The 57,671-nt window shown below is 38.2% G+C and carries 57 protein-coding genes, 1 tRNA gene, 1 pseudogene and 2 riboswitches (1 of these 61 cut by a window edge); of the genes and pseudogenes, 44 read left to right on the top strand and 15 right to left on the bottom strand.

The genetic code is table 11. From position 1 onward, the window contains the following. Positions 1-90 precede the first annotated feature (90 nt). The 8 genes from MN204_RS05650 (at position 91) to ssuE (ending at position 6,513) form a co-directional block, all read left to right on the top strand. A tRNA-Val gene (locus MN204_RS05650) sits at positions 91-163 on the top strand. A gap of 215 nt (positions 164-378) precedes the next feature. Then, positions 379-479: riboswitch (SAM riboswitch) on the top strand. Between the two features lie 363 nt (positions 480-842). Further along, complete coding sequence (locus MN204_RS05645; RefSeq protein ID WP_249870096.1) at positions 843-1,625, top strand: amino acid ABC transporter ATP-binding protein; 783 nt, start codon at positions 843-845, stop codon at positions 1,623-1,625. A 41-nt stretch (positions 1,626-1,666) separates the two neighbouring features. Next, a complete protein-coding gene (locus MN204_RS05640; RefSeq protein ID WP_249870095.1) occupies positions 1,667-2,668 on the top strand; it encodes an MsnO8 family LLM class oxidoreductase in 1,002 nt (333 codons plus the stop codon). Between the two features lie 43 nt (positions 2,669-2,711). Next, positions 2,712-3,383 (top strand): amino acid ABC transporter permease, encoded by a 672-nt coding sequence (locus MN204_RS05635; RefSeq protein ID WP_438804686.1) that lies wholly within the window; start codon positions 2,712-2,714, stop codon positions 3,381-3,383. A 36-nt stretch (positions 3,384-3,419) separates the two neighbouring features. Then, on the top strand, positions 3,420-4,211 hold the full coding sequence (locus MN204_RS05630; RefSeq protein ID WP_249870093.1) for a transporter substrate-binding domain-containing protein: 792 nt from the start codon (positions 3,420-3,422) through the stop codon (positions 4,209-4,211). Positions 4,212-4,231: 20 nt separating this feature from the next. Beyond that, positions 4,232-5,563, top strand: coding sequence for an LLM class flavin-dependent oxidoreductase (locus tag MN204_RS05625; protein WP_249870092.1), 1,332 nt, complete (start codon positions 4,232-4,234; stop codon positions 5,561-5,563). Positions 5,564-5,642: 79 nt separating this feature from the next. Continuing rightward, complete coding sequence (locus MN204_RS05620) at positions 5,643-5,900, top strand: glutaredoxin family protein (protein ID WP_249870091.1); 258 nt, start codon at positions 5,643-5,645, stop codon at positions 5,898-5,900. Positions 5,901-6,024: 124 nt separating this feature from the next. Then, complete coding sequence (gene ssuE, locus MN204_RS05615; RefSeq protein ID WP_368858645.1) at positions 6,025-6,513, top strand: NADPH-dependent FMN reductase; 489 nt, start codon at positions 6,025-6,027, stop codon at positions 6,511-6,513. Positions 6,514-6,569: 56 nt separating this feature from the next. Here the strand turns inward: ssuE and MN204_RS05610 are convergent, their stop codons facing one another. The 5 genes and pseudogenes from MN204_RS05610 to MN204_RS05590 all read right to left on the bottom strand — a co-directional run bounded on the left by MN204_RS05610 (position 6,570) and on the right by MN204_RS05590 (position 11,860). Further along, entirely contained in the window at positions 6,570-7,142 is a 573-nt protein-coding gene (locus tag MN204_RS05610) for a Maf family protein (RefSeq protein WP_249870090.1), read from the bottom strand. Positions 7,143-7,350: 208 nt separating this feature from the next. Beyond that, positions 7,351-8,427 (bottom strand): M20 family metallopeptidase, encoded by a 1,077-nt coding sequence (locus MN204_RS05605; RefSeq protein ID WP_249870089.1) that lies wholly within the window; start codon positions 8,425-8,427, stop codon positions 7,351-7,353. 475 nt (positions 8,428-8,902) lie between these two features. Then, a pseudogene (locus MN204_RS05600) lies at positions 8,903-10,053 on the bottom strand (NADH-dependent flavin oxidoreductase). Between the two features lie 24 nt (positions 10,054-10,077). Next, positions 10,078-11,010: an aldo/keto reductase gene (locus tag MN204_RS05595; RefSeq protein ID WP_249870088.1), complete on the bottom strand. Its 933-nt coding sequence runs from the start codon at positions 11,008-11,010 to the stop codon at positions 10,078-10,080. Between the two features lie 97 nt (positions 11,011-11,107). Beyond that, positions 11,108-11,860, bottom strand: a complete 753-nt coding sequence (locus tag MN204_RS05590; protein ID WP_249870087.1) for an IclR family transcriptional regulator — start codon at positions 11,858-11,860, stop codon at positions 11,108-11,110. 183 nt (positions 11,861-12,043) lie between these two features. Here MN204_RS05590 and MN204_RS05585 point away from each other — a divergent pair, with 183 nt between their 5' ends. From MN204_RS05585 to MN204_RS05575, 3 genes are read left to right on the top strand one after another with little or no spacing between them, the layout of a single operon-like run. After that, complete coding sequence (locus MN204_RS05585; protein WP_249870086.1) at positions 12,044-12,598, top strand: sigma-70 family RNA polymerase sigma factor; 555 nt, start codon at positions 12,044-12,046, stop codon at positions 12,596-12,598. Then, positions 12,583-12,990, top strand: coding sequence for a PadR family transcriptional regulator (locus MN204_RS05580; RefSeq protein ID WP_249870085.1), 408 nt, complete (start codon positions 12,583-12,585; stop codon positions 12,988-12,990). Before MN204_RS05585 ends, MN204_RS05580 begins: the two co-directional genes overlap by 16 nt. Before the next feature lie 6 nt (positions 12,991-12,996). Then, complete coding sequence (locus tag MN204_RS05575; protein WP_249870084.1) at positions 12,997-14,277, top strand: FtsW/RodA/SpoVE family cell cycle protein; 1,281 nt, start codon at positions 12,997-12,999, stop codon at positions 14,275-14,277. A gap of 282 nt (positions 14,278-14,559) precedes the next feature. On the opposite strand, the gene MN204_RS05570 is transcribed toward MN204_RS05575, so the two are convergent. Beyond that, entirely contained in the window at positions 14,560-15,663 is a 1,104-nt protein-coding gene (locus tag MN204_RS05570; RefSeq protein WP_249870083.1) for a YkvI family membrane protein, read from the bottom strand. A 150-nt stretch (positions 15,664-15,813) separates the two neighbouring features. Between MN204_RS05570 and MN204_RS05565 the strand changes: the two genes are divergently transcribed. Together MN204_RS05565 and ald are read left to right on the top strand one after the other, a co-directional pair. Then, on the top strand, positions 15,814-17,067 hold the full coding sequence (locus MN204_RS05565) for a PucR family transcriptional regulator (protein WP_249870082.1): 1,254 nt from the start codon (positions 15,814-15,816) through the stop codon (positions 17,065-17,067). A 113-nt stretch (positions 17,068-17,180) separates the two neighbouring features. After that, the gene (gene ald / locus MN204_RS05560) at positions 17,181-18,311 is read left to right on the top strand and encodes an alanine dehydrogenase (protein ID WP_249870081.1); all 1,131 of its coding nucleotides are present in this window, start codon (positions 17,181-17,183) and stop codon (positions 18,309-18,311) included. Positions 18,312-18,553: 242 nt separating this feature from the next. On the opposite strand, the gene MN204_RS05555 is transcribed toward ald, so the two are convergent. Continuing rightward, positions 18,554-19,453, bottom strand: coding sequence for a superoxide dismutase (locus MN204_RS05555; protein WP_249870080.1), 900 nt, complete (start codon positions 19,451-19,453; stop codon positions 18,554-18,556). Between the two features lie 344 nt (positions 19,454-19,797). Here MN204_RS05555 and MN204_RS05550 point away from each other — a divergent pair, with 344 nt between their 5' ends. Then, entirely contained in the window at positions 19,798-20,175 is a 378-nt protein-coding gene (locus tag MN204_RS05550; protein WP_249870079.1) for a hypothetical protein, read from the top strand. An 82-nt stretch (positions 20,176-20,257) separates the two neighbouring features. Here MN204_RS05550 and MN204_RS05545 read toward each other — a convergent pair whose 3' ends face one another. After that, positions 20,258-20,479, bottom strand: a complete 222-nt coding sequence (locus tag MN204_RS05545; protein WP_249870078.1) for a hypothetical protein — start codon at positions 20,477-20,479, stop codon at positions 20,258-20,260. Between the two features lie 285 nt (positions 20,480-20,764). Here MN204_RS05545 and MN204_RS05540 point away from each other — a divergent pair, with 285 nt between their 5' ends. The 5 genes from MN204_RS05540 to MN204_RS05525 all read left to right on the top strand — a co-directional run bounded on the left by MN204_RS05540 (position 20,765) and on the right by MN204_RS05525 (position 24,712). Continuing rightward, positions 20,765-21,181, top strand: coding sequence for a helix-turn-helix domain-containing protein (locus tag MN204_RS05540; RefSeq protein WP_249870077.1), 417 nt, complete (start codon positions 20,765-20,767; stop codon positions 21,179-21,181). A 396-nt stretch (positions 21,182-21,577) separates the two neighbouring features. Then, positions 21,578-21,658 carry a putative holin-like toxin gene (locus MN204_RS21455; protein WP_368858651.1) on the top strand — a complete coding sequence of 27 codons (81 nt, stop codon included), beginning with the start codon at positions 21,578-21,580 and terminating at the stop codon, positions 21,656-21,658. 298 nt (positions 21,659-21,956) lie between these two features. Continuing rightward, positions 21,957-22,637: a hypothetical protein gene (locus MN204_RS05535; RefSeq protein WP_249870076.1), complete on the top strand. Its 681-nt coding sequence runs from the start codon at positions 21,957-21,959 to the stop codon at positions 22,635-22,637. Positions 22,638-22,973: 336 nt separating this feature from the next. Continuing rightward, a complete protein-coding gene (locus tag MN204_RS05530; RefSeq protein WP_249870075.1) occupies positions 22,974-23,945 on the top strand; it encodes a carbohydrate kinase family protein in 972 nt (323 codons plus the stop codon). 248 nt (positions 23,946-24,193) lie between these two features. Beyond that, entirely contained in the window at positions 24,194-24,712 is a 519-nt protein-coding gene (locus MN204_RS05525; protein WP_249870074.1) for a YehS family protein, read from the top strand. A 329-nt stretch (positions 24,713-25,041) separates the two neighbouring features. Here the strand turns inward: MN204_RS05525 and MN204_RS05520 are convergent, their stop codons facing one another. Further along, the gene (locus MN204_RS05520; RefSeq protein WP_249870073.1) at positions 25,042-25,383 is read right to left on the bottom strand and encodes a hypothetical protein; all 342 of its coding nucleotides are present in this window, start codon (positions 25,381-25,383) and stop codon (positions 25,042-25,044) included. A 302-nt stretch (positions 25,384-25,685) separates the two neighbouring features. Between MN204_RS05520 and MN204_RS05515 the strand changes: the two genes are divergently transcribed. From MN204_RS05515 to MN204_RS05505, 3 genes are all read left to right on the top strand, one after another. Continuing rightward, positions 25,686-27,224, top strand: coding sequence for an AbgT family transporter (locus MN204_RS05515; RefSeq protein WP_249870072.1), 1,539 nt, complete (start codon positions 25,686-25,688; stop codon positions 27,222-27,224). Positions 27,225-27,239: 15 nt separating this feature from the next. Further along, entirely contained in the window at positions 27,240-27,659 is a 420-nt protein-coding gene (locus MN204_RS05510) for an OsmC family protein (protein WP_249870071.1), read from the top strand. A 153-nt stretch (positions 27,660-27,812) separates the two neighbouring features. Continuing rightward, a complete protein-coding gene (locus MN204_RS05505) occupies positions 27,813-28,556 on the top strand; it encodes a pirin family protein (RefSeq protein ID WP_249870070.1) in 744 nt (247 codons plus the stop codon). 251 nt (positions 28,557-28,807) lie between these two features. Here MN204_RS05505 and gltC read toward each other — a convergent pair whose 3' ends face one another. Beyond that, positions 28,808-29,725 carry a glutamate biosynthesis transcriptional regulator GltC gene (gltC, locus tag MN204_RS05500; RefSeq protein ID WP_249870069.1) on the bottom strand — a complete coding sequence of 306 codons (918 nt, stop codon included), beginning with the start codon at positions 29,723-29,725 and terminating at the stop codon, positions 28,808-28,810. Between the two features lie 149 nt (positions 29,726-29,874). On the opposite strand from gltC, the gene gdhA reads away from it, so the two are divergent. The 8 genes from gdhA (at position 29,875) to MN204_RS05460 (ending at position 39,700) form a co-directional block, all read left to right on the top strand. Further along, entirely contained in the window at positions 29,875-31,257 is a 1,383-nt protein-coding gene (gene gdhA / locus MN204_RS05495) for an NADP-specific glutamate dehydrogenase (RefSeq protein WP_249870068.1), read from the top strand. A gap of 209 nt (positions 31,258-31,466) precedes the next feature. Next, the gene (locus MN204_RS05490) at positions 31,467-32,633 is read left to right on the top strand and encodes an MFS transporter (RefSeq protein WP_249870067.1); all 1,167 of its coding nucleotides are present in this window, start codon (positions 31,467-31,469) and stop codon (positions 32,631-32,633) included. A gap of 30 nt (positions 32,634-32,663) precedes the next feature. After that, complete coding sequence (locus MN204_RS05485; RefSeq protein ID WP_249870066.1) at positions 32,664-32,996, top strand: hypothetical protein; 333 nt, start codon at positions 32,664-32,666, stop codon at positions 32,994-32,996. A gap of 442 nt (positions 32,997-33,438) precedes the next feature. Then, positions 33,439-33,549: riboswitch (SAM riboswitch) on the top strand. A 234-nt stretch (positions 33,550-33,783) separates the two neighbouring features. After that, positions 33,784-34,452, top strand: coding sequence for a carboxymuconolactone decarboxylase family protein (locus tag MN204_RS05480; RefSeq protein ID WP_249870065.1), 669 nt, complete (start codon positions 33,784-33,786; stop codon positions 34,450-34,452). 46 nt (positions 34,453-34,498) lie between these two features. Beyond that, positions 34,499-35,896: an LLM class flavin-dependent oxidoreductase gene (locus tag MN204_RS05475; protein ID WP_249870064.1), complete on the top strand. Its 1,398-nt coding sequence runs from the start codon at positions 34,499-34,501 to the stop codon at positions 35,894-35,896. Positions 35,897-35,932: 36 nt separating this feature from the next. Next, complete coding sequence (locus tag MN204_RS05470) at positions 35,933-37,444, top strand: sodium:solute symporter family protein (protein ID WP_249870063.1); 1,512 nt, start codon at positions 35,933-35,935, stop codon at positions 37,442-37,444. Positions 37,445-37,693: 249 nt separating this feature from the next. Further along, complete coding sequence (locus tag MN204_RS05465) at positions 37,694-39,154, top strand: CoA-acylating methylmalonate-semialdehyde dehydrogenase (protein ID WP_249870062.1); 1,461 nt, start codon at positions 37,694-37,696, stop codon at positions 39,152-39,154. Between the two features lie 201 nt (positions 39,155-39,355). Then, positions 39,356-39,700: a zinc ribbon domain-containing protein YjdM gene (locus MN204_RS05460; protein ID WP_249870061.1), complete on the top strand. Its 345-nt coding sequence runs from the start codon at positions 39,356-39,358 to the stop codon at positions 39,698-39,700. Between the two features lie 153 nt (positions 39,701-39,853). On the opposite strand, the gene MN204_RS05455 is transcribed toward MN204_RS05460, so the two are convergent. Beyond that, the gene (locus MN204_RS05455) at positions 39,854-41,524 is read right to left on the bottom strand and encodes an alpha/beta hydrolase (protein ID WP_249870060.1); all 1,671 of its coding nucleotides are present in this window, start codon (positions 41,522-41,524) and stop codon (positions 39,854-39,856) included. A 498-nt stretch (positions 41,525-42,022) separates the two neighbouring features. Here MN204_RS05455 and MN204_RS05450 point away from each other — a divergent pair, with 498 nt between their 5' ends. From MN204_RS05450 to MN204_RS05435, 4 genes are all read left to right on the top strand, one after another. Beyond that, complete coding sequence (locus tag MN204_RS05450) at positions 42,023-42,355, top strand: hypothetical protein (RefSeq protein WP_249870059.1); 333 nt, start codon at positions 42,023-42,025, stop codon at positions 42,353-42,355. A 493-nt stretch (positions 42,356-42,848) separates the two neighbouring features. Next, positions 42,849-43,871 carry a serine hydrolase domain-containing protein gene (locus MN204_RS05445; RefSeq protein WP_249870058.1) on the top strand — a complete coding sequence of 341 codons (1,023 nt, stop codon included), beginning with the start codon at positions 42,849-42,851 and terminating at the stop codon, positions 43,869-43,871. Positions 43,872-44,401: 530 nt separating this feature from the next. Beyond that, positions 44,402-45,094, top strand: a complete 693-nt coding sequence (locus MN204_RS05440) for a toxoflavin lyase-like VOC family protein (protein ID WP_249870057.1) — start codon at positions 44,402-44,404, stop codon at positions 45,092-45,094. A 118-nt stretch (positions 45,095-45,212) separates the two neighbouring features. Beyond that, positions 45,213-46,178 (top strand): quinone oxidoreductase family protein, encoded by a 966-nt coding sequence (locus MN204_RS05435; RefSeq protein ID WP_249870056.1) that lies wholly within the window; start codon positions 45,213-45,215, stop codon positions 46,176-46,178. 256 nt (positions 46,179-46,434) lie between these two features. Here the strand turns inward: MN204_RS05435 and MN204_RS05430 are convergent, their stop codons facing one another. Then, positions 46,435-46,884, bottom strand: a complete 450-nt coding sequence (locus tag MN204_RS05430; protein WP_438804685.1) for a MarR family winged helix-turn-helix transcriptional regulator — start codon at positions 46,882-46,884, stop codon at positions 46,435-46,437. Between the two features lie 110 nt (positions 46,885-46,994). Between MN204_RS05430 and MN204_RS05425 the strand changes: the two genes are divergently transcribed. From MN204_RS05425 to MN204_RS05405, 5 genes are all read left to right on the top strand, one after another. Continuing rightward, entirely contained in the window at positions 46,995-47,228 is a 234-nt protein-coding gene (locus MN204_RS05425) for a CarD family transcriptional regulator (protein ID WP_249870055.1), read from the top strand. Positions 47,229-47,293: 65 nt separating this feature from the next. Further along, positions 47,294-47,494 (top strand): hypothetical protein, encoded by a 201-nt coding sequence (locus MN204_RS05420; RefSeq protein WP_368858644.1) that lies wholly within the window; start codon positions 47,294-47,296, stop codon positions 47,492-47,494. Between the two features lie 63 nt (positions 47,495-47,557). Next, entirely contained in the window at positions 47,558-47,941 is a 384-nt protein-coding gene (gene spx / locus MN204_RS05415; RefSeq protein WP_249870053.1) for a transcriptional regulator Spx, read from the top strand. A 478-nt stretch (positions 47,942-48,419) separates the two neighbouring features. After that, positions 48,420-49,880, top strand: coding sequence for a DHA2 family efflux MFS transporter permease subunit (locus MN204_RS05410; protein WP_249870052.1), 1,461 nt, complete (start codon positions 48,420-48,422; stop codon positions 49,878-49,880). 67 nt (positions 49,881-49,947) lie between these two features. After that, a complete protein-coding gene (locus MN204_RS05405; RefSeq protein WP_249870051.1) occupies positions 49,948-50,385 on the top strand; it encodes a universal stress protein in 438 nt (145 codons plus the stop codon). A 225-nt stretch (positions 50,386-50,610) separates the two neighbouring features. On the opposite strand, the gene MN204_RS05400 is transcribed toward MN204_RS05405, so the two are convergent. From MN204_RS05400 to MN204_RS05390, 3 genes are all read right to left on the bottom strand, one after another. Beyond that, positions 50,611-51,057, bottom strand: a complete 447-nt coding sequence (locus MN204_RS05400) for a CBS domain-containing protein (RefSeq protein WP_249870050.1) — start codon at positions 51,055-51,057, stop codon at positions 50,611-50,613. A gap of 128 nt (positions 51,058-51,185) precedes the next feature. Further along, positions 51,186-52,055, bottom strand: a complete 870-nt coding sequence (gene tgl, locus MN204_RS05395) for a spore coat transglutaminase TGL (protein WP_249870049.1) — start codon at positions 52,053-52,055, stop codon at positions 51,186-51,188. A 776-nt stretch (positions 52,056-52,831) separates the two neighbouring features. Beyond that, complete coding sequence (locus MN204_RS05390; protein ID WP_249870251.1) at positions 52,832-53,326, bottom strand: L,D-transpeptidase family protein; 495 nt, start codon at positions 53,324-53,326, stop codon at positions 52,832-52,834. Positions 53,327-53,574: 248 nt separating this feature from the next. On the opposite strand from MN204_RS05390, the gene MN204_RS05385 reads away from it, so the two are divergent. The 5 genes from MN204_RS05385 to MN204_RS05365 all read left to right on the top strand — a co-directional run. Beyond that, positions 53,575-54,291 (top strand): PspA/IM30 family protein, encoded by a 717-nt coding sequence (locus tag MN204_RS05385; RefSeq protein ID WP_249870250.1) that lies wholly within the window; start codon positions 53,575-53,577, stop codon positions 54,289-54,291. A gap of 61 nt (positions 54,292-54,352) precedes the next feature. Next, positions 54,353-55,381 carry a TFIIB-type zinc ribbon-containing protein gene (locus tag MN204_RS05380; RefSeq protein ID WP_249870048.1) on the top strand — a complete coding sequence of 343 codons (1,029 nt, stop codon included), beginning with the start codon at positions 54,353-54,355 and terminating at the stop codon, positions 55,379-55,381. Next, complete coding sequence (locus MN204_RS05375) at positions 55,378-56,163, top strand: TPM domain-containing protein (RefSeq protein ID WP_249870047.1); 786 nt, start codon at positions 55,378-55,380, stop codon at positions 56,161-56,163. The genes MN204_RS05380 and MN204_RS05375 overlap by 4 nt, the downstream gene beginning before the upstream one ends. A 51-nt stretch (positions 56,164-56,214) precedes the next feature. Next, positions 56,215-57,231 (top strand): SPFH domain-containing protein, encoded by a 1,017-nt coding sequence (locus tag MN204_RS05370; RefSeq protein ID WP_249870046.1) that lies wholly within the window; start codon positions 56,215-56,217, stop codon positions 57,229-57,231. A gap of 63 nt (positions 57,232-57,294) precedes the next feature. Beyond that, positions 57,295-57,671, top strand: partial view of a histidine phosphatase family protein gene (locus MN204_RS05365; RefSeq protein WP_249870045.1) — the 5' portion only. 202 nt of this gene lie beyond the right edge of the window; the window shows 377 of its 579 coding nt (coding positions 1-377); it begins with the start codon at positions 57,295-57,297; its stop codon lies off the right edge, out of view.

Below are 57,671 nucleotides of genomic sequence, written 5' to 3'. Positions count from 1 at the left end.
GGTTAGTATTGTTTAATTTGGGAAAATTGCTATTTAAATATTGACAGTTTGGCAGGATGGGTTTATAGTATTATTTATCGAATTATTTACGATTCCGTAGCTCAGCTGGGAGAGCGCTACCTTGACAGGGTAGAGGTCGTTGGTTCGAGCCCAATCGGAATCATACCGCAAAACGCTTGTCCTGCAAAGGATTGGGCGTTTTTTTGTGTGGAATTATTATAAAGCATTGGGACGGTTCTCCTGCTTCGGAAGCAAAAGAACCGTCCCTGTGCTTCCGACCGCACATCATTCCGAAAATTATAATATTTTTCATAAATTCTATTGACTTTATATAAAAACCGTTGTAGTCTGTTTATTAACAATTAACTAAATAGAATTTTCTTATCCAGAGAGGTGGAGGGACTGGCCCTTTGATGCCTCGGCAACGGGCTTTTTTAGCACCGTGCCAATTCCAGAAGCGTAATGCTTGGAGATAAGAGGAACAATGACAGCGGTCTAACCCTCTTCTTATTATCAGAAGGGGGTTTTATTTTTATGCAAGTAAGAAGTATAACCTTTCTTTACTTGCATAAGTGCAACTAAGGCATTCGACCAAAAGGAATGGCGCATGCTAAGTTTTCTAAAGTAATTAGTAGAATTCAATCCATAAACATAGCGTTTAAGAAAACCTTAGAAATGTAGCTCGATTAGATCAACGTCCTAAAAAAGGGTACAAATAAAAATGAATCAGCTTTCCTATTGCATATAAAATTTATATATGCAATACTATGTTTATTTATAAATCCGTGTAAATCAGTATGAATACTTGAGTATTTATATCGACATTAGAAAGGTAGGTATTTATGATTAAAGTGTCAAACTTACGGAAGAGTTTTAAAGATAATCTTGTATTAAAGGACATTAGTTTTGATGTAAATGAAGGAGACGTGGTAGCGATTATAGGTCCTTCAGGTTCTGGGAAATCTACGCTCTTACGTTGTTTGAACTTCTTAGAAAAGCCTGACGCTGGTTACATTGAAATTGGTGGAGAAAGTGTAGACGTAAAACGGGTAAATCGAGCAGCAGTAAATAAATTAAGAATGCAAACATCCATGGTATTTCAACATTATAATTTATTTAAGAATAAAACGGTGTTAGAGAATGTATCCCATGCCTTGGTTGTAACAAAAAAGATGGATAGAGCACATGCCAAACAAAAGGGAAGAGATTTATTAAATCAAGTCGGGATATTAGAAAAGGAAAATCACTATCCGATTTCATTATCTGGTGGACAGCAACAACGGGTAGGGATAGCGAGAGCCCTTGCTGTGAACCCGTATGCGATTCTTTTCGATGAGCCAACTTCCTCACTCGATCCGGAATGGGTTGGAGAAGTACTTCGAGTGATATCTAAAATTGCAAAAAATAATAAAACCATGCTTATCGTTACACATGAAATGAATTTCGCCCGTGAAATAGCGGATAAAGTAATTTTCATGGCAGATGGGGTAATTGTTGAGCAAGGAACACCACAGGAAGTTTTTGACAACCCGAAGCAAGAACGAACGAAGAAGTTTTTAGAGAATTTCAATAGAAATAATGATATAAAAGAGGATTCATTTTATCCAGCAGGTTATGTCAAATAAGTGGTCTTGTAATACGCATTTAAATGTAGGGGGAGATAGAAATGGCATACAAATTAGGGATACTTGATCAAAGTCCAATTGTTCCAGGGCAATCAGCGGAGGATGCTTTGGAAAGTACGATTCAATTAATACAACAGGCAGAAAAATGGGGATATGAACGCTTTTGGGTATCAGAACATCATCAGTCACTTGATCTTGCAGGCACCGCTCCTGAAGTCCTCATATCTCATTTATTAGCAAAAACAAATTCCATTAAAATTGGCTCAGGTGGGGTGATGCTCCAGCATTATAGTCCTTACAAGGTAGTAGAAAGCTTTAATCTGTTATCTTTACTCACACCTGGAAGGGTGGAGCTGGGAGTAGGGAAAGCTCCTGGAGGGTTTTCTTTATCTACAGAGGCACTGCGTTATGGAGGTGCAGGAAGTGCGATCTCTTTTGATGAGCGGTTTACGACACTTAACCAATTCATTCATGACACACTGCCGGAAGATCATGTTTTATATGGTGCGAAAGCGCTGCCAATGTCAAAAGAAAAAGTTCCTGTCTTTCTTTTAGGTGCGAGTCCAAATAGTGCAAAACTCGCTGCAGAACAAGGTACAAATTTCGTGTTTGCGTATTTTATAAACAGTAATCATGACATTCTCGAGGAAGCGGTACAGACGTATCGAGATATTTATCCAGAAGGAAAATTTATTGTTGCAGTCGCTTCTTTTGCTGCACAAATCCAAGAAGAAGCAGAGGAAGAAGCAAGCCACTATAAAGTTTATAAAATCTACTTTAAAAGCGGTCGTTCTCTATCTGTAAATTCTTTGGAGCAAGTCGTATTATTCCGGGAACAGGAAGAAGAGTCTTTTGAAGTAAAAGAACAGGAAGTAGAGATGATTGCAGGAACTCCTGCATTTGTGAAGGAAGAGCTCGACAAGTTAGCATCTGCTTACCGTATTGATGAATTTATTATTCATACACCAATCAGAAATGAAGTAAAACGATTGAAGTCGTTTGAATTATTAAGTCAGCTGACGTCGCCAGTGTTGAGTAATTAGCTTACTCAGAGAAAATAATCTGAAAAAGAGGAGGTGAATGGTATTGAATATCGATCTTGTTTATGTAATTGAAATTATTCCGGAGTTACTTAAATATTTACCAATTACATTATACATAACCATCATTGCCATGCTTATCGCAATTGTAATAGGGGCAATCCTTTCTATTATTCTTGTAAATAAAGTGCCTGTTTTGCTGCAATTAGCTAGAATATATATTTCCTTTTTTAGAGGAACACCTGTACTTGTCCAACTTTTAATGATTTATTTTGGGCTTCCACAAATTTTCCCGATTTTTAATGAGTTAGGGGCGGAAGCTGCGGCAATTATTGCTTTTAGTTTAAATACGTCATCCTATCTGGCTGAAATCTTCCGCGCGGGTATCCAGTCTGTTGATAAGGGGCAGGCGGAAGCTGCGACATCTGTCGGGTTGAGCTACCCACAAGCAATGCAAGGAATTATTTTACCTCAAGCCATTCGAAATGCGATACCAGCTACAGGAAATATGTTCATCGGATTGATTAAGAACTCTTCCTTAGCTTTTACGATAGGGGTTACGGAATTATTAGCACAAGGAAAACTGCTTGCTTCTGCAAATTTGAGGTTTTTTGAAGCCTATTTAGCGGTGGGGCTTATCTATTGGGCAACCACTTTCTTATACAGCCAGTTACAAGGCTGGTATGAAAAGCGAATTAGTAAGGCCTATATCACTTAATGATTTGTATTCATGATTATAGAGGGGGAAAGGTAAATGAAAAAATTAATGCTGTTTCTGTCAGCAGTATTGCTGTTCTTTGTTGCGGGGTGTGGCGAAAACGAGAATAATGAAGGGTCCGCTAGTCCTTCTGATGATAAGGTCATCACAGTTGGTGCTGTACCCGATGGTTTTCCACATACTTTTAAAGAAGATGAGGAGTTAAAGGGTTTTATTGTAGATATCTTTAACGCTATTTTCGAAAAAATGGATTATGAAGTGGATTGGGTGTTAACCGATTGGAATGGGGTTTTAGCTAATTTACAATCTGGAAAAGTGGATACGGCAATTAACTTTGCTGCAACAGAGGAAAGAGCGCAAACGTATAATTTCACGGATCCTTATTACAGTTCAAAAGCAGTGGTTGCTACAGCGAAGGACAATGCTAAAGTTCAGTCTTTAGATGAATTAGAGGGAAAAGAACTAGCAGGTATCATGGGTACGAACTTTGAAAATATTTTAAAAGAAAATTTCCCAGATGAAAATTATGAACTGGTCATTTATGAATCAACCGATGTTATTTATACAGATGTTGCAACAGGGAAAGTAGACGGATTTATATATGGGAGAGAACAATTGCTGGCACAAATTAGTCAACGAGACATTCCATTACAAATTGTAGGAGAACCATTTGGTGATCAGCCAGTTGCTTTGCCTTTTCAAAAATCAGAAGAAAATGATGCCTTGATTTTGGAAATAAACAAAGCTATTGAAGAGCTTAAAGAGAATGGGACATTTTCCGAGATATCCGAAAAATGGTTCGATGTAGATTTACTAGAAGACGAATAGAAAGAGAAGGAGTTGTAAAAATGTCCAAAAAGAAAATAAAACTTGGTATTTTAATACAAGGTCCAGGTGGTCACATGAACTCCTGGAAATCCGACGAGGTTCCTGCAGATGGAAGTATTAATCTAAATCATTATATAGATGTGACGCAAAAAGCAGAGCAATCGGGAATTGACTTTGTATTCATCGCAGATGGTCTACACATTAATGAAAAATCCATTCCACATTTTTTAAATCGCTTTGAGCCGATAACGTTATTGTCGACACTTGCAGCAGTAACAAAACATATTGGCTTAGTTGGGACGGTTTCCACCACGTATAGTGAGCCATTTAATATTGCACGTCAATTTGCTTCATTAGATAGTATCTCAGGGGGCCGTGCTGGTTGGAACGTGGTAACGACTCCATTGGAAGGAACTGCTTCAAACTTTAATAAAGGAAATCATCCCGATCATTCGTTACGCTATCAAATGGCGGATGAGTATTTAGAAGTTGCTAAAGGATTATGGGATTCCTGGGAAGATGATGCATTTGTCAGAAATCGTAAATCGGGGCAATTCTTTGAACGAGAGAAGATGCATCGTTTAAACCATGAAGGGGAATTTTTTAAAGCACAGGGGCCATTAAATATCGAGCGTTCCAAACAAGGACAACCGGTCATATTCCAAGCGGGCGCATCAAAGACGGGAATTGCCTTTGCTGCGAAACATGGTGAAGCGATTTTCACAAATAAAGCTACTATTGAAAGTGCACAGGAATATTATCGCACCTTAAAAGAACAGGCAGTTGAAAATGGTAGAAAACGAGATGATATTGCTATTTTACCATCGTTGTCTCCGATAATTGGTGCGACAGAAGCAGAAGCGGAGGAAAGATACAATGAGATTAAAAATTTAATTAGTATCGAGGAAGCACTAAATTATCTCGGACGTTACTTTGATCATTTTGATTTCAGTCAGTTTCCGCTTGATGAGGCTTTCCCAGATATTGGTGATGTCGGTAAGAACAGTTTCCAGTCGACAACAGATGAGATTAAACAAATGGCGAAAGAAGAGAACTTAACGTTACGAGAAGTGGCATTACGTGTAGCTACTCCAAAAGGTGAGTTTTTCGGAACGTACGAGCAAGTAGCATATAAAATGATGGAGTGGGTTGATCATGACGCTGCAGATGGTTTTGTGATAGTCATGTATGTGCTAGGTAAGCAATACGATGATTTTCTCAATCATGTATTACCAATTTTAGAGGAAAAAGGCTATTATAATCGCAGTTATGAAGGCGATACATTACGTGAGAATTTAGGGCTGCCTTTTATAAAAAATCGTTATGTTAAAAAAGCTAGTGCTTCTATATAGAAACTAGCTTGTAGAGTTCAGAGTAGAAGCGGTTATTTTTTTAAAAAATATCATACTAAAACGAAAAGTGGGGATTAAGATGGCAAATGATCAATCGATAGTAGTTTGGGCAAAGCAAGGATGTAGTTATTGTAATGAAGTAAAAACATATTTAGAGGGAAAAGGTTTAGCTTACCAAACGATAGATGTAACAGAAAATGATGACCGGAGAGATATTTTGGAAGCTAAATACGGGGTGCGTCATGTTCCTGTTGTGGAAATTGGTCAAGGAAATGTATATGAAGCAGTAACAGAAGTTGGTATCGAACATTTGGAAAAAGCGTTAGCTAAATCGTAAATGTTGCCGTGTTGTTTTAGAAAATGTTTTCAAACAGGGAGGGGAATCGTTATCGCCCATATTGTAATTGTGTCGGGGAGTCCGTCTTCGTTATCGAGATCAGAACGTGTACTTTACTATTTAGGTGACCCTTGCCAAACAGGAAGGGTTTTCTATTAATAATATTTCTGTCAAAGATGTCGATGCAGAGGACTTGCTATTTGCAAACTTTAACAGTTCTAAGATAAAGGAGATAGCCAATGATTTGCAAAAAGCGGATGGTGTAATTGTTGGATCCCCAGTATACAAGGCTTCATACTCTGGTGTATTAAAAGCACTATTCGACCTTCTGCCGCAGGATATTTTACAGGATACTGTTGTACTTCCTGTGATGACAGGAGGTAGTTCATCGCATTTATTGGCTATGGAATATGCATTGAAACCGTTATTAGCCACTGTAAAAGCACAAAACTTAAAAGGTCTATATTTCCAAGATAGTGAGATCAGTAAAACAAGTGATGAAGTGATTATTGATGAAGATATGTTAAATCGAACGAAGAAGCAGGTTCGTTATTTTTTGAACAAGATTTCGGTTGATGTGCATGGGAGTGAGGTAGCAGTTACTTCGCGATAGGTGAGAAGCGCAGGGACGGTTCTTTTGCTTCCAAAAGAACCGTCCCTGCGCTTCTCTTATTCTGGATACACAGAAAATCGCCTAAGCTCTCTAACCACACGGGAAATTGGTAGCCCAACGACATTGTAATAATCTCCGGTAATTTGCTTTACAAGCGTAGCTCCGAGACTTTGAATCCCATAAGCACCGGCTTTATCATAGGGATCATTAGTCGATAGATACCAATCGATTTCTTCTTCTGTTAGAGGCCAAAATTCAACCTTTGTCCGCTCGACAAATACGGTTTCATCATGTAATGAACGGATCAACACACCAGTAAATACCTCATGAACAGTACCACTTAAATGAGAAATCATGTGATAAGCATCTTCCTTGCTCGTCGGTTTTTCAAAGATGATATTGTTGCAGGAAACGACGGTATCAGCGGATAGGATTACTTCATTTTCATGTGTAAGCGGGACTTTCCGGCCTTTTAACAAAGCTAATTGTTTAACTTTTTCTACCGGATCAGTTGCACTAATCTGTGATTCGTCTATTTCAGGTTTGCGGATGGTGAAGGGAATTTGTACCTGAAGTAAGAGTTCTTGCCTTCGCGGTGATGAGGAAGCAAGGATAAGTTTTTTGGTCATATGTAATACCTCCTGATAGGGTAACTGTCTTATCCAATCGGTGACAGTTATAAGACAATAATCTATGTGAAGTATAGCAACTTTTGCCTGCAGTCACCAATATGTTTACAACATTTGAAACAAAAATTTTCCTACTGAAAAGCAATAAGCACCGAAACCATCTGATCTAAGAAGGGCCGGTGCTTCATTACGCCAACATACGATTGATTTAATTTTTGTTATGAGATAGTACGAAGTCTTCAAGCACTCTCTGATATTCTCTCACCGAATCCACATAAACCATTTCATTCTTGCCATGCCAATCGTGGCCGGCTGGACCAAACTCTATGGCTGATCCTCCATACTCCGTAAAGAACTGCCCATCATTGGAACCGTGCTGACCAAAAATATTCACCTTTTCCAGTCGGGTTTCTCGCTTAACGGATGCAGCAAGTTTCTGGACGTAAGGATTATCTTCTTTCGTCTTGACGGGTCTGTTTTGACTGTGGATTGTTACGGTTTCCTCCGTGATGTTTTGGATCTGTTTGACGATATCCTCTGGTAGCTGTTCCGGCAAGTATCGGATATCAAGGGACATCTCACATCTATCCGGAACCTTATTATATACAGTGCCACCCTTTATTTTGGCAAGATTGATGGATGGGTTACCGAACATGGGTGGGGAAGTCTCCTGTGCAAATGGCAGTTCAAGAATTTCTTCATAGAGTTGATAGGCCTTGCTGATTGCATTTACACCTTCCCATGGTCGGCTTCCATGGGCAGGTTTTCCATTTACAACGAAATCAAGCTGCAGCACTCCCTTAGACTGAATCGCAATCCCCATATGTGTCGGTTCACCGCAAATTATGAAGTCACCCAGGTATCCTTTCTCAGTCAAAAACTTCGTACCATTTGTTCCGCCAGTTTCCTCATCCGGAACGATCTGCAGCATTACCTTTGTTGATAAATTGCTGTCCTTCAACTGTGCCACTGCCGTCATCATTGTTGCCACACCAGCTTTCATATCAACCGAGCCGCGACCATACATTTTTCCTTCATCTATATACGGTTCAAACTGTTTCTCTTCTCCTTCAACAACATCAATATGTCCATTAAATACGATCGTATCTGTTCCTTGGCCAATCTCACAGACGAGCATATGAAAGCCATTATTCTCAATTCGCTCCACAGTAAGACCTTGGTTCTCCAGCCAATTTGCACAGTAATCAACAGCTTTGTTCGCACCAGGCTTGGTCGAGCTATCAATCTCTATTAAATCTTCTAATAATTGTATCGGATCACGCATAGTATCACTCCTAACTAGTTATATCTCAATTGAAGAAATATACCTTCGCGTTAACGGGTTGTAATCCCCCCAATGAATGAAATGAAACTTTATCGGTGGTATTTACTCGCGCCGTTTTTCCATCAGCTGTATCCAAATGAGAGATTTTCTAAGGGAAAAAATAAAAATCCATTTCATATTGCATCTAGTTTTGATATACCCTCCATAGCAATTCTTAATCTGGGGGACAAAAAGCTACTTCATCGAAACGTTTCTTTCAGGGAGGGGAATCAATGGAGTACGCTTGCTCGAAAGTCTTAAGGAAAACTATCCATGTTACGGAGGGATAGATAGTGGACAATCATAAAGGTTCATGTGAAATGCAGTCAGTTCTCCGTTAAGGGAACTGCCTGCTTTTTGGAATATAAATACAAAAGAAAACAAGGAGCGATTTCTTCTTAAGTTAAAAGGAAATCGCTCCATGCTTCATTTAAATTCATTGTTTTTGTTTTTCTTTATCAACGGGAAACCATCCAGGTACATCAAACATGAGTTTCCACAGTGGATCTGGAACAGCGAGAAGGGATTGGTCGTTGTTGTTAATGGTCGTTTTGATTTCCTTTTCCTCTCCCTGTTGCACTTTTTCTACCCACTTAGGTTCCATGATGAGTTCTCTTCCTAATGAAAGAAGGTCTGTTACCTCCAGTGCTTGGACAGCTTGATCTGGTGTATGAATGGATCCTACACCAATAATAGGTACGCGATTTCCCACATGTTCACGGATAAGCTCAACGCGTGAACGATTGCTCTCAACACCACGGCGCGGCTTAGACCAAAATTCAGTTAATGCCATATGAATATAATCTAATTCTGCATCAGCTAATGCGTCGAGAAGTGTAAATGTCTCGGTCATCGTTATTCCAGGTGTTTCCGGTTCCTCTGGGGACAGACGGTAGCCGATGATAAAAGGTTGTGTGGCGTGTTTTGCAACCACTCTTTTCACTTCATCGATGACAGCAACAGGAAAGTTAAGTCGGTTTTCGATACTTCCTCCCCAGCGATCTGTTCGTGTATTCGAATGAGGAGAGAAGAATTGTTGAATAATGTATCCACTTGCACCATGCAGTTCAACGCCATCAAACCCTGCTTCTATTGCACGGCGAGTTGCCTCTCCAAATGCCTTGATTAATTCTATGATTTCGTCATCGGTTAAAGCTCGAGGGACAGCATCAATGCTGTAAAAACCTCTGTCCAGAAGCGGTGCAACACTGCTTGCACTTACCGTTTCACCATCTGGAATTAAATGCGGAACAGCCAATCTCCCGCCATGATAGAGCTGTAATACAGCTTTTGCTCCACCTTTTTTATAGAAGAAGCTACTCTTCTGAGGCTTGGAATCATTGTATCCCGATCTGCGGCAAACTGTCCTTCAAATCCTTTTCCATTTGCCTGAACATAGGCACAAGCTGTAAGAACCATTGCAGGACCGTTGGAACGTGCAGCATAATAGTCAATCTCAGCATCGGAAGCAGTATCATCCGGATTTGCAGAAAAGGTCGTCATCGGCGCCATGACAATTCGGTTTTTTAATTGAACGCCATTACGTAAAGTAAATGGTTCGAATATTGGTTTGTAACTTTCTTTCATGTTGTTAATTCTCCTAGTTTGTTATTATTGGAAAGTGCGATCAATTGCTTGGATTTCTTCTGCTGTTAATTGAACGTTTAATGTTTTCAAGTTATCTAATACTTGCTCAGCTCTTTTTGCACCAGGAATGACAGCGTCAATGGATTTACGTGTTAAGTACCAAGCTAAGACAATATGAGCAACATCCACTTGTTTCGCATTTGCAATTTCACGGATTTTTTCTACTTTTTCTAAATTCTGTGCAAATGCTTCTCCTTGCAGATGTGGCATGTTGGCACGAAAATCATTAAATGTCATATCTTTATTATATTTACCTGCCAGTAATCCGGATGCAAGTGGGAAAAATGGGATAAATGAAATATTGTTTTCTGCGGTATAAGGAAGTAATTCTTTCTCTGCTGATCGTTGAATTAAGTTATACTCTCCTTGAAACACATCAACATATCCGTCTCTATTCGCTTCTTTTAACTGATCGATGGAAAAATTGGATAAGCCGATTGCTCTGATTTTGCCTTGATCTTTTAATTCTTTTAAAGCACCTACTGCTTCATATCCTGGTGTAACATTATCTGGATAATGGATATAAAATAGATCAATATAGTCTGTTTGCAGTCGTTTCAAACTATTTTCTACTTCTTGTTTCAAGAAGGCAGGGCTATTATCTTGTAGCATTTCTTGGCCTGTAAATTTAACCGATCCTTTTGTTGCTAGGACAAGCTCATCTCTTTTTCCTGTTTCTTTGATTGCTTCTCCAACTAATTCTTCGGAGCGTCCAGGGCCATATAGATATGCTGTATCAATGAAATTCACACCATTTTTAATTGCGGCACGCACCAGTTCTTTACCTGCTTCTTCATCTAAATTAGGATAAAGATTATGTCCGCCAACAGCATTCGTACCAAGTCCGATTGGATTCACGTAAAGTTCGGATTTCCCAAGTTTTATTTGTTTTGTCATTATTTATTCCTCTTTTCTATTATTTTGATATGATGAATAGAGAAAATTATCTGTTTTCGCTTGAGACAAGATTAACAAGTGATTTCCCAGGCACTTCTCAAATCTGATAGTTTGCATTTATTTCGGCTGTTATATCTTTACTTGCCGTGATGACCTTATTCGTTAATCCACGCAGCATACTTCTTTTCATTCTTTCAACTGGACCGTCGATTGCTACCGCTGCGATTACTTTATTGTCCATGAAGACCGGTGCGGCTAAACAACGTAGTCCAATAAATCTCTCTTCATCATCTAAAGCAAAACCTTGTTTTTTAATAACATCTAAATGGTAAAGCAGTAATTCAGGGTCAACAAACGTATGGTCAGTTGCTGGTGTTGAGCTAAGAAGAGATAATGCTTCTTTTTGCTGGTCCTCGTCAGAAAAAGCCAGGATTACCTTTCCTATAGCAGTATAATGTTGGGGTGAACGGTCACCTATCTCCTCTGTAAAAGGTTCATCAAAGGGAGGTTTGATTACTTGCCGCATGACCAAATCTGATCCGTCAAAAGTTCCAATATATACGTTTTCCCCCGTGTTTCTTGCTAGAAGATATGGACTACGTAATGTGGTCCAATCAATGGAAGTATCATGGTCAGCAACAGAATGAAACTTTTTCGTATTCAGCTCGAAATAGTTTTCGAATTTGTTGATGTATTCCATATCCTCCAATGTGTGCAATAACCGAAAGGCGGTTGTCTTATTCAATTGAAGTGTTTCAGAAATCTCTTTAAGCGTCAAAAATCGCTTTGTTTGCAATAAATCCAAGATCTGAAGCCCTTTTTTTAATGTGGAAACCTCGTATTGACTCAACCTCTGTTCACCTCGTCTCTAACCCAATGGTAAGACATCAGCTAATAGGATTCAACAACCAAGCCTTCCCGTTTCACTATTTGAAACTTGGCGAGGAACCGTCCCCATGCTTCCTATTTATTTTGGAAAATAAAAACTTTCTACCAGAGGAAGTCGTCTAATAAATTGAAAGGAGGAATCGATGTGGATGAATTAATAGCAGATATATATGAAATTGAAAATAAGGAACAATTAATAGATGAAATAATGAATAGCTATGGTGATCAGATTTTAAAGCTAGCATATTCCTATGTACATAATAAAGTAATTGCTGAAGATTTAACGCAGGACATATTTGTAAAGTGTTATAAGTCGCTTCATACCTATAAAGGAAACTCTAAATTAAAAACGTGGTTATGGAAAATCGCAATAAATCATTGTAAGGATTATTTGAAAAGCTGGTATAACAAAAATGTGATCGTTTTAGCAAATGAAACCAATTACACAGGGGACAAACAAGAAAGTGTCGAGCAGACTGTTATTCAAAGTGATGATGATCAAAGATTGGCTACTGCGGTAATGGATTTACCGATAAAATATCGGGAAGTTATTTATCTCTTTTATTTTGAGGAGTTGCAAATCAAAGAAATCGCGTTGGTACTTGAGGCAAAAGAAAGCACGGTTAAAACACGGATAAGAAGAGCAAAGGAACTTCTGAAAAAAGGATTGGAGGGAATAAACGAATGGAAGAACGGTTAATAGGACTTCGAAAATCAATGGAGAAAACGACATTTAATCAATGGAGATTCTTAGACCAGCATAAAAATAAAATCCATGAAAAGATTACGAAACTATACGAGAGTGAGGAAGATATTATATTAGCAATCCTGCAACTTCTGAACCTAGAAAAAAACGGTTACGAATTATTGCAGCTGTTACGTGCGAGAGGGGTCCGGGAATTTGAAGGAGAGGAAGGTCTCCTCTATACCAAATTACATCGACTGGAACAGGATCGTTTTATTAAAGCAAGATGGAACAAATTTGGAGTGAAATACTATCAATTAGATGGGAAAGGGAAGAAGGTCTTACGTAAAATAGAAAAGGATTCAGCGAACAAACGGCTCATATTAAAAGAATGGATGGAGGTGTAAAGAAACTTGGTTAACAGGGGGGATTCTTTTTTAAGTGAAGTGATAAAACAAATAAAATCAAAGGAAGCAAAAAGTTTCGTTAGGAGTGAACTGGGATTCCACTTAAAAGAAGCAAAGAGAATGTGGGTAGAGAAGGGCTTCGATTATCAAGAGGCGGAAAGAAAAGCTGTGAATCAAATGGGGAGTCCGATACAACTTGGACAGAGACTGAATAAACTTCATCAGCCGAGGGTTGATTGGTGGATGATTTTTCTGATGGTAATCATCATGGGTTTAAGTTTTCTTCCAATCATTTCCTTATGGAGTACGGGATACTCGGACATGTCTCATTTTTTGAGCGAAAGGATATTCCTAGTTGTTCTTACTGCTATCGTTGTATTGGGTTTGATGATGTATGATTATCGGAAATTAGAAAAACATGGTTGGTTGTTTTATAGCATTGGGGTAGTTATCCTTTTAGTGATAAACATTTTCCCAAGTGTTTATTTGAATGGAGAGCCTATGATCAGAATTATTGGAAATAATTTTTTGAGAAGTTTTATGGCTTTACCATTTCTTTTTCTAGCAGGCGCTTCTTTTATGAATAATGTTAACTTAAAAGTTTGGCATCATTGTATTTTATTTTTATTCCCTTTGTATTTATTGCTGAGTATAGGAAATTTTTCTGTAAGTTTTATCTATATAAGTATGGCATTCGTAATGCTCTGGTGGAGTAAGTTAGATAAGAATAAGGTACTCGTAATGACAGTTGTACCATTAATTATGTTGATTATTGGTGGCTTGTATTTTTGGTACAACTTAAAGGAATACCAGTTAGATAAAATTTTAGCATGGTTAAATCCAGAAAATTACCCAGATGAAGGTGGATTTATCTACTTGACAGTTCGAGAATTGCTCTCAACAGCTGGCTGGTTTGGGACATCAGGAATAGGGGAGTTTACACATAGCGCACATGCTGATTTTGTACTTGTAAGTTTGACCTATAATTATGGCTATTTGTTTGCGATTGTTTTGGTATTCATTCTTTCACTTTTTGCTGTAAGGATGATGGTAATCGCTCATAGAATACATGGTCAATATGCTAAATTACTACTTGTTGGTGGAATTACAATTTATGTCGTCCAGTTTGTTTATAATGTCGGTATGACACTAGGCATATTTCCAATTACCTCGATATCATTGCCGTTTATAAGCTATGGACTGATGCCGACACTGTTTAATACATTTTTAATGGGGATCGTATTAAGTATATTCCGCAGAAAAGATCTTACATTTGGGTCAGTTTAATTAGTTAATTAATTTTGTCTGTTACGGAAGAAAAACATATGATAAATTTAGTTAAAGAACTGCTGAGTGATGCGTAGGGAAAAAGAGGCCACAGATGTATAAGCGACATTTGGAGTTTTGCTCAATCATCTGAAGTTTCATATGAAAAAATTACATTCGTACAAAGAAGGCTGTCACCGAAAGATAGGGTGACAGCCTTTTCTAATGATATAGTTTGTGATTAAGGTTGAAGATTTCGTTCATCTTTCGCATCGGAAGCAAAAGAACCGTCCCCATGCTTCCTTAACTTACCCGTTCTTTACTTTTCTTGGTTTCTTGATTGTCATGTTGTAGTGTTACTTTCTTTTTCTTCATTCGAATCGGTGTGACAAAGAGGACAACAATCAAGAGAAGTCCGAGATATCCGATAAGCGGGTAAAAGTAAGCTACTAGATCGGTAAAACCGAGAAAACTTGCTGCATAAGCTGCAATCATCGTAATGATGAAAAGTACTTTAAACTTAGGTGACCCAGATTCTGCTATACGGGCAGTAAATGAGAAAAACATGCTTAATGCTGTATTGAAAATCATTGCGAATAGGACTAGTGACATAAGTAAACCTAAGAAGGGTGAAATATTGTTAACAATTCCAAGCATCGGCATCTCTAAATTGCCTACTTCTTCAATTTTTGCAAAGATAGCAAGATTGCTTAATAGAATTAGGATACCAAGGCCAAGTCCACCTATTAATCCGCCAACTGCTGCTGTTTTTCGATTTGTCTCTGCGCTACCCATTAATATTGCCATAGATGCCCCTACTGCAGTATTAAATGAAACATAATTGATGCCTGAAACGAACCAATTTGGTAATGTGGATGTCTGCTCTTTTGCTATACTGTCAAGAACAGTGAGAGATCCATCAATGGTTAGTAAACTGTATAAAGAAATGATAATCACGAAGAATATAAGAATAGGGGTTACACTTCCAATAATCGACACGACACGATCAACTTTTAACATCCCAATGAGGATGATTAGAATTGTCAAAATGCTTGCCCCAACAATATGAGGCATGCCAAATTGTTGGTTAAGATTGGAACCTGCCCCAGCAATCATAACTACACCCACACCAAACAAGGTAAAGATTAGAATCGCATCAATTACTATTCCGAGATATTTTCCGCTGATTTTATAAATTACATCTTTATGGGATGTTGTTTGCGAGCTACTGCCCAACCATACTAACACCATTCCAACATATGTAAATAGAGCTGTTGCAATAATTGCCCCAAAAATGCCCATTAGACCAAAACTAGTAAAATACTGCAATACTTCCTGCCCAGAAGCAAAACCTGCACCAACAATTACCCCTATAAAAGCGCTTCCAATTTTTAAAGATCTTTTCATGTAACTCTCTCCCTTATTTATTTATTTTTCAAGTATAGCAGGTTATAGATGAAATCTATTTGTGTATATATTAAAATAGATAGGAAAATATTTGTTTATTTACTCAAGTCTGATTTTAAAATTTGTTCTGTGATATGGAGGATTGCTTGCATGACAAACGTTCCAAAACAGCCAGAAATACTTAAAAGTAGATTAAATGAGGTATTTGATGATCCTGATGAATTAGCAGATCGGATTGCAGAGATTTTTGCATGTCCGATTACAATAGAAAACTCCTATCATCATGTCATATCCTATAGCAAACATAACAAAAACATTGATGAAGCTAGAATTTCCACCATCATGAACCGTAAAGTTCCTAATAAAGTAATTAACGGGCTTTGGAAACAAGGAATTATGCCACAATTGTTAGATAGTGATGACCCAGTTGTCATTCCAGAGATAAAAGAAATAGGGCTTGGAAACCGTGTTGCTGTAACAGTAAGAAATAAGAATGAGATTCTAGGTTTTATCTGGGCCCATACAGCAGAAAAAACACTAAGTGACGATGAATTAGAACTCCTTAAAAAAGTGACCATTTATCTGAAGGACTTTTTCCTCAAGCAATCCCAACGGAAAAGAAAATCTGAAGAAGGATATCAAGACTTTTTCTGGCAGCTGCTGACGGATACTCAAACGACCGCTGATATTTCCCGACAAGCAAAGCGATTTAATATGAAACTTGAGGGCATCCTTGCAATCGTTGTCATTCGCTTTTCCGATGATATAACGGAACAGATAGAAAAACACGCACATTATTTATCAGAAACCCAAGTAAAAGTCCAGGTTATCTACCGTTTATTTGATGATAATGACTTTATTATGCTTGTCCGCCTGATAGACAATGATAATCCTAAAAATCAATTAAATGAGTTCATTGAACAGTTCATTGAAAAAATTCGTAAACAGCTGAGGTTAAAAAATATCACGGGTTCATCTGGTTTAGCATATGAAGAACCCCAATATATCAAAGACTCGTACAAACAAGCTGTAAGGGTGCTGCAATTAAAAAGTAAGTTTCCCTCACAACTTTCAACGATTCACCGATACGAGGATCTCGGTGTTTATCAGTTTATCGAGGAGTTATATGAAATAAGAAAAACAAATCAATATCAGAATAAACATATCGAAAAACTGCGTTCATATGATAAAAAACATCGAACAGCCCTTTTGAAGACGCTTCATGTTTATTTACAATGTGATTGTAATGTTTATCAAGCCGCTAAAAAAATGTTCATTCACTCAAATACCATGAATTATCGGTTAAAACGTATCAGAGAAGAGGCTGAAATTAACTTAAAAGACCCGAATCAGAAAATGACTATACACCTTGATCTTATTATGGAAAGCTTAAAAGAAGGATGATTTGTGTAAATGCACAAATCATCCTTCTTACTTTTATTTATTTGAATAAGGACATCGATCATTAAAAGAGATACGATGGAGAGGTAAAATTTGATAAAAGGGGATGGGGTAATATGATTATTGGTATACCTAAGGAAATTAAAAATAATGAAAATCGAGTTGCAATGACACCTGCTGGGGTAGTTCATTTAGTGAATGCAGGACAAAAGGTTATCATTGAGAAAGACGCAGGGGCAGGAAGCAATTTTGCAGATGAAGAATATAAGCATGCAGGTGCTGAAATTATTGAAAGCGCTTCAGATGTTTGGGAAAAATCGAATATGATTATGAAAGTAAAGGAACCACTTCCATCTGAATATAAATATTTCCGTAAAGGATTAATTTTATTTACGTACCTTCATCTAGCTGCTGAACCGGAATTGGCAAAAACACTCATTGAAAAAGAAGTAACCTCGATTGCATATGAAACGATTACCGTAAATCGCACATTACCATTGCTTACACCGATGAGTGAGGTCGCTGGTCGAATGGCTACGCAAATCGGTGCACAATATTTGGAAAAATCTAAAGGTGGAAAAGGAATTCTTCTTGGTGGTATCCCAGGAGTAAACCGCAGTAAAGTAACGGTTATTGGTGGAGGAGTTGTAGGTACCAATGCAGCAAAAATTGCACTTGGCCTAGGTGCTGAAGTAGCGATTATCGATTTAAATCCAGTACGATTACGTGAATTGGATGATATCTTTGGTGCTAGAATCCAAACATTGATGTCTAATCCATACAACATTGCCGAAGCAGTAAAAAATTCCGATTTAGTAGTTGGATCTGTATTGATTCCAGGTGCCAGAGCTCCTAAACTTGTATCCGAGGATATGGTGAAATCCATGCAGCCTGGATCCGTTATTGTGGACGTAGCGATTGACCAGGGGGGCAACTTTGAGACAGTAGATCATCCAACAACACATGATGATCCAATTTATATAAAACATGACGTACTCCATTATGCAGTTGCCAATATTCCTGGTGCCGTTCCACGTACTGCTACAGTCGGTTTAACAAATGTAACCGTACCATATGCCGTGCAAATCGCTGCCAAAGGTGTTGCAAAAGCTGTTCAGGATAACCCAGCAATTAGCACAGGTATCAATGTTGTTAACGGTAAAGTGACCTATGAAGCTATTGCGAATGACCTTGGCTATGAATATGTATCCGTCAAGGAAGCTTTGCGCGAGCCAGCATTATCATAACATCTTAATAATTATATTAAGTAAAAACGTTAAAACGCCCTTCATCTGAGGGGCGTTTTTAATAGATTTTAAATCATCATGACTGAGAATATCCACTTTTTTCAGTAGGTGAAAAACCGTACCCAACTTGCATAAGTGCAATTAAGGCTATCACCGAGAGGATTGGTGACAGCAACGTTTTCTAAATGTATTTAACGGAAGCCTAGCTATAATTGTGATCTTTTTCATATGGCAACAATCTATTAAAAAGGTTCCCACTTCAATTGCCTTGCCTGCTGAAATCTTCTGTCAACCTCACGCCAATTTACAACGTTCCACCAATTATCAACATATTTTTCTCTTTCGTTTTTATATTGGAGATAGTAGGCGTGTTCCCAAACATCAAGAACAAGTAATGGTACAACATCCCACTGGCTTAGATTTTGGTGCTTTTCTGCCTGTAGAATTTCCAGACGTCTGGAGCGGGGGGACCAAACTAAAATAGCCCATCCGACTGCTTCCACATTTTTCGCTGCTTCCGAAAAATGTTTTTTAAATTGATCAAAACTACCAAACGATTGATTGATTGCCCGGAGTAAACTCCCAGTAGGTTGACCGCCACCTCTTGGACTCATTATGTTCCAGAAAATTGTATGAAGATAATGACCTGCTCCGTGAAATGCTGCTTCCCTTTCCCAATGCTTAATCAATTCAAAGTTATTCGTCTGACGCGCTCGTTGCATTTCTCTTTCCGCCTTGTTCAATCCTTCAACATAACTCCTATGATGCTTGTCGTGGTGGAGCCTCATAATTTCCTCGGCGATATAAGGTTCCAATGCATCATATCGGTAGGGAAGTGGGGGAAGCGTATGTCCTCCGATTGGAACCGACTCCACACGGTCTTCACTTTCTAAACTTACTTCTTCTCGCTCACTATTAAAAAAAGATTGTAATGCTGCAAATAGTTCATTTGCCCGTTCCTGAACATCCGATTCCTGTAATGATTCATTAGTTGAAAGTTCTTCCTGAAACCTGGTGAATTGTTCTTTCCAGTCATCTAACGGTTGTATACCAGCATGTTCTCTCAACTCAGTAATTGATGCTTGATATGTTTCCAATATTTCTTCACACCATTTTTTTATGGAAGAAATGTATTCAGACAATGAAAGCCCTCCTCGTAACTAGTCGTTGACAATATATGCATCCATACAGAAATGGTGACCTGCATGATGGAAAAATTACGTTATTTATTGGAGGTTGTTGATACAAAAGTATCTTCGACAGCATCGGCATTGGATGCGTGAGAATATAGATAATAAAGTATCCGGTTGGTCAAAACCCATCCTACGATTGAAAACGGTTAAGAAATGCTTCCTGAAAATTAAGCGACAAACAGCCTTCATCTAAGGAGGAAGGCTGTTTGTCGCTTTCGGGTTCTCTGTATAGTCCGTATGGTTTTTGATTATAACTAGTAAAATAGCACACTTGAAAGAGGGGAGAAAACAATATGCTTATCGAACCACCAAAACAGGGATTATTGTACACACAGAGAACGATTCAACCAGTAGAAAATATAATTAACACGGAAGAGCGAATTAAAAGGTTCCTTATACTAAGCGATATTGAGATTGTGAAAAAGTTCAGTGATATTGGCTATGCTAATCTGATGCGGCCTGGATTGAATGAACTTTTGAAATTCATTGCCAACACGGAGCAAAAAATAGATACAATTGTATTTTATTCATTTGACCTTTCCGGAAAAGACAGGAGGAGAATTGATTTTGTACTGCCGAGAATCAAAAAAACAGTTGAAAACGTCATGTGGATCAAAAACTATCCGAACAGATCACGATTATACGAAGAGGAATTTAAGGAAGTGAATTAGCAATATAGGAATGGTCCTTCGCTGATAAACCTAAAAAGAGAAAGGCGTTCTCCTAACTTCAGAAGGCGTCCTTTCTTTCATTCTAACTCTGCAAATCCTCTTGTATCGTGTAAATTAACAAATCGGCTTCCTTATTCCAATCAATTCCAACTTCTGCAGAAAAACCTTTTCGATTGCTGACCACAAATGTAGGGTCGCCATGTTCCCCCGCATTTTTTTCCTGTTCCATAAAATTTTCTTTCACATCATCTTCCAATAGGTCATTCAGTTTTTCGATAGCTTGTTCACGTGTTAAATATTCCATTTAATTTCCCTCCTGCAGTTCAGCTGTGCAGTTACATTTTTTAGGTATATGAAATCATTTTAAATAGGAATTTTTGGACAAAATTAAGAATATGTAACTAAGAGGACTTCGAACACCCTTGAATTTACGATGATGCTTGTCCAAAAATTCGGTTGAAAAGTTATCCATTTCTTCCTTTATCAAAGGTTTCGTGGATGATTTCAATAACTTCATCCTTATCATTATGCTTTATCATTTTAATCATCCTTTCAACAATACATTTTCCATTTATGAGGTGATTTATACATGAAAGAACTAACAATCCAGCTAAAAGACGAAACATACAATCAAATAAAAGAACTAACGGAACTGGAAAATTTAATTAATCGGCATCGGGATAAGAATCGGAGTGATGATTATAAGATTGAAGAATTTATTGTTGGGAGCATTGTTGATAAGTTGGACCAAATTAAATATTTTGATTTGACAAATCCATTTATTGAAAGCAAGCGACAGCCTATAGTTAAAAACCGATTTAAAGAAATTGCCAAACAAAAAAACATTTATATGAAAGACATTGCCGATCAACTGAATATGCATCCTCCCAATATCAGTAAAATATTTAATAACGTCTCCCAGCCCAGACTGGAGCTGTTTATCAAAATTTGGCTCATCCTAGGGTGCCCACCTTTACAACAATGTATTTATTTGGAAGAAGATTAGGTAGCAACAGGATCATCTTTATTAATGGATTCCGGTTGCGATGAAGGTCTGAGTCGTCGTTTTTGTGTCGAGTATAGTGCTTCATAAGTAAGATCCTAAGCAGTAATTACCAGTGTTAAAAAAGACAGCACTGGTAGTTTCTGCTTAAGCTTGTGTGTGGAGATTAAAGCACGTGTGTAAGTGCAATTAAGACATCCGCCCAAAGGTAGACAGTTGTCTTAGTTTTCTAAGAAATAATTGTAATAGGACATGCACGTTGTTACATATCAATAAACATAATAAAATTCACAAGAACATATCAAAAACGTTATGGAAGCTTTTAGAAAAGGAATGCATGTCGAAAAATAAAAACCATTTTAATTGTCTCCTGACTGATGAGGGAAGGGAGGACAACAAATGACGGTATTCGAATCGCTCGTACTGATGATTTCGTTTGGAACATTGTTGGTTGCAGTATTGTCAGAGAATAAGAAGTAAAGCCTATAAGTATGGAAACCATCATGATGAATGTTGGCTTTCAAAACATATGGGCTTCTTTTTATTGGCAATGGGAATGTATAAAACGTACCTATCTGCATCGCTGCAAGGAAGGATGTCGCTTTTGGTAGCAATTAATTCTTACACGTAAATAGCTACTTCTACCTCCAGTTCGTTCAAAACTCTTCGCTTTTCTTCGGGAAACGTATTATTTCCAAATAAATTTATGAGGAAGAAAGAGATAATTCTTTTAAAATGGTCATAATAAGCAAGATGACATTGAAAGGTGGGAATTTACATGAATTTGGAATGGTTTGACAGAGTATGTGGTGAACTGCAGGACAGTTTGAATTCAATTTGTGAAAAATATGATGAAAACGGCAGGATGTTAATCGAGCGTGGGGCAAAGCATCCGAGGATAGACTTCTTTACGGACAGCAGCGAAGAGGACAGGGATTATTTTTGTACACTTTATTTCGATCCCCATAACGAAGAATTCTATATTCAATCAGTCGATGTCGAGTATGGACATCTTAGCAAGGTGGTGCTAGAAGATATAGAAGATATCGTTGATGCAGTTCACGAAAGCTTCCATGATTATATGGATGATAGCTTTGATGATGAACTGGATAGTGATGATATTTCCGACATAGTGGTCATTGATGAGCAACCAGATTTTCAGGATGCAGGTGAGGTGGAAGACGAATTATTACTGGAAGAAATCGATGTCGAGTGGGAAACTCCAGAAGTGACGGCATACTACAAACCAGATGAATCAGAGGTTTCTTATCAGTTCGGAATTACGCAGGATACTGGCGAAGGTGTAATTAAACGAATCAACCGTACATGGGCAGATGACGATGATCTGGTAAAAGATGAAACAATCATTACTTTTAGCAAGGAAGAAGCAAGTACACTTATTGCCATGATTGCAAGCCATATGGATTCTATTGGTGGTACGGATTATTTAGAGTATTAACGAAAACGTCATACTGAATTTTATCGGGGTGCTATCCTTTCAAAGGGTGGCATCTTTTTATTTATACTTTCCAGACTGAATGTTTGTTAAAAAAATTTTAACAAACAATTATACACAGTTCTGGAATGTACGTGAAACGGCTTTCTAAAAAGGAAATTGCTCTAAAGTATTTTGCAGAGGAACACTCCCAAGAAAAGATTGTTATAACCTTGTGATAGTATAGTTGTAGATTAATTTCCAAGAGAGTGATTTAAAAAATTCGAATATGTCATGATTGGAAAAGAGATATGGCCTCAATCCTTATGATATACGAATAGAAAGAAGGGTGAGGAAGGAATGAGTTCAGATACATCGGTCATTTGTATAGGTGAATTGTTAATCGACTTTTTTTGTACAGATGTAGATATTGACCTCGTTGAAGGCAGGAATTTTGAAAAGCAGGCAGGCGGGGCTCCGGCTAATGTCTGTGCAACGATCGTAAAACTTGGTGGTCGCGCCATATTCAGCGGGAAAGTCGGAAATGATCCATTCGGTCATTTTCTAATAAACACATTGGATGAGCTTCATGTCGACACGTCGATGGTTGTAATGGATAAAACCAATCCAACTACACTGGCATTCGTTTCATTAAAGAAAAACGGAGAAAGAGATTTCGTTTTTAATCGTGGTGCAGATGCTTTTTTAACAGAAGATGAACTGGATAAAGACAAATGGGCAAATGCAGGAATGATTCATTTCGGTTCAGCAACTGCATTATTGGACAATCCATTTCGAACCACGTATTTAAATGCAATGAAAAGAGCCGCTGAAGAAGGGAAATTTATTTCATTTGATCCTAATTTCAGAGCAAACCTTTGGAAAAATAAAGAAGGAGATTTTGTTAATCTCGTAAAAAAAGGTATTGCAGTAGCTGATTTTATAAAAGTTAGTGATGACGAATTGAAATTAATTTCCGGTACTACTGATTTAGTGGAAGGTGTTCAGGTGCTACATCAGAATGGAGCTAAAGTAATAGCTGTCACATTGGGGAAAGACGGAACATTGATTTCCAATGGTGAATATCATGAGGTTGTACCAAGCATTGCGGTTACCTCAATCGATTCCACAGGGGCGGGAGATGCATTTGTCGGAGCGGCACTTTTTCAGCTGGAGCGAGAAAATAAACCTAAAGAAGTGATGGCTGATTTTGAAAAGTTGAAGAAAATCATTGCCTTTAGTAATCAAGTTGGTGCGATGGTTTGTACGAAGATAGGTGCGATCACTGCCATTCCAACTATGGAGGAAGTAATGAGTAGGAGCGGGGAATAGCCTGTTCATTAAATAGTAGTAAAAAGTTCTTGTACCACCTGGTGCTACAAAAAAACATAGCTTCCATATGTTGTTCAAAAGCATCTATAATCAACAATTAAATCAAGGACTATGTCTGCTATAACACGCTTAGTTGTCATGAATTATTGTATATAATTGGATAAAACTATAATGCATGCCTTGAAAGTGATAAACTATTAGTCATTGCTTCATCACTTTTTGGTAACCGTATTTTAGGAGGGATTGGAATGGATATGAATAATAATGATATCTTAATCAGGTTAAGATATGCGCTCGATATAAAAGATGCAGATATGGTAAAGATATTCCAACTCGGAGGCATGGAAGTAACACAAGAAGAAGTGCAAAAGATTCTCACCAAATCTCCGGATAGTTACGATGAAGAAGATGGCTATCCTGATGAAGATCATATAGAATGTGACAATGTCATGCTAGAGTCATTTTTGAATGGCCTCATTATATACAAAAGAGGGAAACAGGATCCTAAACCAGGGCAGCCTGAAAGACCACCAATGATGATAAAGAATAATGGAAGTGTTACTAATGTATTACTGAAGAAATTGAAAATCGCATTGGCACTAACAAGTGAGGATATGGTGGATATTTTAAAAGAAGCAGGAGTTATCATTACAAAAGGAGAGTTAAGTGCCTTACTAAGAAAAGAAGGACATAGTAATTACAGAAAATGTGGTGATCGATTCGCAAGAAATTTTTTGAAGGGATTGGGCATGAGGTATAGGTCATAGTAATTTCTTGTTTAGATCTCTCCATAGTTAGCTGAAGACTGCCTCCTGTTGAATAATAGGAGGCAGTTCTTGCTAGCTATGTTTTAAGGTGGTAGTGGGCCTTTTGAGATTGAAAATGCGAAGTGTCTCGGTTAAAAAATTAAGAATATAACAGCAAGAAGGCCAATATGTAAAGCAAGTATAGTGAACCCTTCTAGATTAACCACGAAAAACTTCTACTAGTTCTTACACAAAAATAATTCTCAAAAGCAAGCAACTAATAACCCTCTATCGTAAAGGAAGAGGGTTCTTTCATGTAGAGAATCAGCCTCTACGATTTAATAACGACACTACAGCTGATATTCGCTTAGAAATTTCATATCCTCGTCTGACAAGGAGTAATTGTTAATCATTAATTTCCCATTTTTTAACCTGTGCATGATTACTTTGCCGTCTACAAAATCCCTTTCGGACAGAATACAGGGGATTTCATATTCAATAACCTTGCCAACAATATCGTAAAATAAATAGCCTTCTTTTTCATCATATATAAATGAATTGATTTTCATATTCGGTGTGATTAACAACGTTATCTTTTCTATGTCATTCCACATCACTTTTACGTGGAGTTTTTTCTTTCGTTTCCTTTCAATCAAAGCTTTCAAAGCGAGTAACGAAATACCTTCATTCATTGGTCTTCCTCCGACATTTATTTTTTAGTAAATTGCCAGCTGTTTATTCCTATAATTACGCAATTCTGGAATGAACAGCTATTCGTTTATCACGTTTTAACTCTATCATATTTCTTCTGGTTCGTTCACTATAAAAACCTTGTTTTCGCTGAATTAGAGACCGAACGAATGGGCACTTTAATATAAAACAGAATAGAAGAAGCGTTTTGGGGTGGGCTCTGCCGATGGAGTGAAAATGGTTACTGGACATGTTAACTCCAATATTATACTGAGGATTGGATAATTCAACTAGGAGGATATACGTGAATAAGAAGCATGCATCAAGATCTATCCGTTTTTTAAATTTGATAGAAAAGAAAGGAAATAAACTGCCACATCCTGTAACGATATTTATCCTCTTCACTTTCGTAGTAATTGCAATATCACATTTTTTATACATAATTGGGACGAGTGTTACATTTGAAGGTGTGAATACGGATACGAACGAAACGGAAATGCTTACGGTCACAGCTGTCAGTTTACTGGTTCCTGAAGGTATTGCGTATATGTTTTCAAATGTCGTTTCCAACTTTACCACCTTTGTTGCGCTGGGACCTGTATTGGTAGCCATGCTTGGGGTAGGTGTTGCGGAGAAGAGTGGCTATATTAGTGCGCTCATGACGAACACGGTTACGAAAGCACCTAGAAAACTTGTAACACCGATTGTGGTCCTCATGGGTATATTATCCAATGCTGCAGCATCAGTCGGTTATGTTGTTCTCGTGCCACTCGGTGCTATTATATTTCTTGGATTTAACCGCCATCCGCTTGCGGGCTTGGCAGCAGCGTTTGCCGGTGTGTCTGGTGGATACTCTGCGAATTTGTTTCTCGGTACGAATGATCCGTTACTAAGCGGCATCTCGACGGAAGCTGCACATATTCTAGATGCGGGCTATGTGGTAAACCCGACAGATAACTGGTTTTTCATGTTTGCTTCCACTTTTTTAATTGTTATCCTCGGTACACTTATTACAGATAAGCTTATTGAACCAAAGCTAGGAAAGTATGTACATACGGAAACGTTAACGGAACAGCAACAGATTTCTGCCATTGAGTGGAAAGGGTTATTCTGGGCGAACATTTCCGTTTTGCTTACTATCCTAGGAATTGTATTATTGGTGGTTCCTGAAAATGCACCATTAAGAGGTGAAGGTGGAAGCATCATTGTATCTCCATTCATGGGCAGTATCATTTTTCTCATGATGGTCATCTTCCTTATTCCCGGTATTGTCTATGGAATTGTTACCAAAACGATCAGAAATGATAAGGATATTGCCAGCCTGATGACTTCGTCGCTAGAAACGATGGCGGGATTTATAGTCTTAATTTTTTTTGCAGCACAGTTTGTGGCATTATTTAACTATACGAATTTAGGGACAATCATAGCAGTTAAGGGTGCTGATCTATTACAGGCAATCCAACTTGATGGTGTATTCTTGCTTGTAGCATTAATCATTGTAACGGCAATAATCAATTTATTTATCGCTGCCGATTCCGCAAAGTGGGCGATTATGGCACCTGTATTTGTACCGATGTTTATGCAAATGGGAATTTCTCCGGAAGTAACTCAGGTTGCGTATCGAATTGGAGATTCCTGCACAAACATTATTTCCCCTTTGATGCCGTTTTTTCCATTAATAGTAGCTTTCGCCCAGCGTTATGGAAAACAGAATGGTGTTGGTACGGTAGTTTCACTTATGCTGCCGTATTCAATTGTCTTTCTTGTTTGTTGGACAATATTCTTTGTAATATGGTATGTATTGGGAATTCCGGTAGGTCCGGGGACGAGTTTAAATTATTAGAGAGGGATGACAATAATGAAAGTAAACACTACATGGACAGGTGGCAGAGCATTTACTGCAGTAGGTGACTCTGGCTACGCAATCAACATGGATGCAACGGAAGCTTATGGTGGTTTGGGTAAAGGAGCAACGCCAACTGAAATGCTGCTCGGTTCTTTGGCCGGGTGTATCGGAATTGACGTCACGATGATATTAAGGCCCCATCTAGACAAAATTGATAAAATAGAAATAAATACGGATGGCACACGAAAAGAAGAAGCACCTAAGGGGTTTACTGATATTATAGTGACATTTGTTGTAGAAGGCGATATCGACAGTAAAAAGGTATGGAGGGCCATACGCCTTGGAGAGGAGAAATATTGCTCTGTTTCAGATTCCCTAAGTGCCAATATTTCCTTCAAGCTGATATTAAATGGAGAAGAGCAACAAGATTAGATTTTTAATATTACTGAACGACAGCCCTGCTTTTAATGTGATGTTGATAGTATCATTATCATTCAAAGTTGTTCTGTTTCTGAGACGAAGTTCCTGTCAAGATGTCCAAAACTTGCTATGATTAGCATAGACTAGAATAAAGGAGACATCTACATGCTGCAAAAACTTCGAGCAGGAAATCACGCGCAACCGTTTAGAGGGCCTTTCACCATTACCCGTATTCAGCCAAGTGATATTTTGGAAGAAGATACCGGAGATTCCGCCTTTGGACCGTTAAGCAATATTGACCATGCAGTAATGAAAAAAGGGTTAACAATTAAAATGCATGAGCATGTCAATGATGAAATATTAAGCTATGTATGGAAAGGTACTTCCTACCACAAGGATTCAGCTGGATTTGAAGCACCGATTGCACCAGGCAAGCTAATGCTGATGAATGCAGGGTATAGCTTTTGGCATGAGGAAAAGGTAAAAAAAGATTATGTAGAAATGCTTCAGATATTTATCCGCCCATGTGAAGCCGATCTTGAACCATCCATTCAATTTCACAACAAACCAACAGATAATCGGGATTGGTATTTGATGGTAGGACCGACTGAGAGTGACGCCCCACTGCATGTTCGGCAAAATGCCTATATATTTGATGCTAACCCTAAAGCTGGGGATGAATTATCGATACCGCAATATAAAGGACTGAAACCTTTTTTATATATACTGAATGGAAAAATCAGAATGGAAGGTATTGAAATTAATAGTCAGGAAGCAATCACTGATTTGACAGATGCGCTTCCAACGCTTATTGCTGAAGAAGATTCCACCCTTATATTATTCATCGTTGACATGAACGCACCCGCAACGATGACTGGGACAATCAGTGGATTAGGGAAAAATAGCTAATGGTGCTACCCGAACTCGGGAGACCGCCCCGTCCAGAAGGGAGAGCGCCGCCCGAACTCGGGAGACAGCCCCGCCAGACGGGAGAGCGCCACCCGAACTCGGGAGACAGCCCCCGCCAGACGGGAGAGCGCCACCCGAACTCGGGAGACAGCCCCATCCAGACGGGAGAGCACCCTCTCGAACTCGGGAGACATATTCCCAGCCATATATATCCTCTAGTACTCAGACGAGATAAATCTGCCTATCCTATGCTATTTCCTGAATTCATTCAACCTTTCATAGCTCTCAAGCAGGAATTGATAAAACAATTCTTCCGTTGGGAGCAGTTTACGCTGTGTGGGATAGATGACGCCTACTGTTCGAGTCAGTGACAGACTGACATCTGATAAAGGGATGGTTACGGTGGACCGTGGTGTATTATCTACTAACGTCATCTCTGGCATCAATGCCACCCCTAAACTAGCTGAGACCAATCCTTTTAAAGCATCAATATCTTTTCCTTCAAATGCAATATTTGGTGAAAAACCTGCTTGTTGGCAGGCTTGAATAACCTGTTCGCGAAATATGTATCCTTCTGGTAACACAACAAAAGGGTCGTTCTTTAATTCCTGCAGCATGATGGATGTTTTGGTCGCCAATGGATGGTTGTGTGGAATGAGCGCGACGATATTTTCAGTAAATAATGTCGTTCCATTTATTTTTTTCACTTTATTTTTGTTCGGCATCGGAGCAATCATGGCCAGATTGAAATTCCCTTTTACCACACCATCAATTAAATCATCATAAAGCGCATTACTCATTTGGAATTTCGCTTCTGGATACCTTGTTCGAAAAGCATAAATGATTGAAGGTAATGTATAGGCGGCCATACTAATTGGAAACGCGATTCGAACGGTTCCTTTTTCAGGATTTAAATATTCTATAACTTCCCGTTTTGCTTCTTCCATCAAGTTCATTACTTGTTTCATGCGTTCCAAAAAGATTTTGCCTATCGGAGTTAATTTCACATTTCTTCCTTCTCTTATAAAAAGCTCGACACCTAGCTCGTTTTCTAAATTTAAAATTTGTCTGCTGACAGAAGATTGCGCAACATGCATGGCATCAGCAGCATCTGTCATGTGTTCTCTTTCTGCAACTTCCATAAAATATTGAATTTGTCTGATCTCCATATTGCATCACTCCATTAACTCATGCTTTAAACGCATTGATTTCATCGTAAATGAATATTGAAACTATCGTTTATAATATTATAGAATAAAGTATAATAAAAAACAGTAATAACTAAAAAGTTATTGAAATATAGTAGGGGCTGAATTGTATGAAAACACTTGAAGAACTGCAAGAGACTCAAACGCAACACGTAAATGATTATGTGAATAACTTACTTGAGACAGTTGAAAGTCGTAACCCGAATGAATTGGAATTTCAACAGGCAGTGAAAGAAGTGCTTGATTCTTTAGTACCTGTACTTGTGAAAAATCCGACATATATCCAAAAAGGCGTTCTCGAAAGAATAATTGAACCCGAGCGCATGATTACTTTTCGAGTGCCATGGGTCGATGATAATGGAAAAGTACAAGTAAATCGAGGATTCCGTGTTCAGTTTAATAGTGCAATTGGACCATATAAAGGTGGAATCAGATTTCATCCATCTGTAAACGCTAGTATCGTCAAGTTTTTAGGATTTGAACAAATCTTTAAAAATTCGTTAACTGGGCAACCAATAGGCGGAGGAAAAGGCGGCTCTGATTTCGATCCAAAAGGAAAATCCGATATGGAAATAATGCGTTTCTGTCAAAGCTTCATGACTGAACTCAGCAAATATATCGGACCAGATACCGATGTGCCGGCCGGAGATATCGGGGTTGGGGCAAGAGAAATTGGTTATATGTTTGGACAATATAAGAAAATAAAAGGTGCATATGAAGCTGGTGTTTTGACCGGAAAAGGCATTGGTTACGGTGGAAGTTTAGGCCGGAAAGAAGCAACAGGTTATGGTACGGTTTACTTTGTAGAAGAAATGCTAAAGGATAAGGGTCATAGCTTTGACCAAAGCACTGTTGTCGTATCCGGTTCTGGAAACGTATCGATTTATGCGATGGAAAAAGCAATGCAGCTTGGAGCAAAAGTGGTAGCGTGTAGTGATTCGAGCGGCTATATTTATGATCCAAATGGTATTAATCTCGATACGGTGAAACAACTAAAAGAAGTTGATAACAAACGGATTCATGAATATGTTAAAGAACATCCAGGTGCATCTTTTGAAATAGGATGTTCCGGTATCTGGAGTGTCCCTTGTGATATTGCTTTACCGTGCGCAACACAAAATGAGCTGGATAAAGAAGATGCAGATATATTAGTTTCAAATGGAGTTAAGGCTGTTGGGGAAGGTGCAAATATGCCTTCGTCTCAGGAAGCAATCGATATTTTCTTGGAAAAGGATGTTTTATTTGCTCCTGCCAAAGCTGCTAATGCAGGCGGAGTTGCCGTTTCTGCTTTGGAAATGGCGCAAAACAGTGCCAGAATTGCATGGACAGTAGAAGAAGTCGATGAGAAATTACAGGAAATTATGAAAAATATTTATCGTAAGAGTTTAGATCAATCCGAAGCGTATGGGGTTCCAGGCAATTTTGTGGTTGGTGCCAATATAGCTGGATTCGTTCGAGTGGCGGACGCTATGATTGAACAAGGGGTTATCTAAACGGGAATTTTAAAAAACGTATCTGTGTCACCAATCCACTTAGTGACAGCCTTCGTTAAACATATGTAAAAAGGTGTCAGGTTCCAAATAGGAGCCTGACACCTTTTTTTGTCAGATAAAAATCGACAAAAACCGGGGAGTGACAGGCACCATAGCCTAGCTCGTCTATTTTGTGATTTCTGGCATACAATGTTTTCGAGGTGAGAAAATTGAGTGAAGTCGCAATTGATAAATGGAATATATTTATCGTTATGTTTCTTATGAGTTTAATCATGAGTATTCAAGCCCCAATCTTCACCCCATATGCAGTTACAATGGGTGCATCAAGTGTTTTGGTTGGTATCATGCTAAGTGCTGCACAACTGGCTAATTTAACTGGGAATCTGATTGCAGGTCCATTGGTTGACCGATTTGGTAAAAGAGTTTTTATCACCTTACCGATGTTTGTTTCCGGCATTTTGTTCATGGGGCATGGATTCATCTCTGATACAGCCGGCTTATTGGTGTTGCGTACGATGAATGGATTTTCACTAGCCTTTTTGCTTCCAGCAGCATTAGCCTTGTTGTCAGGTTATGCTGGGAACAGCCAGCAACAGGGAAAAAACATGGCGATCAATGGAATCCTAGGTACAATCGCAAGTATTATTGCTCCCTTAATTGGTGGGAATTTAGGTGCTTTAATTGGGTATGCCAATACATATTTCGTAATTGGAGCAGTATTAATCGTCACATTCCTTTATACAATTTTGTTTTTAAAAGATAGGCAGATTATAGTTGTTAAAAAGAAAAACACATTACAAACTTGGAGCATCATGAGTTTGTTAGCGAGGCCAACTCTGCATATCGTTTTCCTCACAGGCTTTGCAGTGATGTATATTCATGGGGTGATTGTTTATGAAGTCCCATATCTGACCGTGGAAAAAGGTCTTTCTACTGTCACTACTGGTCAATTATTTAGCTTTATGGCAATTGGGACACTTCTTTCGTTATCCCTATTTTTCATCCATCGTTTTGATGCTATTAAGCGATTGATTGTTGGTTTGTTCGGCATGTGTATGGTGTTGTTTGCCATATTTAATGATTTAGTTGCACTGCAGCTATTATTACTTTTGATGGGCTTCTGTTTAGGTGTCATTATGCCGGCAATGGCGATTGCAGTTACCGACGAGGTATCAAGGGAAGGTCATGGCAGAGCGTTCGGTTTGATGTCTGCCATCTATTCGTTGGGGATGATCCTCGGTACGTTTGTTACTGGAATTATTCGTGAGATGATTTCTCCATATTTTATTGCATTTCTGATTGGAATGCTAGTACTCGCATTTATCGGCTACTTGAAATTACACGTACCCCAATCGACACATTCGAAAGTGTATTAGTAAAAAAATGAAGAAAAGGAGGGACAGTCAATGCTAAAAATACTTTCTTTTATTGGAATTCTTTTCGTATTGGGATTTGTAGCCTTTCTGGAAACATCAACAGAATCATATAAAGGTTTCCGTTCGAGTTTGCATGATGCTGCCACTAGTGAAGATGCTGCTGAAGCAATTTCAGAAGTAGAACATGAATATAAGCCTGCGCGTTATACATCGTCAGAATATATTTTCGATGATGCAAAAGTGGAGAATGGGTATAGACTGGAAACATACAGAGAATATGAAATTCACGAAGATGATGAAGGTAATATAATAAAAAAAGTGCCGACATCGAATTATAATTACTTAAGATACAAAATAGATTAGGACAGGTAGCTGTTTGGAGTTCGTGTAAAAGGGCATTGTTGTATATCAAGTGAATAAGAAAAAGTTGAAAAAAACTTTGTAGGATTAGAAAGTGTTATCACGTTGAATAGAAACTGGGTTGAGGGTGGTTCTCTCCACTTTGACTGGGCGCTTTCCCGAATAGAGTTGGTTCTCTCCCGTTTGGCTGGGACGCTCTCCCGATTAGAGGCGGTTCTCTCCCGTATGGCCGGAGCGCTCTCCCGATTAGAGTTAGTTCTCTCCCGTTTGGCTGGGGTGCTCTCCCGAATAGAGTTGGTTCTCTCCCGTTTAGCTGGGACGCTCTCCCAAGCATGGGTATTACTATCCAGTTATTCCACTATTCCAAAAAACGTAACATTTACACTTGACAGTTTATTTTAAGTCCGTTATGATATGAGGAAATCTTATAACTGAATATAGCAATTTCTTATCAAGAGTCGGGGGAGGAACTGGTCCTGAGATCCCGCAGCAACCGTTACTGGTAATACAGTAAAATGGTGCTAAATCCAGCAAGCATTCGCTTGGAAGATGAGACAGTGTGTAGAGAATTTAAAACCTCAACCTCTTCCTCATCGGAAGGGGTTTTTTTGGTTCCTAAGAGGAAGCAGGTATAAGTTCATCCTACACGATGTCCTCAAAACCAAGTAAGTTTATTTGTTAAATCATATTAATTTGAGGAGGTGAACGGAACCAAAAAAAACAAAGCAAAATAGGAGTAATTTTACCAGATAGTCCATACAAAATAAAAATTATTAAGGGAGAGATTACAATGACAACAACAAAAACAGACAGCTTATATAAAAAATCGTATTTCAGCAGAATCACGGAACTAAAGGAATATTCACCGGAAGCATTTAAATCCTTTTTTGCCTTTAATGACAAGGCATTGGCCGAGGGGAAATTATCCGTAAAAACGAAGGAATTGATTGCTATTGCAGTTGCACATATTACGGGATGCCCGTATTGCATTGATTTACATGTAGGGAATGCGAAGAAAAATGATGCTGATAAAGAAGAAGTGGCCGAAGCAATATTTGTAGCAACAGCATTAAAAGCAGGTTCGGCGGCTGCACATGGTGTTAATGCCTTAAATGCTTTCTATGGGGAAGGTGATGACGAACTATACAAAGCATCCTATTTCAACAGACTTAAAGAATTTGGTGAACTGACTGGAGATACATTCAAAGCATTTGCTGCCTTTGATCATCAGGCCCTAAAAGCCGGGAAGCTTTCGGTAAAAGAAAAAGAATTAATTGCAGTGGCGTCAGCCCATACAACAGGTTGTGCTTATTGCATTAACTTGCACACGAAAAATGCCAAACAAGAAGGTGCGAGTCTGGAAGAAATCTCAGAAGCCATTTTTGTAGCAGTCGCTTTAAAAGCGGGTTCCGCCATTGCGCATAGTGTGAATGCCCTAAATGCTTATGATGAAGCGTAATGATTCGCACTTCAATGTAAAAATTATTGAAAAGGAGTTCTGATCAATGGCAAAACAAATTCACTTGAATGGTTTTATCCAAAATTCACCTTCTCCCCACTCAACGGGACTTTGGAAACATGAAAAGGACGAGGGAACAAATCATAATCGTCTGTCTTATTGGATTGAAACTGCAAAAATATTGGAACGCGGTAAATTTGATGCGATGTTTATCGCTGATGTGCTTGGTACATACAGTGTTTATGGAGATAGCCATGAAGCAGCTGTTAAGCATGCCGTTCAGCTGCCAGCCCATGATCCGTTGATTCCAATTTCAGCGATGGCTGCGGTAACTGAAAATCTTGGATTTGCTCCAACGATTTCCGCTACATATGCACAACCATATGCACTGGCACGACAATTATCAACTCTCGATCATTTGACGGAAGGAAGAATCGGCTGGAATGTAGTGACATCCTATCTGGAAAGTGAAGCAGTAAACCTCGGGCTTTCAACGCGTCTTCCAAAGGAACTACGTTATGACAGGGCAGATGAGTTTCTCGAAGTCGTCTACAAACTTTGGGAACACAGCTGGAAAGATGATGCTGTTATTTTTGATAGAGAAAATGATACATTTGCAGACCCCGCAAAGGTTTACTTAATTAATCATGAGGGTGAATTTTTCAATGTGCCTGGACCACATTTAGTGGAACCATCTCCACAACGCACACCGGTTCTGTTCCAGGCGGGAGCTTCACCAAAAGGGCGGGACTTTGCAGCAAAACATGCCGAAGCGGTATTTACTAAGAATCACTCGTTGGAGGCATTAAAGGCCTATGTGGCAGATATTCGGGAGAGGACAGTGAAACAGGGGAGGGATGCGGGAGATGTATTAGTTTTCCCGATGATCCTGCCAATCATTGGGTCAACGGAAGAGGAAGCATATGAGAAATATGAAGATTTGACTAAACATGTTAGCTATGAAGGTACTGCCTCGCTGCTTTCCGGCCATACCGGAATTGATTTTTCCAAATATGATCCGGATCAGTATATTGAAGATGTGGAGACAGAAGCGGTTCAGGGCAACCTGGATATGTATACGAAAGATCCGAATAAGAAGTGGACCTTGCGGGAGGCCATTAAGAATCATGGACTTGGTAATGGTACCGTGAAGTTTATCGGAACAGCTGAACAAATTGCGGATCGGATTGAGGAATGGGCTGTTGAAGGCGATGCAGATGGTTTCAATATCGCACAGACCTACTCACCAGATACGTTTCGTGAGTTTGTGGACTTGGTTGTACCTATCCTGCAGGAGCGAGGAATTTATCGAACGGAATATACAGGAAAAACATTGCGGGAGAACATGTTCGGAAAAGGACGTGCGCATTTGCCTGATAATCATGCAGCAAAAAAGCTCGGTAGCTTTCAGTCTTCGTTAAGGGGATACAAGTCGAGCAGATGAATCGAAAATAATAATTTTTAGGAAGGAGGTCAGGAAATGAGTCAGATTACACTGTATACATGGATCGGTTTTGCGATATTTCTCGCAGTTATGTTCGTCCTTGGCTTTATAAGTGCCAAAAAGACAAAAAATGTAAGCGACTTTGCAACAGGTGGCGGAAGTTTAGGTCCATATGTACTTGGACTATCCTTTGCCGCAACGTATTTAAGTGCTGCCACATTTCTTGGCTATCCGGGATGGACACATGAATGGGGGCTTTCCAACCTCTGGCTGTTTTTGGCAATCATTGCCGGTGGTCCAATCGGTGTTTTGATGGTAGCCAAAAGGGTGAGAAGTTTGAATAAGGAGCAGAAGTCACTTTCCCTGCCGGATTGGCTCGGTGATTTTTATAAGAGTGATATTTTAAGAGTGGGAACTGGACTTATTCTGCTCTTCAATATTTTTTATATAGCTGCACAGTTTGTGGCAGGCGCGCGAATTTTTGAATACCTGCTTGGGATGTCCTACACAGGCGGATTATTGTTTATTACGGCGATCGTCGTGATTTATGTTTTTGCAGGTGGTGCCTTTGCCGATATCTACACAGATGCCGTCCAGGCGGTCATGATGGCAATTGCAGGTGTTGCAGTGTTTATTTCCGGAATCGTAATTTTCTGGGAGGGAAGTATTAATGCCACTTTTACAGGTATGGTAAGTAATATAGCTGCACAGGATGGGAATTTAGTCGAAGTATTTAATCCTGATTCGGCCCATTTTTATTCAATCGGTGCAATCTCAGGGGCAATTATTATTCAGTGGGCCTTTGCCTCCGCTCCACATTTGTTCAACAAGGTACTTGGGCTGAAAAATGAAAAGGATTTAGGGAAGATGATCGCGACCTATGTTATTACCGCTTCTCTCTGTCTGCTTGTTCTTTTTGGTGGGTTATATAGCAGAATATCACTTGGCGATAATGTGGTGGCAGCTGACCTGGCATTAATGGAATACGCAGTGTGGGCTTTTCCGGCTATTATAGTAGCTATTTTCGGTGTGGTGATTCTCGCTGCGGCCATGTCTACAACAGATGGAATATTCGTTTCGATTTCAACTGTATTTGCCAATGATATTTTTCTGAAATTTCTAGTCAAAAGAAGAATTGTCAATGTCAGTGAGGAAAAAGCACAAAAAATAGCACTGAGAATAAGTCGTCTTGCAGTCCCAGTGGTGGGGCTCATAGCATTTTTAATCGTACTGCAGCCGCCAGTCTACATGGGGGATGTCATGTGGATTGGGATTTCTGGTGTAGCCGCTGGAACGATGGGCCCTATTTTATATGCGGTTTATAGTAAGAAAAAGGCTAGTCCAAGAGCGGCTGAACTATCCATGACTATCGGTTTGCTTTCTTATCTCATCATTTATTTTGGAGGGATTATTCCGAGTACGATGTCTGCAGGAGCGGTTGCTACCATTATTGGGATTGCAACGATGGTTATCTTTGCACAGATTTTAAAAAATCCTCAACTTGGTGACAAGGATATAGTGGAAGAAACCAGCGCACAAGTACATTAGGGAAAGGATGAGATTCATGTTTGTTAACCCTATGCTTTCCATATGGCTATATGGATTTATCGGTAGTTTGATTGTCATTAGTTTCCTGCTTTGGAAGTGGTATTTTAAAAAGTAGAGAAACCAAACGATATGGATAGGTTAATGCGTGGAAAAATCCGTTTTATGATTCATTCTATTACTACCATTCATCATTTCATAACTTGAATAGAGAGGTAAAATGATAGATATATATATGCTGGAGGTTATACAATGGCGGAAGCAAAAGTGGAAATATTGAAGAATTACGTAGGTGGACAGTGGATAGAAGCAAAATCGGAAAAGAAAGAGGAAGTTTATAATCCGGCAACAGGTGAAGTGCTAGCATATGTGCCGATTTCCTCCCAGGAAGATGTCGATCATGCGGTGGAGGTGGCTGCTGTAGCCTTTCAGGAATGGAAAGAAGTCCCCGTTCCGAAACGGGCACGTATTCTATTTAAGTATCAGCAATTGCTTGTTGACCATTGGGATGAACTGGCAGAAATCATAACGATTGAAAATGGGAAGAGTTTTATCGAAGCAAAGGGTGAAGTACAGCGCGGAATTGAAAACGTGGAATTTGCTGCAGGTGCGCCTACTTTAATGATGGGGGAACAGCTTCCATCTATTTCGGAGGGTTTGGAATCCGGTGTTTACCGCTATCCAATCGGTGTTATTGGTGGAATTACCCCATTTAATTTTCCGATGATGGTACCGGCATGGATGTTTCCGATGGCTATTGTCACGGGTAATACATTTATTTTGAAACCATCCGAACGCACACCTATACTGGCAAATCGACTGGCGGAATTACTTGAAAAGGCTGGATTGCCAAAAGGAGTATTCAATATAGTCCACGGTGCACATGATGTCGTAAATGGTTTGTTGGATCATTCGGGTATCGCGGCTATTTCCTTTGTCGGATCCCAGCCAGTTGCAGAGTATGTGTATAAACGGGGAACATCGAATTTAAAACGGGTGCAAGCACTTGCTGGAGCGAAAAATCACTCGATTGTACTTAAAGATGCAAATCTGGAAAATGCAGCAACGCAAATTCTGAATGCTGCATTTGGTTCTGCAGGAGAGCGCTGCATGGCTACGTCTGTCGTTGCCGTCGAAGAAGACGTTGCTGAGGCCTTTATCACACTCCTTCATCAAAAAGCTGATGAAATCAAAATTGGTAATGGATTGGATGAAGGTGTCTTTCTTGGCCCGGTTATTCGTGAGAGTCATAAAGAACGAACGCTTAACTATATTGAGACCGGAGAAAGAGAAGGGGCAAAGCTCGTACGTGATGGACGGAAAGATAAAGATGCCAAGCGAAAAGGGTATTTTGTCGGACCTACCATTTTTGATTATGTAACAAGTGAAATGAAAATATGGCAGGATGAGATTTTTGCACCTGTTTTATCAATTGCAAGGGTAAAAGACCTTGACGAAGCGATTGCATTAACGAATAAATCACCTTTCGCGAATGGGGCGTGTATTTTTACCAAAGACGGAGGAAATGTACGACATTTTCGCGAAACCATTGATGCCGGAATGCTTGGTGTTAATATTGGCGTTCCCGCACCAATGGCATTCTTCCCATTTTCCGGTTGGAAAGACTCTTTCTATGGCGATTTACATGCAAACGGTAAAGACGGACTTAATTTCTATACACGCAAAAAAGTAATCACGACTAGGTGGGTATAAGGGAAAAGGGTCACTATCCCTTTTTCTCTCTGCCCCCAGAAAGTAAAGCTAAATAGATTAATCTCTCCAAACCATTAAAAGGTATTTTCAGTTTTTGGATAAAAGGGGTATAATAATAGGAAAGTAAAGGACGACTGGCGAGGAACGAAGTAGCAGGTTCCCTGTCAGGCGCTCATGTCCCGGAGGAAAAGGAGTATTAACATGCACAATCTACCTAACTGCCCTGAATGCAATTCTGAATATACATATGAAGATGGATTACTTTATATCTGTCCGGAATGCGGAAATGAATGGACAGCAGAACCAGAAGAGGAAAGTAAAGAAAGTAAACTAACGAGAGACGCCAACGGAAATGTGTTAACAGATGGGGACACGATTACCATTGTGAAGGATTTGAAAGTAAAAGGTGGCTCTTCTCCATTAAAAATGGGAACGAAAGTGAAAAACATCCGAATTGTTGAGGAAGTGGATGGACATGATCTGGAAGGCAAAGTAGATGGTGTCGGTGTCCTCTACATTAAGTCAAAATTCGTGAAGAAGCTATAAAAGTTGGACTGTCGGGGTTGATGCCTGACAGTCCATTTTTGTGTGCAGGTAGGGAAGTCTAAAACTTTACTACCTTCATAGGTTCAACGAAGGCTGTCACCGAAAGGCTTGGTGACAAAACAAGTCTTCTAAGAAAGATATCCGTTAAATGAATTACTTAAACTGATACATAAACCGTTCCATGTAATAAAGAAATACCTGATTGTAATAGCCCGGAAAATATAAGTTACTCGAGTGTCCAGCAAACGGCATCAGAATTAATGCTGAATTTGACGAGCCTCGTTCCTTATAAGTTTGATCGAACTTGATAGCCACGGACTGGTTGACAACACCATCATGTGTCCCCTGGTATATTAAAGCGGGTGGGCTATCTTCCGTTACGAAAAAGGAAGGGTCAGTGAGTTCTTCTGATCCTTCTACTTCAACTATTTTTGATAATCCGTTTGCTGGATAAACGGGGATGATTCCTTTCACATTTAATCTTGGATTTAAGTAATCAATTTGTCCACCTGCTAAGCCAAGCCCAACTGCGATTGCCAATTGCCCGCCTGCGGACCCACCGGAAATAAACACAGAATCCAAATTAGCTTCATATTCACCGCCATGTTCCACTAAATAGTCTGTAAAGATACCGAGATGGCGGACCATATCATCAATGGTAAAACCGCCAACAATATTCTCCGGGACTTTGGATAACGCAAAAAGCTTATCTTCGTGACTGAGCCCATACTGTACATCAAATACAACATAGCCCTGACTTGCAAAGTATTTATTGACTTGAGCATTATTGGAGGATCCCTTATCGCCGGCAGTCCATCCGCCACCATGAATTCTAACCAATACGGAATGGTTTCCAGGTAAATCAGCTTGATCAGCGGGTGGCATATAGACATCAAAGTGAAGCAAAATACCTGTGTCAACACCAGTCCTTCCTTCATAATAAAGAACATCCTGTTGTACGCGATAATCTCCTGATGCAATGCCAAAAAAATAATCCTGCAGCATGAAGGGAGTACTTAAGAAATAATTCTGCTCTTCAACCGGTATTAATTCTTTTGGGTCCTCTCCAAATGCCTCCATATAAATCGATGCAGCATTCTGGCTGGAAAAAGGCATTATCAGCAATGGAAGACTAAAAGTGATGGAGAGAACAATTCCTGTACTAAATACAAGGATTTTAACAAATGATTTCGCACGGTAGGAAGATATTTTTAAAATAAGTGCAGCTATGGACAGAAAAATAAAGCTAAAGAACAGGGAATGTTGAGGGAAGGCGAGTTCCACAATATTCATTCCTTTTCCTACTACTAATTGACAAGCGAGATAAACACCAATCAATAGAATGAAACTCAGGAAAATTAGAATTATAAATCTCATTACACTTCTCGTGTGAGGAAATGTATTGGCACGTTGCTTTTTCGTATGACCTTTTGACAATGAAAGATCGTGTAGTTTTTGAAAAGTTATCATTCCACCTAAAAAAAGCAGGTAAAATAGTAAAATGATGGAAAGGACACTCTGTGAAGATGTATTCGTGACATCAGAAGATACAGCCCTATTTGCATTCGGAATAATGATCATAGAAACAATGGTGAGGACTAAATAAAAGATGTCCAAGCTTTTCTTGTTACTTCCCACTAGGGTCACTAAGATATTTCCAACTAGTGTTAGTAATAAAAGTACTCCAAACAGATTCCACATGCCATGAGAGCTATTCGTTACTAAGTAAATAATACTTAACAAAAGGGATAAACCATTCGCCGCAAGTAAAGCTGCAATAAAAAAATGGGCTTTTCTCTGTTCATGCTTCAGGGAACTTTTCATCCTTCTTTCTCCTTGTTGAATTGATGTAAATTTCTTTTAGCTATGGTTTTAAAATAACGCTAAGATTAATCGTAAATTTTACTGCCTATCTGTTTTATGTTGCCTCTTACGTTGATGAAATACTCATTACTTTAATAAATGTTAAGCGTATATACATTTAAGATTGTAAATTTATTTGATTCAACTTTTGCATATTGAAATTGTTAAATAAGCCTAGGAAGGATTAAGAGGGATGGAGATACACTGCTTATATTGATATTAAAAAATTAACTGTAAGGCTCTTTTTTCATTGCTGTTTATATAATGTGGGTCATAAGATAAATTCCCTTCTATATTGAGAAAAATCAAAGAATGATATCATTACATGGTATAATATAGTTAAATATTATGAATAGTTCGTTCCTGAACTTGAGTTGAACAATCAAACTAAATTGCTGAAGAATTTAATTTTGTTAATTTTTAAATAGATATTATTAGTTTTTTAGGGGGATATTGGGATTGAAAAAGAGAAAAGATTACTTTGAAGCAAGAAATTCTGATGAATTACTTTTTGCCTTAAAGGATAAAGAATCTTACATTATCATTCATAAAGACTTTAAAGATGAATTTTTGAAAAAGACACAACTGCCAGTTACAGAAAAAGAAGAAATGGCATTTCAACTTGGATTCAATGGTTGGGCACAGGTTTTTGGAGGGGTTTTTTTCCATATTATCAATTACTTCAGCAAAGGAAACAAGCAACAAAAAGAAATTGACAGCAAACTGCGCAAATACAATTTTAAAAAATGGAATGAAAACGAAATTTTCTTGTATTTACGTGAGTTGAATTAATAAGCTAAATGTGCTTTAACAGAATAAAGAGATGCGTCTATTTTGCAGCCTTTCTTGTGCTAACTGTGAGGAATGTTGTAAAAGAAAAGGGGAGTTTCTGATAGTATTAAAAATAAATAGAAATTATATTTGGGTATATTTCATATCATTTTATGCTCTGTGTTAGTATCACTATTCTACTAGTGATTTAATTCAAGAAGCTATGGCAGTAATCATTATCTTGTTCTTCCTGAAACCGACACTTAGCCGAATAACTTCAAGCTTTTATCAATATGGGAGATTTGGTATATAAAAATATATTTTAAACGATAAAATTGCTGAATATTTTGATTGAATTGTATTTTAATAAATAATTATATACAATTAATTTACCTAATGTCCCAGTAGAGAAGGAGGAAATCGTATGACTCGTTATATGGTGTGAAAAAGCTAACTGAATTCCTTTAAAAATAAAAAATACGAAAAACAAAAAGGGAATTCAGGAGGAATCATAATGAATAAAGAAAACAAATTGAACTACCTAAAGGAAAAACAGAAGGAGCTCTTTTTTTCTGGCGCTTTTTACGCTACAAAAGACAATGAAATCCTACAAGGAAGTAACGGATTCGCCAATCGTTCGGAAAAAATTGATAATCAGTTAAATACGAGGTTTGCGATCGCTTCAGGCTGTAAAATATTTACAGCAGTTGCTATTTGTATGTTGGTTGAGGCTGGGAAAATTTCTTTTAAATCAAGATTAAAGAACTGCATTGATATAGAATTTCCGTATTTTGACAAGGATATTACCCTCCACCACCTACTGACACATACATCGGGTGTGCATGACTATTTTAATGAAGAAATAATGGATGATTTCGAGTTGCTGTGGAAATCACGGCCTATGTACCACGTTCGTTCGCCAAGAGATTTCTTACCCATGTTTCAACATGAAAGGATGCAAGCAAATATCAACAGTTCGTTTCAGTACAACAACGCTGGTTATATATTACTAGGTCTTATTGTAGAACATGTGGCCAACTGCAATTTTACCGAATTCGTCGAGGAACATATCTTTCACAAAGCTGGCATGAGGAGCTCCGGATACTTCGAAATAGACCGTTTGCCAGAAAGGACTGCACTAGGCTACATTGAGGATTTGGATGGGACTTGGAAAACAAATATTTATTCCTTGCCAGTAAAAGGCGGACCAGATGGAGGAGCGTATGTCTCAGTTGAAGACATGTTTAGATTCTGGCAAGCATTATCGAACCACCAACTGTTGTCCAAAAAGATGACCCAATCATTATTGAAACCGCGTGAAGTTGTAGTTGCAGAGGACAATATATATTATGGCTATTGCGGTTATATGGAATTAGACGATGATAAAAGGGTAGTTAAGTATATTCAGATGGGATATGATCCAGGTGTAAACTTCCGTGCGGTATATTACCCTGGCAGGAAAACGATAATCGTAGTCTGTTCCAATCAATCAGAAGGCGCTTATGAACTATTGAAAGAGATTGAAAATATCTTATAAATGGAAAAATGATCATAGCAAAAAGGATTAACGAATAGGTTAGTCCTTTTTGTTCGTTCGACCAGGCTGTAATTCGAATTATTGGCTAAATACGTACATGGCGAAGCAAGTTCCTTCAAAGCGTTTTGGATTTTTGTAAGAAGGAAGAATTAGACAGGCAGAATGGTTATATGATCATTACGAAGATGAAATTGTTTATGGACTGTTAGCTGTGGACAGGAAGTAAGAGTTAGTTCCTTTTGAGTTGGAAGGCGATTTTGGATTAAAATGTAAGTGATGTACTTAAATTAATTGGGGCAATCCATGAAGAAGGAGAAGCACTATTTTTTGTTGAATTTATACAATAGGGAAATTTTATGAGTAATTTTATAAAAATGATTAGGAAATTTATTTTTTCTAATCATTTTAGTATAATTTTTCGTTATATCATTCGATTTAAAATAAGTATTTTAAATTATTTGATATATAGACTACACTTCTAATTGAAGAAGTACTCATATTATTTTTAAAAAAGAGAGGTGCGTTTGAAAGTGGAAATAAAATCATTGACTCTCCATACAAATAATATAAAGAAAATGAGAGAATTCTATGTAGACACTTTCGGTTTTCCTTTACTTATGGAGAACGAGAATAGTTTTCGTATTGGAATTGGTTCAAGCCAACTGGAATTTATTTCAGAAAATGTAAAAGATCATCCTTATTATCATTTTGCTTTTAACATTTTTGCTAATAAATTTATTGAGGCTAAATCATGGGTAAAAGGTAGAGTAGAATTGAATGTTAGGGATGGGAAAGACGAAGCAGATTTTTCTCATCTACCAGCCCATGCTCTATATTTCTACGACCCTGCTGGTAACATAGTAGAGTTCATTTCAAGACACTCTATATCTGAAGAGGGAGAGGAGCCTTTTTCTATAGAAGGTGTATTAAACATTAGTGAAATAGGGCTTACGGTTGATGATGCTATAAATGCTGGAAATAAGTTAATTGATATTGGAATTAATGAACGTGATAACCAACCATTAAGCTCAAGATACCTTAACTTTATGGGGGAAAAATCAAAGGGAATATTTATAATACTTAATCAGCCAGAGAGAGAGTGGATTTTCTCTGATAAAACATCAGTCATATATCCCCTGGAAATTACCACATCTAATAATAGTAAAATTGTTGTAAACTCAGACCACATTTTAGAAGTATACGGCCCAAAAAATGTACTATAATCTATTCAGTTAAATGAAGCTATTGTTAAATAATGGTAATCCCCTCTTGTTTTTATGGGACGGCTTTTTTAGTTGAAAAGAAACAGATTAGACAATCTTGTAGAAAGGGGATTTAAAAATGAAAGCTATAGTCCAAAGTGAGTTTGGCGATGCAAGTGTCCTTTCATACTTAGATGTTGAAATACCGAAAATTGGAGATAAAGAGTGTTTAATTAAAGTAGCATTTACGAGTGTGAATTATGCAGATATAAAAAAACGTATCGGAAATAAAGGAAAAGGATATTTCCCTTTAATATTGGGTTTGGATGCTGCAGGGACAATTGTAGAAGCTGCTGCTAATTCGCCTTTTTCAAAAGGAGATCGTGTAATCGCTTTTCCTAAAGCTGGTTCATATGCAGAATATGTGATTGCAAATGAACAATTAGTATTTAGAATTCCAGACAGTCTATCATTTGAACAGGCAGCAGCAATGCCAACTGTATCAATCCTATCGTATATACTCTTACATGAAATTGGACAAATACAAAAAACAGATTCCATTGTTATACATAGTGCTGCCGGTGGAGTTGGTTCGATGCTCGTACAATTAGCTAAATTATCAGGAGCTCAAAAAATTATTGGAACTGTTGGCAATATAGAAAAAGAAAATTATGTTAAGAAATTAGGGGCCGATGTTGTATGCACTTATGAAAACTTTACAGAGGAAGTTTTAAAGCAAACAAATAATCAAGGTGCAAATATTATCTTTGATTCAGTTGCTGGTGATGTTACAAGCATGAGTTTAGATTGCTTAGCAATATATGGCACACTTGTACAATTTGGTAATAGTAGTGGTAAAGCTGGTACTTTTAAAACAAATGATGTTCATAATAGTTGTAGAAATATTAAGGGTTTTAGCTTAGGCACAACGAGAAAACATAATCCAGTACGATTAACACCAGTTGCAAAAAGAGTTATAGAACTATTTGAGTCAAAACATATTACCCTTCCGATAGCACAAATTTTTAATTTAAGTGATGCTGCAGAAGCACATATATTAATTGAAAGTCGTAATTATGAAGGGAAAGTATTGCTTAAAGTTTAAAGAATAAGCGCTTAATCACATAAATCATCTTTCACTATCTGGCGCTTTAATTGTAGAAACAACATACTACATGAAAGTCAAAAAGCTTGAGGCTAAAAAAATTCCCTCAAGCTTGTTTGTGTACTATTTGCATTGTTATTTGTATTGCTAGTTCGTATGTTATTTAACCTGTGATTTTGGATTTGCTCCATGTTATCGGATCTACTTACCCTTAAGAGGTGAAGTTTCCTTTTATTTCAACATGAGCCCTTGTTGATTACAGTCCCCAATCCATTTTTAAAATATTTTTAAAGATAATTAGTTGTTCTTCGCCAATTGTATCAGAGATTTTTTTCTCAATGCTTGCCTTCAGTGCTTCATTTTTTTCATAGCATTCTTGGCCTGATTTTGTTAATCGTAAATATTTATCTTTTTTGTTATGTTCCACGTTGTTAATTTCAACTAACCCCTTAGCCTCAAGTTGTTTTATGAATTTATGGGTTGCCTGTCTGGAGATATCTACATTTTTTGTGACATAGGAGATAGTTGGCTGATTTTTATATATTCTAGCCATAATAAACCACTCAGAATTAGATAAATGAATATCACTGCTATCATTCCATAATTTTTCAGTTATTCTTCGAAGTTGAATATGACGCTCACTTAACATGTCAATAAAATCCAAGTTGTGATCCAAAAATTTCACCTCCATTATTTTCTTCGTCATAACTATACAAAATCCAATTTGCGTTGTCAACTAGGTTGACAATTCGCTGTTTTTATATTACAATTAATTTTGTAAACTTAGTTGACAATTATTTGTTGGGAGCAGATGATATGTTTAAAATTGGAGATTCAGTTATCTATTCTGTACATGGTTTAAGTAAAATTGATGATATTTGTGAGAGAACATTTAATGGTGTAACGAAAAATTATTATGTGATACGTCCAATGAATGATACAAATTTAAAAATCAGTATCCCTGTTGATAGTGATAAGGCAGTCATTCAAAAGACTTTAGATAAAGAAGAAGCAGAAGAGATTTTACAAACATTTAATCAATCTGGGTAGAATGGATAGAAGATGTTAAACAACGGCATAAAAAATATTATAGTCTTGTAAAAACTGGAAATCGTGTGGACATCTCTAAAGTTGCCAATATGTTGATTCGGAAAAATAATGAGGCCGTATCCAACAATAAGAGGCTATATGATCAGGACCGCAGACTTCTTACTTCAATCCAAAGTACCTTATTTAAAGAATTGGCAACAGCATTGGATACGTCAACTGAGGAAATCTCGGAAACGGTTACGAACATGGTACACCAACATGAATAAATCACTTTCATTTCTTATACAAAAATTATTATGTAAAAACGGTTCAATTTGGGAAGTGAATAGATGGTAACGATTTTCACCTCACCAGGCAATGCATCTTGTAGAAAAGCAAAAAAATGGTTTCAGGAAAATGACATTCCATTTGTAGAGCGAAATATCGTTGATGATCCGCTAACTTTACGTGAGATTATAGGAATACTGCGTATGACTGATAATGGCACAGAAGATATTATATCTACTCGTTCAAAGCTTTTTCAAATGAATCGTAATGTCATCAATCAATTGTCACTAAAAGATATGATTAGCTTCATTAAAAATAATCCTAGTATATTTAAATCCCCGATTATCCACGATGAAAAGCGCTTGCTAGTGGGTTATAATGGATCACAGATTCGAAGATTTTTACCTAGATCAGTCCGTTCATTACAATTACATGAATACCAATAGTGGTTCATTAGTCGTATTGCAGCTTGAGACGAATGGCTCTATTGGAGAAACCTTCAATTGCCCAACTCCTGATAGGAATGGGCAATATTTAGTATGGGCAACATTTGGGTGCCGTTTTTTTGCATTAACGAAAAACTTTTTAAAGTATTTTTATATTTCTCGAAGAAGTCACATTGTCACTTTGTAAATTTTTCTTTGAAATAGCAAAATAAAGAGAAAGAACCCCCATTAAACAAGGATTTGCAGCTATGAAAAAGGCCTTATACATGAAAACGCATGCAAAAAATATATCTTGACTTAGAGATTTTTTTTTTGGTAATCTTATAAACAGACCGGTTGGTATGATGGAGGTGTACAACGGATATACATACTAAATCGTAATCGACATCGCAACAAAGTTTTTTCAGCAATAAGAATATATAGATGTTTGATTGAATGAATTTTAAGAATAGATTAATTAAATAAAAGGAGATATTTTATGAAAACACATACGCAAGTAAAAAATCCAAAGACAATGGCATTTATTTTAATGTTGGGTTCTTTTCTTGGATTGTTTGCTGAAACAGCATTAAATATGGCATTAACAAATATTATGGAACAATATTCTATTACAGCTGGGGTTGCACAGTGGCTGACAACAGGTTATCTATTGGTACTGGCAATCTTTGTACCGATTTCCGCACTTTTAATGAAATGGTTTACTACGAGACAATTGGTTGTGGGAGGACTTGTTATTTCCCTCCTTGGTGCAATCTTAGCGGCGATATCACCGAATTTTGCTATATTATTAGCTGGTCGCTTAGTACAGGCAATTGGAACAGGTATATTAATTCCTGTCATGACAAACGTTCTATTAATTATTTTCCCTATTCATAAACGTGGAGTTGTAATGGGAATCATGGGTCTTGTTATTACATTAGGTCCAGCCTTAGGACCTACACTTTCGGGTGTTATCATCAGTACATTAGAATGGCCTTATATTTTCTGGATTAGCTCTGTTTTATATATTTTATTGACATTATTCGCTGCAGCTAAAATTGTAAATGTTTCAGAAATTACGAAACCTAAAATCGATGTCCTGTCGATCGTTTTATCAACATTCGGTTTTGGAGGATTGATTTTTGCTTTAAGTACGATGGCTGAAGCACCAATTTCATCACCACAAGTGTTGGTACCGTTGCTTATAGGAATTATCGCACTTCTGTTATTTGGAACTCGCCAAATGAAAATGGAACAGCCAATGGTTAATCTACGCGTTTTTAAATATCCGATGTTTACATTGGGAACATTGATGATGTTTCTTAGTATTTTAGTCATCTTATCTACTGCTATTCTATTACCGCTTTATTTAAAAGGTGCTTTACTGGTCAGTGCAGCGGTTGCTGGTCTACTATTGCTTCCTGGTAATGCCGTCAATGTTATTATGTCACCGATTGTTGGAACTTTATTTGACAAATTTGGACCGCGTGTTTTCGTCATCACTGGGTCCATTATCGTATTGATTGGAAATATCATGTTCGTTTCCGTCATTTCTGCAACAACACCTGTTTGGCAAATTGTAGTGGCCTTCATGATTTTATTCTTTGGGATGACGATGGTAACGATGCCTTCTCAAACAAATGCGCTCAACCAATTGCCACGTGAGTATTATGCAGATGGCTCAGCAGCTATGAATACATTGAATCAGGTAGCTGGGGCAGCAGGTACTGCAATCGCGATTACAGTATTTACGGCTGGTCAAACCAGTTTCTTAAGTGCTGTTCCTACTTCAACCGAGCCAGAAGTATTAGCTGCCGGAGTGAAATATGCTTTTTACTTTGTTACAGGAATTTCAGCAGTTGGATTAATATGTTCTCTATTTATGGAGAGCAGTACAAAAATCGTCAGTGATCCTGCAAAGGAAAAGGCGTTTACTGTTGAATATGCTGAATCGAAATAGATTGGTTAGCGTTACAAAGTTATCATTTTTAAAGATTGATTACGGATGCTAGAAGGAGATATGGCAAATGGCAAATCATTATAAAAGTATCGTGGTGGCTGTAGATGGTTCAAAAGAAGCGGAGTATGCATTTCGCAAATCACTCGACGTTGCAGCACGAAATAAAGGTTCTGTATTAAACATCGTGAATGTAATTGATACACTACCATTTGAACCACAGGAACGTTCAGTTGCTGAGAGGATACAACGGGATTCAGAAGAACTATTAGATGGATACAAGGTACAGGCTGTAGCTGATGGTATTGAAAACGTACAGGTATTGGTAGAGCACGGTTCTCCAAGAAGTATTATCACAAGAGAGATTTCCAAAAAAGTTTCAGCTGACTTAATCATCTGTGGTGCTACAGGGATAGGTGCAGTTCAGCGTTTCCTGATTGGTTCCGTATCAGAAGCAATTGTGCGTTCGGCTGAATGTGATGTTTTAGTTATCCGTACACCGGAGTGATTGAATTATCTTTTATGAAAATTTTCCAGATTAATTAAACCTTTATAAAGCTGGAATCATTTTAAACCATTCGTAAACAGCAAGTTACGAATGGTTTTTTCTATCGTAATAAACCATTCGTCAGTGATTTTTTGGCGAATGATTCTCTCTGTTATGGCAGGTAGGATAGTATAAACTTACCAACCTGCATAAGTGCAACGAAGGCTATCACCGAAAAGCTTGGTGTCAACCGAGTTTTCTAAAAATATTATTTATAATGTCACCCCTGCTAAGAACGCCAATGACACGACCAGCTCTATTGACTACAGGAAGTTTTTTAAAATGATGCCTTGATAAAATGCGGATCGTCTCTTCAAACTCCTGATCAGGTAATACGGAAAGGATATTTCGTTTGGTCATAATTTCTTTTACCGGAGTATCCAACTTTTCTGGTAATATATCCTCCATTTCACCATCCTCTATTACATAAACAAGGCCAGCAATACCTGGTGGCTTTGGAGCTAGGTAACGCAATATGTCTCCATCGGATACCATCCCTACCAAATGACGTTGATCATCAACAACTGGCACTCCGCCGATTCGGTTTGAATTCAGTATATCTAACAAATCCTTAACGGTATTTGAAGGTTTTACAGTAAAAACATTTGTAATCATGAAGTCTCTTACCTGCATTTAAATCCCTCTTTCCCTAAACTGTAACCGCATACAAAGTAAATATATTTATAATATAACATAAATTTTTTTAACTTTGTCATTATAAGTTTGGCATTTTTGTGGTTTTTCTCATATTAATGCTGCAGCTAAATAGGATTTCCAGTATTACTTATGTGCAAATAAAATTGGTCCAGGTAGAAAAGGTAATGTTTACAGGAAATCGAACTTTCATGATGATGTATGATGGCGTGTTGCACTTTGTACGAATGATAACTTCGTGAAGACAGGGAAAGGCGAGCCAGATAATTAAATGATGGCCTCGCTACTTCGGTTAACAGATAAGCTGATTGAATGCTCCCGGGCCTTCTCATTTCATTCAATGCCTGGATCATTTGTTCAGCCGTTCTTATTCCAATTCCATGTCCGAAATAGGTTCCATCCCCTAAATCAACAGCATTTTCACCTCTCCACCAAGAGGTTGCTGGGTTGAAATCCGGATTATTGAAATAGACGACATCTCCAGGCAGGAAGTGTAAAGTATCAATAATTTGTATTCCTAGATCAGGATCAGCATTCCAGCTATATAAATAAAGATTTTGAAATAACTGATTGAATAAGTGCTCATTAATCGTATTTAAAACGGCATGATAGAAAATAATGACTTTTGCCACTGCACATTCATACGCATATAGTGAACTGTTCGTGAAGATATCTTGGATGGCAGCAGATGGCAACACATCCTGTCTTATCCGGAAGCCGCCAGCACTTGTCAAATGCCAGTAATCGGGATTACATCTGGAATTCTCAAACGATTCAAACTGTGCATCCCCTTGATTCATGGCACGTGCAGAAGCAATGATGTTTTTCCGGAGCTTAAGCTCGAATTCTAATTCATCGATGGATGGATACGAATAGACGGCTGGGTCATTCATCATTCGTTGAATAATAACACTTTCAATACTACCAGCAAGCCACTTGTCACTCTGTTGAAAAACCATTCCTGAAACCTGTATCATAACGTTACCTCATTTCAAGCGTAAGTATCTTTTAATTATTATCCAGTCTATTCCATCGTCTTGATAGATGTGTATCTATCATTATTTTCTTTTTGTTTACTACATCGTTTCAAGCACAATAAAAGCCTGTTCTATAAAACAAGCTTCTAAAAGAGAATACTATGGAACTGAAGAAGATTTAAAAAGTTAAAAGGGATTGGAGAAATAACGATTGAAAAAGTCGTTATAATCATCATACCAGCGATGAAGGTCATTTGAGCCGAATTCAAGTAGGATTATGATCTTCATGCCCGCAATGAAGATCATTTGAGCCGAGTTCAAGCGGTATTTTGATCTTCATAGCCATGATGAAGATCATTTGAGCCGAATTCAAGCGGTATTTTGATCATCATACCCATGATGAAGATCATTTGAGCCGAGTTCATGCAGGATTTTGATCATCATAGCCATGATGAAGATCATTTGAGCCGAATTCAAGTAGGATTATGATCTTCATGCCCGCAATGAAGATCATTTGAGTCGAATTCAAGTAGGATTATGACCTTCATACCCGCGATGAAGTTCATTTGAGCCGAGTTCAAGCGGTATTTTGATCTTCATAGCCATGATGAAGATCATTTGAGTCGAATTCAAGTAGGATTATGAACTTCATACCCGTGATGAAGATCATTCGAGCCGAATCCATGTAGTATTTTGATCTTCATAGCCTGCCGCTTTATCGTTATGATTGCATCATGTTTTTCGCTCTACGTAGGTAGTCCATACCCCGCTGACGATTATGGATGTATGGTGACCAATGTTCCGATTGGTACAATAGCTGCTAATTCCTCAACATCATGATTGTACATTCTAATACAGCCTCTTGATACCGCTTTACCAATTGAACTGGGATCGTTCGTTCCGTGTATGCCATAATGTTGTTTTGATAAACTCATCCACATCGTGCCAAATGGCCCCCCAGGGTTTGGCGCTTTATTTATAATTATGAAACTACCGACTGGGGTCCCATGAAGTATTCTTCCAACAGCAATGGGATACTGTTTTTGAAGTACACCATCCTTTAGTAAACTGAGCGAACGACTACTTAATGACACATCGATTTGAAATGGAATTGTGTTAGGATCAGGTAACCCTGGGATGACAATGGATTGACCAGGATAAATAACATTTGGATTTATCATCGGGTTAGCTTGGATGATCGCAGGTAGCGGTGTACGGTAATCTCTTGAAATCTGAGCCAATGTTTCACCTGGTTTTACAGTATGAATCAGTCTAAACACCTCCATGGATTATAGTTGCACACTACATTCTATGTGGTTCATAAAAAGTGTTTCATCCTATTAATTATCTGCATCTACCGACACATAGGAAGCTTACTTAGTGAAGATTCATTTTATGAAATAATGAATCTTTTCTAAATCTCAGACGTATAGTAATTAGGCGAAAAATGATGGCAGCTATGAAAAAGAAGTGAGATAATGAAAGAAACCAAATGAAATGATAGAAGAGGAGAATGATGATGGAAATTTTAAGAAGATTTAGAGACATTATGTCAAGTAACATCAATGCATTATTGGATAAGGCAGAGAATCCGGAGAAGATGATTGATCAATACTTACGGGATTTGAATCGTGATCTAGGTAAGGTAAAGTCTGAGACAGCTGCTATAATGGCAGCTGAAAAGCGGGAAAAAAGAGAGCTCGAGGAATGTCAGGGCGAAATAGCTTCCATGCAGAAGTATGCAGTTAAAGCATTGGAAGCTGGGAATGAAGAGGATGCAAGAAAATTTCTCCGTAAGAAAGCGGAATTGACGGACAGGGAAACAGATCTTAAAACTGCTGTTGAACTAGCTTCAGCAAATACAGTCCAAATGCGCCAAATGCATGACAAGTTAGTTTCCGATATCGGTGAGCTGGAATCAAGAAGAACGATGCTTAAGGGAAAGGCTTCCGTTGCAAGGACACAAAAGAAGGTAAATGAATTTACTACTTCTATGGGTGGTGCAGGGCGTTCAATTTCTGCCTTTGATAGAATGGAAGCGAAGATCAATCAGGAATTGGATGAAGCAAACGCAATGGCAGAACTAAATAAGGGGTCATCCGATGATATCAAGGATTTGGCCGCTAAATATGAAACAGATACGCGAGTGGACAGTGAATTGGAAGCATTAAAAGCACAAGTTAATGTCGATGATGAACTGGAAGCTTTAAAGGCGCAGATTAATAAAGATGAATAGATGATATAAAGGCTGCGGCATTTGCTGCAGCCTATCTAAAGATTGATAGGAGGAGTACGGGATGGTCATTCATTATAAATGTCCAAACTGTGGGTCAGATATGACTTTTGACAGCGAATCAGGAATGTTATCCTGTGGGAGCTGTGGAAGAAAAGATAACATACAGAATTTTTCCGATGAATTTATTACTGCAACATTTGAAGTGGATGAGGCGAAACAATATCATTGCGAAAACTGTGGGGCAGTAATTATAACCGAAGCAGAAACGACAGCAACGAACTGCAGTTTTTGTGAGGCGGCAGTTGTACTTGGTGATCGATTATCGGGTGATTTGGCGCCTGCGAAAGTCATTCCCTTCACAATTAGCAAAGACGAAGCAATGGACGCTTTTCGCAAATGGTGCAAGAATGGCAGACTCACACCAAAAGGGTTTATGACTGCAGATCGTATCAAGGGAATTACCGGGATATATGTCCCGTTTTGGTTATATGATCTAGACAGTAAAGCGAAAGTAAATGCAGTTGGAACGAAGGTGCGTACATATACTAGAGGAGATTATATATATACAGAGAAGAAATTCTATGATGTTTATCGCGACATCGATTTAAGCTACGTAAAAGTCCCGGTAGATGCATCAGAAAAAATGGATGATGTGCTGATGGATAAATTGGAGCCTTATGATTATAAGAATTTGAAAGAATTCAAGACTCCTTACCTGGCTGGATATATTGCAGAAAAATATAATTATACTGATCAGGAGTTGCTGTCCCGGGTGAAAACGAAGGTGCAGCCGTATATTGATGATTATATCAGCTCTACAATTAACGGATATGCGTCGGTTAATTATAAAAACAAACAGATTCATACAAGTCAGAAAAAAGCTTATTACACATTGCTTCCGGTATGGATGGTTTATTATGATTTTGACAACAAAGAACATATTTTTGCAATGAATGGGCAGACAGGGAAAGTGGTAGGAAAGCCACCTATCAGTTTTAGAAAGGTAGCAGGCTGGTTTGGCGGGATTGCAGCCATTACCTTTATTGGCATGAAAGCCATTTCCTTTGCAGTCGGAGGTGTTCTTTGGTGAATAAACATACGTGGACTGTCGTGATCAGTTTCTTTGCCATATGTTTATTGACGTTGGGTACGATGGCTGGAGCATCAGGAACGGATAGGCATATTTATGATGATGCTGGACTAGTGAACGAGACGGAATTAGCCCAACTGGAGCAGCTTGCAAAGGAACACAGTGAGGAACTTGAAACAACATTCCTGTTTCTGACTACTAATGATGCAGAAGGCAAAGACGTAGTCACGTATATGAAAGACTTCTTTGATGGATGGGCGGATGAGAATGGTCAGGAGGATGCGGTCCTTTTGACGATAGATATGGATAATAGGGATGTCTTTTTAGCTGGTTTCGGCAGTGCTGAGACGACGTTAGACGATGATCGGATTGACTTGGTGTTGGATAAGGTCATGCCTCATATAGCCAATCAACAATATACGGAAGCATTTCGAGAGATGGTTGTTACGTCTAGCAAGTATATGGAATTCAGACCAGGAGTTAATCCTGAAAATCTGCTATTTAAATGGGGCTTTCAGCTTGGTGTTTCTGTTATTCTGGCAGGAGTTATCGTTGGGATTATGGCGTACAATTCCGGTGGACGTGTCACCGTTACGAACCGAACTTATGTTGATCATAATCATACACGGGTGAACAGCAACCGTGACCGTTTTATAAATAAGACTGTCACAAAACGCAAAAAACCGTCCAACAATAATAAAGGCGGTGGCGGCGGAAGAATTGGCGGTGGAGGAGTTACCGGAGGCGGCCGTTCATTCAGTGGTGGCGGACGCAGTTTTTAAAAATTTCAATTTCATCAAGTAAACCGTTTTATAAGGAAAGGAATGATAGATATGGTTTTTTTTAGAGGGCAATTTTCAGATGTAGTGGAATGGGAAGAATTCAGAGACGATATGATTTTCTGGAAATGGAGCAACAAGGAAATAAAAAAAGGCAGTAAATTAATTATCCGTCCAGGTCAGGATGCAGTATTTCTAAATGGTGGCAGGATTGAAGGGATTTTCGAGGATGATGGGGAATATGATATTGAATCTCAGATTATACCTTTTTTGTCTACATTAAAGGGATTTAGATTCGGTTTCAATAGTGGTATGAGGGTGGAAGTTTTATTTGTCAATACGAAAGAATTCACCGTTAAATGGGGTACGAAAAATGCGATTAATATACCAACACCATCACTTCCAGGAGGTATGCCCATCAGAGCGAATGGTACATTTAATTTTAAAGTGAACGATTATATGGCGTTAATTGATAAAATTGCAGGTGTCCGAAAAAGTTATCTTGTGGAAGATATTAAAATAAGGATTACAGCAATCCTTGATCAACTTCTAATGAAATGGATAACAAAAGAAGGGAAAGATATGTTCAATCTGCAGGCGAATGCATTTGATATTTCCAAGGGAATCCAAGAAGACCTTGATATGCAGATTATGGGTGATGGAATGAAGATTACCGGATTCCAAATAATGAGTTTTAATTATCCAAAAGAAGTTCAGGACATGATTACTAAAACAGCTTCCCATGGAATGATAGGTGATGTTTCGAAATACCAGCAGGTTACGATGACCGATGGCATGGCCTCAGGTAAAGTATCTGGATCCGGTACAGCTTCGGATATGGCAGGGATGATGATGGGAATGAATATGGCCAATGAAATGATGAAAAACATGAATAAAAATCAATCAGACGGTAATCAAGCCCAATTCAATCAACAAAACCAATCAAACCAGAATGCTCCATCCAGTCAAACCCAAACCGGTGATAAACAAATGCCTAATTTCTGTCCAAATTGTGGTCAAAAAACAACCGGGGCTAACTTCTGTCCGAACTGTGGTCAGAAATTAGTATAATGTAGTATATAGATCAAAGGAAAATAGGCTTTCAGTATAAAATAAAGGGTGGCGAGTCTAGCAATGACTGAGATAGGAATAATACGTCATGGAGTTACACATTGGAATAAAGAACGTAGAGCGCAGGGGAGTTCTGATATTCCATTGGATCAAGAAGGATTGATGCAGGCCAAACAGCTTGCCGAACGTATGAGTGAGCAAGCTTGGGATATCATTTATTCCAGTGATTTATTGAGAGCACAGCAAACAGCGAAGGCTATAGGAGATAAATTAGGGCTGCCACTACAGTTGGATTCTAGACTGCGTGAGTTAGGTGGGGGACTTATTGAAGGTACGACCGAAGAGGAACGAATCGCCAGATGGGGTCCAGAGTGGCGTAAACTGGATTTAGAAATGGAAAGCCCTGACAGTGTTATTGCCAGGGGAATGTTATTCATGGA

This window comes from Oceanobacillus saliphilus (genome assembly GCF_023522835.1).
Lineage (GTDB): Bacteria > Bacillota > Bacilli > Bacillales > Amphibacillaceae > Oceanobacillus > Oceanobacillus saliphilus.
This window is presented reverse-complemented; position numbering and strand designations above follow the sequence as displayed.

What these genes read in the sequence shown, in the direction of transcription:
- MN204_RS05645 (WP_249870096.1), top strand. Translation starts at nt 843, where the DNA reads ATGATTAAAGTGTCAAACTTACGGAAGAGTTTTAAAGATAATCTTGTA.
- MN204_RS05640 (WP_249870095.1), top strand. Translation starts at nt 1,667, where the DNA reads ATGGCATACAAATTAGGGATACTTGATCAAAGTCCAATTGTTCCAGGG.
- MN204_RS05630 (WP_249870093.1), top strand. Translation starts at nt 3,420, where the DNA reads ATGAAAAAATTAATGCTGTTTCTGTCAGCAGTATTGCTGTTCTTTGTT.
- MN204_RS05625 (WP_249870092.1), top strand. Translation starts at nt 4,232, where the DNA reads ATGTCCAAAAAGAAAATAAAACTTGGTATTTTAATACAAGGTCCAGGT.
- MN204_RS05620 (WP_249870091.1), top strand. Translation starts at nt 5,643, where the DNA reads ATGGCAAATGATCAATCGATAGTAGTTTGGGCAAAGCAAGGATGTAGT.
- MN204_RS05610 (WP_249870090.1), bottom strand. Translation starts at nt 7,142, where the DNA reads ATGACCAAAAAACTTATCCTTGCTTCCTCATCACCGCGAAGGCAAGAA.
- MN204_RS05605 (WP_249870089.1), bottom strand. Translation starts at nt 8,427, where the DNA reads ATGCGTGATCCGATACAATTATTAGAAGATTTAATAGAGATTGATAGC.
- MN204_RS05595 (WP_249870088.1), bottom strand. Translation starts at nt 11,010, where the DNA reads ATGACAAAACAAATAAAACTTGGGAAATCCGAACTTTACGTGAATCCA.
- MN204_RS05580 (WP_249870085.1), top strand. Translation starts at nt 12,583, where the DNA reads ATGGAAGAACGGTTAATAGGACTTCGAAAATCAATGGAGAAAACGACA.
- MN204_RS05570 (WP_249870083.1), bottom strand. Translation starts at nt 15,663, where the DNA reads ATGAAAAGATCTTTAAAAATTGGAAGCGCTTTTATAGGGGTAATTGTT.
- MN204_RS05565 (WP_249870082.1), top strand. Translation starts at nt 15,814, where the DNA reads ATGACAAACGTTCCAAAACAGCCAGAAATACTTAAAAGTAGATTAAAT.
- ald (WP_249870081.1), top strand. Translation starts at nt 17,181, where the DNA reads ATGATTATTGGTATACCTAAGGAAATTAAAAATAATGAAAATCGAGTT.
- MN204_RS05550 (WP_249870079.1), top strand. Translation starts at nt 19,798, where the DNA reads ATGCTTATCGAACCACCAAAACAGGGATTATTGTACACACAGAGAACG.
- MN204_RS05545 (WP_249870078.1), bottom strand. Translation starts at nt 20,479, where the DNA reads ATGGAATATTTAACACGTGAACAAGCTATCGAAAAACTGAATGACCTA.
- MN204_RS05540 (WP_249870077.1), top strand. Translation starts at nt 20,765, where the DNA reads ATGAAAGAACTAACAATCCAGCTAAAAGACGAAACATACAATCAAATA.
- MN204_RS21455 (WP_368858651.1), top strand. Translation starts at nt 21,578, where the DNA reads ATGACGGTATTCGAATCGCTCGTACTGATGATTTCGTTTGGAACATTG.
- MN204_RS05535 (WP_249870076.1), top strand. Translation starts at nt 21,957, where the DNA reads ATGAATTTGGAATGGTTTGACAGAGTATGTGGTGAACTGCAGGACAGT.
- MN204_RS05530 (WP_249870075.1), top strand. Translation starts at nt 22,974, where the DNA reads ATGAGTTCAGATACATCGGTCATTTGTATAGGTGAATTGTTAATCGAC.
- MN204_RS05525 (WP_249870074.1), top strand. Translation starts at nt 24,194, where the DNA reads ATGGATATGAATAATAATGATATCTTAATCAGGTTAAGATATGCGCTC.
- MN204_RS05520 (WP_249870073.1), bottom strand. Translation starts at nt 25,383, where the DNA reads ATGAATGAAGGTATTTCGTTACTCGCTTTGAAAGCTTTGATTGAAAGG.
- MN204_RS05510 (WP_249870071.1), top strand. Translation starts at nt 27,240, where the DNA reads ATGAAAGTAAACACTACATGGACAGGTGGCAGAGCATTTACTGCAGTA.
- MN204_RS05505 (WP_249870070.1), top strand. Translation starts at nt 27,813, where the DNA reads ATGCTGCAAAAACTTCGAGCAGGAAATCACGCGCAACCGTTTAGAGGG.
- gltC (WP_249870069.1), bottom strand. Translation starts at nt 29,725, where the DNA reads ATGGAGATCAGACAAATTCAATATTTTATGGAAGTTGCAGAAAGAGAA.
- gdhA (WP_249870068.1), top strand. Translation starts at nt 29,875, where the DNA reads ATGAAAACACTTGAAGAACTGCAAGAGACTCAAACGCAACACGTAAAT.
- MN204_RS05485 (WP_249870066.1), top strand. Translation starts at nt 32,664, where the DNA reads ATGCTAAAAATACTTTCTTTTATTGGAATTCTTTTCGTATTGGGATTT.
- MN204_RS05480 (WP_249870065.1), top strand. Translation starts at nt 33,784, where the DNA reads ATGACAACAACAAAAACAGACAGCTTATATAAAAAATCGTATTTCAGC.
- MN204_RS05475 (WP_249870064.1), top strand. Translation starts at nt 34,499, where the DNA reads ATGGCAAAACAAATTCACTTGAATGGTTTTATCCAAAATTCACCTTCT.
- MN204_RS05470 (WP_249870063.1), top strand. Translation starts at nt 35,933, where the DNA reads ATGAGTCAGATTACACTGTATACATGGATCGGTTTTGCGATATTTCTC.
- MN204_RS05465 (WP_249870062.1), top strand. Translation starts at nt 37,694, where the DNA reads ATGGCGGAAGCAAAAGTGGAAATATTGAAGAATTACGTAGGTGGACAG.
- MN204_RS05460 (WP_249870061.1), top strand. Translation starts at nt 39,356, where the DNA reads ATGCACAATCTACCTAACTGCCCTGAATGCAATTCTGAATATACATAT.
- MN204_RS05455 (WP_249870060.1), bottom strand. Translation starts at nt 41,524, where the DNA reads ATGAAAAGTTCCCTGAAGCATGAACAGAGAAAAGCCCATTTTTTTATT.
- MN204_RS05445 (WP_249870058.1), top strand. Translation starts at nt 42,849, where the DNA reads ATGAATAAAGAAAACAAATTGAACTACCTAAAGGAAAAACAGAAGGAG.
- MN204_RS05435 (WP_249870056.1), top strand. Translation starts at nt 45,213, where the DNA reads ATGAAAGCTATAGTCCAAAGTGAGTTTGGCGATGCAAGTGTCCTTTCA.
- MN204_RS05430 (WP_438804685.1), bottom strand. Translation starts at nt 46,884, where the DNA reads ATGACGAAGAAAATAATGGAGGTGAAATTTTTGGATCACAACTTGGAT.
- MN204_RS05425 (WP_249870055.1), top strand. Translation starts at nt 46,995, where the DNA reads ATGTTTAAAATTGGAGATTCAGTTATCTATTCTGTACATGGTTTAAGT.
- spx (WP_249870053.1), top strand. Translation starts at nt 47,558, where the DNA reads ATGGTAACGATTTTCACCTCACCAGGCAATGCATCTTGTAGAAAAGCA.
- MN204_RS05410 (WP_249870052.1), top strand. Translation starts at nt 48,420, where the DNA reads ATGAAAACACATACGCAAGTAAAAAATCCAAAGACAATGGCATTTATT.
- MN204_RS05405 (WP_249870051.1), top strand. Translation starts at nt 49,948, where the DNA reads ATGGCAAATCATTATAAAAGTATCGTGGTGGCTGTAGATGGTTCAAAA.
- MN204_RS05400 (WP_249870050.1), bottom strand. Translation starts at nt 51,057, where the DNA reads ATGCAGGTAAGAGACTTCATGATTACAAATGTTTTTACTGTAAAACCT.
- tgl (WP_249870049.1), bottom strand. Translation starts at nt 52,055, where the DNA reads ATGATACAGGTTTCAGGAATGGTTTTTCAACAGAGTGACAAGTGGCTT.
- MN204_RS05385 (WP_249870250.1), top strand. Translation starts at nt 53,575, where the DNA reads ATGGAAATTTTAAGAAGATTTAGAGACATTATGTCAAGTAACATCAAT.
- MN204_RS05380 (WP_249870048.1), top strand. Translation starts at nt 54,353, where the DNA reads ATGGTCATTCATTATAAATGTCCAAACTGTGGGTCAGATATGACTTTT.
- MN204_RS05370 (WP_249870046.1), top strand. Translation starts at nt 56,215, where the DNA reads ATGGTTTTTTTTAGAGGGCAATTTTCAGATGTAGTGGAATGGGAAGAA.